The following is a 57,671-nucleotide window of genomic DNA, read 5'->3' as shown; positions in this document are numbered from 1 at the left end:
TATAGACTCTGGCAGCTCATAAGTGAACATTTCTGAGTTCTGATTGCTTTTCTCTTCCTTGACTGTGACTTTCATTTCCGCAATTAGCGAACGAAATATTTGATTATCCTGGCTTTAAAATCTTTGGGTGTCCTTTTCTTCCCTTCAAAATCTTTGGGTGTCCTTTTCTTCTCCTTTTCTTCCTTGTCAGGCTAATGAATGATTAATCATCATTCGGCTCTTCAATCTGCATATTTCTCAGTACGCTCATGGTCACAACATCCGAATCAACCTGACGATGGGTGTAATAACGCCAGGCGAATAAAGCACCGAGACCCAGAGCAGCCGCCACCCCTATAGAAATCCCGACAATGGCCCCAGTGCTTAGGGTTGTTCCTGCCTGGACTCCTGTTACCAGGGAGGTTAATGCTGTTGAGGCTCCGGTATAATTCACCAGTCCGGTATTCAGCGTCGATGGAGCACTTGAACTTGGCAGGGAGGAGGGTGCAAACAGCAAATCCGTTGCTGTACAGTTCCCGTAACCTTTTGAAGGCTGATTAATTACCCGACAATCATTGGTCACAAATCGTTGATCAGCAATATCACACAACTGATCTAAAGAGGACTGGGACACATTGCCGACATTTTGCAACCTGCCGTTTACAGTGACGTTCACTGCCTGAACACTGTTTGTCATTTTAATAACAGAGGGGTGACTGGTAGAATAGATGAATTGATCCATCGATCCAGCAGCAATACCTCTTTCTGCATATTTACCTCTGGCAGTAATGCCGCCTCTCACCGCAATAATGTCCTCTGTTTTTCCCCCATTAAAATAACCGGTCCCAATGGCAGCATCAGCGTAATCTCCGGAGGTATTGACGAAACAGTCAATGGCCCTGGTATCAAGAACCTCACATCGAGTTTCACCCACACCAATGGCGGCTTCCGCGCCATCTCCCAGGGTCGTTACATTACATGCTATTGCTGTTGTTCCTGCTAGCAGTCCACCAGATTTACATTCACCAGCACCGATACCAGCATCTGAAAAAACTCCTTCGGTCTTCACTGAACTGTTCACAGCGGTCAACTTTTCCAGTTTGCCCCCGTCATATATTATTCCCCCACCAATGCCGGCGAAACTATCAGTCGCATCCGTTTCAACCTGACTGTCCAGAACGGTAAGATGGTTAATTCGGCCCTCAACGATTCCGGCACCAATGCCGGCGCGGGAGTGGTCACGATTTGTTTTGACCCGACTGTTGTTTACAGTCACATGTTGTATATCTCCTTCAGCCCTACCACTGACAATACCAACAGCTCCAGATTTACCAGTACTGGTCACTGAGCAATTATTGACCCCAACTTGCTCAATATAGCTATTCTCCTGCTGGTGGCTTGTTATCACACCTGCATGAGTCATCGATGCTGCGCCACGCTCGCCATCCTTGTTAGTCAAAACGCTGGAATGTTCTATCAGCAGGTTTTCCAGACGGCTTCCTTCGCCCATTTTACAGACGACTACGGAACTGTATTTATCATTACTCTCAACATGGGCCTGCTCCATGCGCAGATCACGGACAACACCATGCTTTGCAACCTTGCCAAATAAACAATGTCTCTGACCAGTGATCTTATGGCATCCGCCATCGTAATCCCCATAAAACGGCTGATCTTCACTGCCAATGGTGACATCGCAGTTGATATCCTGAGTCTGGACATAATGACCCGATAACGGGTAACTGTCATTTTGGCCAATTTGTTCCAATGTTTCCCGGTTTGGTACCGGAATCGGGCGATCCGTTGCATTGCTCGGTGCAGGTGTAGCAGCAGAAACGGGTATCTGCCCCATAGTGACCATGGCAGCAGCGGTGAGCACTTCCCGGGTCATACTACTTTGGGCGATCGGTCGGCGCTTCTCACCGGTACATTTTTGCCCGGAAAGCTCTCCCTTTACAGCATCTTTTTCTTGCATGTAGTCAATGGCTTTACCGGCAAAATTACCAGCGAAACATAATTTAGAAGCCACATCAGCCAACACTTTCACTTGCGGAACCCAGGCTCCCGCCAGTTGAGCGACTAATCCAGCACCCTGGCAGATATCATTCAGCATTGATTGGCTGGGTAGTGCAACTGGCTTTGAATCATACGGCACTGATTCATTATTATTGGCTGAAGGCTGCTGGTAATCAGGAGAGAGCGACTGAAAAAAAGGAATGACGGCAGAGCGAACAATGACACTCAAACCATTTAACTGCCCGGTATTACCCGTCCCAGTGTTCTCCTGCTCGGGAGATGTACTGAAAACGTTGCCCGGGTATGTTACTGCAGCATAATTCTTTTCGGTTGGTGTTTGCATACTCTTTCTCCAGATTCATGAGGAAAATCATAATCATTGTGATTGCTTTTAATAACAAAAGACTAATGCACGACTTTAGACGGCATCACGAGTATAAAAAAAGCAATGAAAACAACAGTCAAACGACGATATTCTGTTATTCATCTCAACGCATCCCATCTGCCGAACAGATTAGAGGAGGAGGGATAAATCGCCAATTTGAAGCAAACCAGAATTCAGCGAAGCAGTGTCGATGACCTTCAGCCCATTATCGATGGTTATAACGTGCGATAATTACTGAACCGTGAACTCGCGTATTGCCATCTTTTGAAGGGGTAGTATGCTCAGTTAAATCCAATGTTATATCGTGTTCAGGTGTTTGATGAGTGAGCAGGAACCTGCATTCTGGCAGGTAAAATCGTTAACCGAGATGACGCCCGAAGAGTGGGAGTCGCTCTGTGATGGCTGTGGTCGCTGCTGCCTCAATAAGATTATTGATGCGGATACGGATGAGATTCACACAACGGCGGTAGCCTGTCGGCTGCTGGATCTGGAGACCTGCCGCTGCAGGCATTATAAACACCGTCGCAAGTATGTGGATGACTGCATCAAGTTTACCCCGAAAACCCTGCATGAGCATTTGCCATGGCTGCCGGACAGCTGCGCTTATTATCTGCTCTACCATGGTTATGACCTGCCACAATGGCATCCTCTGAAAACCGGAAGCTCGGACTCTGTCCATGAATCCGGTTTCTCCATCAAGGGCAGGGACATCGCTTCAGAAGAAGATGTTCCGGCCCCTTCGGACTGGTTTGATTATATTATCAGGGTGAAATAAGGCGGTTTCTGAACGACTTTCAGATTACGGCCTCAGTGATTGGATGGTGTGTGTGGCACCTGCGCGGACGAAGTCAGCGTCACAGCCAGCGGTGACCAGGCTGAACCCTTTTTTTCGCATACGATCAGCGAACTGTGGCCCCATGCAATGAATGGCTGCGGGAACATTATGTTTTTTGCTGCAGGCAAGGATATGTTCGATGGCCTCCATAACGGGAGCATCATAGAGGTCAGGTTGGGGCTGACAGCCCAGGGCGTAGGACAGGTCAAAGGGGCCAATATAGATGGCTCCCAGTCCTTCGGTGCTGAGGATATCATCCAGGTTATCCAGAGCCTGACGGGTCTCTATCATGACCATGGGCAAAATGGTCTCTTCTGCTTTTTCCGGGTAATCACTGCCTGCATAGATCATCGCCCTGCTGGGGCCAAAGCTGCGGTTGCCTTTGCCGGGGTAACGGCAGGTGGCGACAAATTCCCGGGTCTGCTCTGCGGTTTCAATCATTGGGCAGATAACGCCATAAGCACCGGCATCCAGCATCTTCATAATGATGCCCGGATCAAGCCAGGGAACCCTGACCAGCGGAGTCACCGGGGTGGTGGATATGGCCTGCAACATGGCCAGGGCTGATTCAAAGCCAATCATGCCGTGCTGCATATCGATGGTTATTGAGTCAAAACCCTGGTGGGCAATCAGCTCCGCCGTCATTGGGCTTGGATGGATAAGCCAGCAGTTGATGGCTGTCTGGTTCTGCTGGAAAAGGCTCAGTACCTGATTCTTTCTCATTGTTGATCATTGTTATCTATTTGCTGTGGTCAAAACAGTATAGCCAACGGACGAACGGGTTAAGCGGCGGCTTTTCTGTATGATAATTGATCCCAAGGCTTGTCAGCGGGGTGGAAAACCTTACACTAGCCGTTTGTCTGTCCGGAGACAGGGGCGTTCTGACGGACGCTATTTCCGGACAATCTCCGGGTTAAATTGAATATTGGCACAAAGAGTCTGTGATCGAATGACAGCCCATGGCACACTCTACGGCCTGGTTCTGGCTGGTGGTCGTTCCTCCCGTATGGGGCAGGATAAGTCACGGCTGAACTGGTGTGGCAAACCGCTTTACCAACATATAGCTGCTCTGCTGGCCGGGGCCGGGATTGATCAGGTTCTGATCAGCGGGTCCGGTTTTGCCCCGGATGACTCTGTTATTGCCGATGTGGTTCCCGGAAGAGGCCCGCTCAGTGGCATTCATGCGGCTTTACAGCGACTGCTGGATGGCGACCGGCTGCTGGTGATTCCTGTGGATATGCCACTGGTTCCTGCCGATGCGATCCGGACACTTGGCGATCAACAGCAGGCGTGTTGTTTTGCGGGCTTTAATCTGCCGATGATATTGCCGGTCACTTCAACATTGCGGCAAGCCGTTGAGCGTGCCATAACCAGTGACAATCCGAAGGACTATGCCCTGTGGCGTCTGCATCAGCTTTCAGGTGGACAGACCCTGGCGCTGCCGTCATCCATGGCAGACCTTTTTGTCAACGTCAATACGCCAGAAGACTGGCATAATCTGGTTAATAAGGCGGTTGTTCAGACGTAAACTGTCGTCCAAATTGCGGACCTGGTCATGAGCACCCCTGAATACGATTGAAAATAGACTGGAGCGAGAATAGCCATGGCTCATAATCAGTTTGATGAGTTTATTCCTGTAAATATTGCCGTGTTGACGGTGTCCGACACCCGTACCGAAGAAAACGACACATCCGGTCACTTACTGGTTGAGAGCCTGACCGCCGCTGGTCACAAACTTGTTGACAAGGCCATTGTAAAAGACGACATCTACAAGATTCGCGAAGTCGTATCCCGCTGGATTGCCAGTGATGCAGGGTCCCCAGACTGTGTGCAGGCCGTGCTGGTCACAGGCGGTACCGGTTTCTCTGGCAGAGACAGCACACCAGAAGCGCTGTTGCCTGTTTTTGACAAGCAGATTGATGGTTATGGCGAGCTGTTCCGCCAGCTTTCCTATGATCAGATCAAAACCTCCACCATCCAGTCCCGTACCGTGGCGGGCATGGCCAATGGCACCGTTATTTTTGTTATGCCCGGCTCCAATAATGCCTGTAAGACCGCCTGGGAAGGCATTATCAGGGATCAGCTGAACAGCCAGCATCGTCCATGTAACTTTGTTGAACAATTGAAAAAGGCAGGGTAATCATGTCGTCTGCCAATAGTGCCCTCAGCCATATTGATAGTGATGGTAAGGCCAGCATGGTTGATGTTGGTGAAAAAGACATCACACGTCGTGAAGCCAGGGCCGAAGGTTATATCTACATGGCACCTGAGACACTGGCGCTGGTAAAAGACAATGGCCTTAAAAAAGGTGACGTGCTTGCCGTGGCCAGAATTGCCGGCATTCAGGCGGCTAAACAGTGCAGCCAGCTGGTGCCGCTTTGCCACCCGCTGATGCTGAACTTTATCGGTGTTGAGTTTCAGCTTGTAGACGCGGCTTCAGTGAATGGCGAAGCCTGCATTCGAATTGAAACCTGTTGTCGTTTGAATGGCAAAACCGGCGTTGAGATTGAAGCGCTGACAGCGGCATCGGTTGCTGCCCTGACGATCTATGATATGTGCAAGGCAGTGGACAAAGAGATGCATATTGAAGGCATTCGTGTGCTGGAAAAGAGTGGTGGTCGAAGTGGTCACTATATTCATGGTTCAGCGACAGGTGGTGCAGCATGATTACAGTACGTTTCTTTGCCAGTTTTCGGGAAAAGCTGAACTGCGAACAGTTGACGCTGGAAGAAGGGGAGTATGCTCCCTTGCTGTCCGCATTAAAAAGTCAGTTGGCGGACCAAGGTGAAGGCTGGCGTGAAGTCATGATGAGTGAGCGAACGCTGGTTGCCATCAATCAGACCATGACTCGTCAGGATGTCACATTGCAGTCTGGTGATGAGGTCGCCTTTTTTCCTCCGGTGACCGGCGGGTGATTTTTATTTGAACCACGAAGATACAAAGGCGTTATTTTGTTCTCGTTCCCACAGTCTGAGACTGTCGCGAAAGCCCCGGGAAAACTTTGTGTCTTTGTGGTGAAAAGTGGTGCCAAAACAAACAGGATCAGAACCTTGATTGCCATTCAAACAGAAGACTTTAACCCCGCCCAGGAATATGAACGCCTGGAAGGGAATAAGTCATCAGGAGCGATTGTCACTTTTACCGGTACGGTTCGCGATATGAACCTTGGGGATAAGGTGGGTGGCCTGTTTCTGGAACATTATCCGGGGATGACGGAAAAAGCCCTGCAGGAAATTATCGATGAAGCCATGGCACGTTGGGAGCTTCAAACTGTCCGGGTTATCCATCGCATTGGTCAGATGTACCCCGGGGAGCGAATTGTTTTTGTGGGAGTCGCCAGCGCCCATCGCAAAGAAGCGTTTGCAGCCTGTGAGTTTATTATGGATTACCTGAAAACCCGTGCGCCGTTCTGGAAGAAAGAGACGACACCGGAAGGGGATCGCTGGGTGGATGAGCGTGAGTCTGATCAGGCAGCGGCGGATCGCTGGCTTTAACCTTCGAACTCATAAAGAACATCTGCTTCATGTTAAGAACAGTATTTTTAGTATTCTTGCTCTCTTGCCCGGGGGCATCGGTCTACGCAGAAGAACTGAAAGTCGCCGTTGCAGCAAACTTCAAACCATCGCTGGACGTTTTGGCAAAGGCATTTGAGGCAGACACCGGGCACCGGTTGTTGATCTCCTCGGCCTCGACCGGTGTGCTGTATAACCAGATTACCCACGGTGCGCCTTTCGATATCTTTCTGTCAGCAGATAGCCTCAGACCGAAGCTGCTGGAAAAAAAAGGACTGACGCTGAAGGCCAGTCGACACCCTTATGCCCTGGGAGAACTGGTGCTATGGAGCCCCGGGTTTTCCGCTAAAGAAGGGAAAACCATGACCCTGGAGGATCTGGCGGTTTATCAGGGACGCCTGGCCATTGCCAATCCGGCAACGGCACCTTATGGTCTGGCGGCACAGCAGGTGCTGGAGAAACTGGGTTTCTGGTCCTCGTTCCGCTCCCGTCTGGTTCAGGGGGCCAGTGTCCAGCAGGCCTGGCAGTTTGTTGCCAGCGGTAATATTCCCGCAGGGCTGGTGGCGAAAGCGCAGCTGGTAGACAACGATGGTCATATTTTTTCGATTCCTGCAACGTTGTATGATCCGATTCAGCAGGATCTGGTTATCTTAAAGCGCACCAGGCAACCTGAGGCGGCCAGGGCATTTGTAGCGTTTATTTTGTCACCGTCTGCCCAGCGCACCATTGCCAGACAGGGTTACTTCCCAGTATCGACGACAATGGCCGATAAAACAACGTCCGAAAATCGAAGGGAAGCGCTCTGAATGCTGCTCACTGCTGTCTGGGTCACGCTGAAACTGGCCACCATTACCACCGTGATTCTGATGCTGCTGGCGATTCCCATGGCCTGGGGGCTGGCTAATATGCAGAGTCGGCTAAGGCCCCTGTTGGAAGCCCTGGTGGGGCTGCCAATGGTATTACCGCCCACCGTCCTTGGCTTTTATATACTGTTGCTTTGCTCACCAAACTACGCTCCCGGGCAGCTCTGGCTGTCCCTGACCGGCACCACCCTGGCGTTCAGTTTTACCGGGCTGGTGATCGCTTCTGTTATCTGCTCCATGCCCTTTGTCGTGCAACCTTTGCAACGGGCGTTTGAACAGCTGGATAAAGGTCTGCTTGAGGCGGCAGCCATGATGGGGGCCGGGCGCATGGACCGTTTCTTTAATGTGGTACTGCCCTGTACCCGCCGGGCGATGATTCTGGCGGCCTGCATGGGGTTTGCCCATACCGTTGGGGAGTTTGGTGTGGTGCTGATGATTGGTGGCAATATTCCCGGAGAGACACAGGTGCTGTCCATTGCCCTGTTCGATGCCGTGGAATCCCAGCAGTTTACCGAAGCACACCAGATTGCCGCGGGACTGATGGTGTTTGCCATGATTCTGCTGATTACCCTTTACAGCCTTGATCGTCAGCCCGTGGCTCAATTACCCCTCAAATCAAATCCTGGTCGTTATTAATGCTAAGAATTGATATTCAGCTGCCCCGGGACCGCTTTGTTCTTAGTGTTGATGAGTCACTGGATACCGATAACACCTGGGCCATGATGGGGCGTTCCGGGTGTGGCAAAACCTCTTTGCTGAGAACCATCGCGGGTTTGGAAAGCCATGCCAGGGGGCGGCTTCAGTTTAATGATGAAATCTGGCAGGACTCGGAACAGGGAATATGGGTTCCGCCGGAGCAACGGGGCATTGGCTATATATTTCAGGAAGCCAGGCTGTTTCCCCATCTGGACGTTATGGAAAACCTCCGGTTTGCCTTGCAGCGGGCCAGAGCCAATGTTGCCATGCCGTCATTATCCGAGGTGGTTGAGCAGCTCGATATTGTGCATCTACTGGGGCGAACGGTTGATAAACTGTCTGGCGGTGAGAAACAGCGTGTGGCCATTGCCCGCACCTTATTAAGTGAACCCCGTCTTCTATTAATGGATGAACCGCTGGCGTCACTGGACTGGTCATCAAAAACAAGCATTCTTCCCTGTTTGAGAAATATCCATCAGCTCTTTGGCATACCGGTTGTTATGGTAAGTCATGCCCGTGAAGAGGTGGCACGGCTGGCTGATAAACTGCTGCTTATTGACCAGGGGCAGGTTGTATCCCGGGGCGAGTGTCGTCAATTACTCAGTCGGCCAGGTTCTTTATTAACCCGTGATGACTGTGCACTGTCGATTCTGGAGGTGCAGGTGGGCAGCCACGATCACGAATATGGTTTCACCGAGCTGTTATTGGGTGGCCAGAAATTGCTGGTCAATCAGATTTCAGCACTGCCGGGAACCGGCCTGAGAGTGATATTGCCGGCTCAGGAAGTCAGTATTGTGGTGGAAGATATCCACTGCACAAGTGTTCAGAATCGAGTGGCAACAACGATTCAGGCTATTCAGGAACTGGATTCCAAAAATGTCATGCTGTTTATGGCGGCGGAAGGGCAGACATTGCTGGCGCTGGTCACCAGAAGAGCGCTGGGGTTATTGAATTTGTCGGTGGGGCAACGTGTTTTTGCCCATTTTAAAGGGTCCTGTCTGGATGTTATCTAATACTCAACGAAGGAGAGGTTTTGAATGGAAGCATGTGCTAACTTTTGACAAAGGTTTCAAGTAGAAAAAGTAAAACGCTCCCATTTTGTTTTTCTTTTGTCGTTTTGGAACTTTTTTCTACCAATGGGCTGTGCAGTGCTACTGGTTTGATTTTCTCAAGAGGGCTGGATTACCTATAAAAAAAGAGCACCTGATGGTGCTCTTTTTCTGTTTTCCCGAAAAAGGAAAAGCTTATACTTTCTCTACGTTGGCAGCCTGAAGACCTTTCTGGCCCTGCTCAACGTCAAAGGTCACAGCCTGACCTTCAGCGAGAGTTTTGAAACCGTCACCAATGATGGCACGGAAGTGAACGAAAACGTCTGGACCGCCGTTATCCTGAGCGATAAAGCCAAAGCCTTTCTCTTCACTGAACCACTTTACCGTTCCGGTCGATTTAGACATGCAATGTCTCCTGAATATTTCTATAAAAATGCGTTGTACACGCGTTAAGCCAATGTGTAGTCACATCTTCATATATCTATTTAAGAGTAAAGCAATCAAAGCAGCATAACTTAAACTAAGAAGTGGTGTGACGATCAGGAAGTACTCAAAAAGTAAAACGATTTTTCGTTCTTCTCAATAATGGCCAATAGGAACTCTAATAGCTGTCCGAAGGGATGTCAAAGATTTTATCAAGTTTGTGAAAAACAAATTATCGGATGAATTTTAACCACAAATCAGGGGTTGGAAGAGCCGCTTGGATAAGAAATTAATGCTTTGATTTATATAGTGTTTGTTACTTTTTGTTGACTGTTTTTCGCACTCTTGATTGGCAGTAACAGGTCATGGGTAATTGGAATAAAGTGACTGGACGATTGAATCAGGGAAGATGCTGTCAGCGCCTCAACACTGTAGACCTCAGTTTGCCGACCAAAATCCTGCTGCACCTTTTGCAATAGCAGGTCAAAGTCACCATCACCGGAAGCGAGGGCAATGGTATCGACCTCGGGTGCCCAGCTCATAACATCCAGCGTTATCCCGACATCCCAGTCACCCTTTGAGGTGCCATCGCTTCTTTGAATATAGGGTTTCAGCTTTACTTCAAAGCCAATGGCTCGAAGAATGTCCTGGAATTGCCGCTGTTTTGGATCTCCGCGATCAATCGCGTAGGCGATGGCCTTGGTGATCTTTCTGTCTTTGCTGACAAGTGCCCAGAATGCGTTGTAATCAAAGTGACTGTTATAGCACTGTCGGGTGGTGTAATAGATGTTCTGCACATCAACAAACAGCGCAACACGCTTTTCAGTCATAGGTTTTGGTCTCCCCGTGTTTGTTTGACGCCTGTCTTATGATGATGGTGGCTGATGCTTTCTGGGCAAGATAAAGCAGTCCGCCAATGGAAAGAATTGATGCTATCACCACGACGATAACGGACAGGTTACCTTGCGTCGGGTTGTTCAGTAAAGAGATCAGGTCTCTTGCCTGCATGCCTGCCCAAAGAGCAAACAGCGTTCGGGGTAACATGCCAATAAAGCCAGCGATCAGGAATGCAGGAAGGCGGATACCAATTGCGGGTAACACCAGGTTCATTAATGAAAAGGGCAGCACCGGGGAAATCCGGGTCAGAATGACCAGCGGCCACTGATGATGTTTCAGCTCCTCAAGAATCAGATGTATTCGGGAGTTCGGCGGGAGTGTTCGCATCAGCTTCCCATGATCCAGTGATTTCCCGACCAGATAACCGAGGACAGACGCTGTCGGGTAGGAAATCAGGATATAGAAAAGCGCTGTCCACCCCAGAAAATAGCCACTGATCAGGGCAATCAGCGTAGACGGTGTCAGGGCCAGCGCCATGGTCAGGGCGCTGGCTGAAAAGAGCCAGGCCCACTGGCTGATGGATAGCGTGGAAAGCGTCTCCTGCCAGGTGATCGCCAGTGTGGTGACCAGGGTGCTGCCAAAGAGGGAGGTAATACTGAGCAGGCCCATCAGTGAGAGTATCTGACGATTCTTTCTGAAAAAAGAGCCTCGCAAGAAAGCGCTACGAAACAATAAGCAATTCACTGGAAAAGACTGGCCGTTGCCTGTAAAACCCACAAGCATAATGGCTACGACAGAGAAGAGGCAATAATGCGTGGATAATTTCAGCGGGAGCCTGATCGTTTGTTGAGTTTTCGCTGCAGTGTCCTGCGGTGCATGCCCAGGCTTCGGGCGGCGGCAGAGATATTGCCATTGTGCTCCAGAAGGACTTTTTGCAGATACTCCCATTCCAGCTGGTAAACCGGCATTCTTGTTTCCGGGATGACAGGGCCGGGTTCATGAGGCCGCTGGCTGATATTGAGTGCCGAGAGTATCTGCAAGGTATCGACCGGCTTGCAGAGATAGTCTTTAGCCCCAAGTTTGATGGCGCTGACTGCGGTGGCAATGCTGGCATACCCGGTTAGTACGATGATCTCAATATCTGGATTGACGTTGCGTAACAGTGAAATAAGCCGGAGGCCACTCTCACTGCCGATTTTCAGATCAACAACCGCACTGGCCGGGCGGTGTTGTTGTTGCAGGGTGGTCGCCTTACTAATGGTGTCTGCCGTAATGGGGTTGAACCCCCTTTTTCTGAGAGAGGTGGCAAGGGTGTGTAACAGGATCTGGTCATCATCGGCAATCAAGATAGTCGATAACTCCAGAGCTTTTCCGGGGTTCATCGTCGCTTTACGGTTCCTGTTCTGGTTGGCTGAGGATGGGGAGTTGGACTTCAATCAAGCTTCCCCCGCAGGTCAGGGGGCGCATCTGTATCAGACCTCCCAGCCGTTCAATACTGGCCTGGCTGAGTAGCAAACCAATCCCGAGGCCATCTTCTTTTAAGCTATAAGGCGTCCTTGATAAGGTGGTTGGGTTCCCTTCTTTTATAGGGGCTGAGCTTTTTTTGGGTCTGCATTGCGGGAAGCCCGCACCTTTATCCAGAATCTGCAGGGTCAGGTTTTGGCGGTTCTGCATCACGTGCAGTGACACCTGGCCCGGGCTGGCATCTTCTGCATTATCAAGTAATGACGTGATTGCCTGATACAGTGTCAGATCACAGGGAATAGATACTGAAACAGGCCATTGAGCGGCGTTGTAACAAAGCTCGGATTCAGGTCTGATCAGCTGCCATTTTTGGATGACTTTAGTCAGAAAATCCTGGCTATCGATACTCTCAATACCTTTATATTGGCTTTCCGATACCAACTGTTGCAGCCTTTTCTTGCATTCATCGATCTGATCCCGGAGAAATATCAAGCGCTCAGCCAGTGCGCTGCCCTGGTATTCCTCCTGCAGATCCCTGAGCACAATGGCCATTGTGGTGAGTGGCGTTCCCAGTTCATGGGCTGCACCCGCTGCCTGAAGGGCAATGGCAAGAATGCTTTCATCTCTCAGTTGACGTTCTCTGCTGATGGCTATATCCCTTTGCTGTTTTCTCAGGGCTGAGGCCATCAGTTCGACAAAGTAATTGATCAGAAAGGCACTCAGCACAAACGTTAGCCACATGCCAAGCAAATGAATGTCGATCATCAGCTGCTGTTCTGGCAAGTGAAGCATCGAACCAGGGCCGGATGGAACGTACCATTTCATCAGCAGGGTATAGAGCAGCGTTGCAGTGAATGTCACGCCCCAGCTGTATTTGCCCGGCAGCAGTGCAGCGCCGATACAGACAGTGATCAAATAGGTCGATACCAGTGGGTTGGTATAACCACCACTAAAGAATAACAGCGTACTCTGGGAGAGAAGGTCCAGCAGCAGTTGAACAAAGAACTCCTGATCGCAGACATGGCTTTTGATCGCATGTAACCGAATGATAGTACCAATAATCATCAGCAAGGCGATGAAACCGGCCAGAACAAGGCCGGTGATCTGGATGTCAAAATGGCGGCTGGCCAGGAAAAAGGCCATACCCTCAACCGCAATCAGGGTTCCACGGAGCCAGCACAGGCGCTTGAGGTTCTCTGCACCAATCGAGAGGTTGGGTATTGTGTTCGTCCTCATTAAGTAACTAACCAAATCAAATCATATTGAATACCCTTAGACTCGAAAATTGGTTTTTTTATCCCGGTCAGGGATTTTCCACGTCATCCTCTGCATCTGCGCTCTCAATGGAAACCGAAATACTCTTTAGTTTTAATGAATGAATGGTCTTCCGATCACAAAGCAGCTCATCTGTCTGGGTACAAATAGTTTCTGCCTCTGCTTTGTGAGCAACGATTTTGTCTCGCAATGCGTTTTCACCCTCAGAGTTGCGATAACCCATTTCCATTAACAGGTCACCGAGTGACGTCACGATGAGCGAATGCATGTTGATCATTGGGAAATAAGAGTCTTTTCCCGAAAGGATTTCTTCCTGCACCGCTTTCTTAAGCCATTCCATCTCCTTATGGATAAACTGCTTACTGATTTCTTCCTGTTTAATTTTCAGTTCTTCCATAGTACTGGTATTTTCAAGCTGCATCAGTTCATCATACGCAATGGATTGCCTGACCAGGCCCGCACAATCAGTCATGTATTGTTCAGAGAATGCCAATCGACTGATTGCTTTATTAATGGCAACAGAGAGATTGGGGTACTTTTGCGAGCAGGCATTCAACGTCTTGATGACCGATTGACAAAACCATATAGACTTCCGGTAAGGAGCCAAAAAAAACTTCGCTTCCCGTAACGATTTGTTCAACATCTCCTCATTTTCAATGCTTTCTGGGGAGTCATCGTTATCTCTCTGATCCTTCCTTATCTGAGAAATTATTGCCTCATACTTCGTTTCGATAAGCTCAGTCCCTTGCAGGATGGGTAGTTCGGTATCAGCAGGTCTGATGAGAAGCAGGTCATCATCGTTCGTCGGTGAAGGTGCATAAACGGAAGAGACATAAGCTGCCTGGGGAACCTGGCCAGTTTCGATGATAGGGTGCTGCAATAAATCATGGCCGACATAATCTTTGTATTCAAGGAGCTGCTCGTCTGAGATTGACAGGTCGAAGCCATAATATGATACAGTTAAATTGTTAAAATCATTGATATTGTAAAGGGGCTGGCTTTTCTTGCTCAATGATCCATTCATATCATCCCCGGGCATAAGGAAAAATCCAGATTTTGCTAATTCAGCTATACGTTCATCAGATAATTGAGGATGCCTGGACGTATTGAAATGATAAAACGATTGACGCCTGTTCTGCTCACCAACCTCTCCAAGCGTTTGGTATTTATTGTCACTAACCAAGACAGCAACCCTGCTTTGCGCCAGTGTTTTCAGGGAGATTGTTTCACAGCGGTTAAAAAACTCAGCGGGCATAAATCGAATATCCGGATTGAGGCGAACTATTTCCGTGTCTATCTTTTTGAGCACGCGCTTATAATCAAAACCTCTAAATAAATACTCGTCCCCATAATAATAAGAATAATTGGGTATAAACGGAATGGCAAAGTAGGCTGCTTTGACTGGCACCTGGAACAATTTAATAACATGATCTCGGTCATGCGGTTTCTCCCTATGCGCTTGACCCTCCGTAAAACTGTCATCAGGTATGCTAAAGGGCTTGCCAAAAGTGGTGCAATTGGCTGACAGGCTGACATTCATTTTCATTCCCATCTGTTGCTATTGTATGTTGAGACTTGACAGGAGTTTTCCCGGGAGGCTGTCCTGTTTTCCGTCTTCTTAGACACTGGTTATCGTTAAATAGTTCTTGTCCAAAAACGCAATTCTCGGTCAGCCTCCTGGCTCGCTCCTTTATCCAGAATCTGTAGGGTCAGGGATTTTCAACGTCATCCTCAGCATCTGTGCTCTCAAAGGGAAACCGAAATACTCTTTAGCTTTAATGAATGAATGGCCTTCCGATCAGAAAGCAGCTCATCTGTCTGGGTACAAATAGTTTTTGCCTCTGCTTTCTGAGCAACGATTTTGTCTCGCAATGCGTTTTCGCCTGGTGAGTTGCGATAACCCATTTCCATTAACAGGTCACTGAGTGATGTCATGATGAGCAAATGCATGTTGATCATTTGGAAAAAAGAGTCTTTTCCCGAAAGGATTTTTTCCTGCGCCGCTTTCTTATGCCATTCCATCTCCTTATGGATAAACTGCTTACTGATTTCTTCCTGTTTGATTTTCAGTTCTTCCATCGTACTGGTATTTTCAAGCTGCATCAGTTCATCATACACAATGGCTTGCCTGACCAGGCCCGCACAATCAGTCATGTATTGTTCGGAGAATGCCAATCGACTGATTGCTCTATTAATGGCAACAGAGAGATCGGGGTGCTCTTGCGGGTAGGCATTCAACGTCTCGATGGCCGATTGACAAAAGAGTATAGACTCCTGGTAAGGAACCATAAAAAACTTCGCTTCCCGTAACAATTTGATCAACACCTCCTCATTTTTAAGAGGTGTTGGTTGACCAACGTTATTAGCCAGATCAATCGTTATCCGGGTAATTATTGCCTTATACTTCGTTTCGATAAGCTCAGTCCCTTGCAGCATCGGTAGTTTGGTATCAGCAGGCCTGATGAGAAGCAGGTGATTATCGTTCGTCGGTGAATAAACGGAAGAGACATAAGCAGCCTGGGCAACCTGGCCAGTTTCGATGATAGGGTGCTGCAATAAATCATGGCCGACTAAATGTTTGTATTCAGGAAGCTGCTCGCCTGAGATTAACTGGTCGAAACAATGATATTTTTCACTGAAACCATCAATATCATTGATATTGAAAACGGGATGGCTTTCTCTACTAAATGCTCCACTCAAATCATCCCCGGGCACAAGGAAAAATCCAAGTTTTGCTAATTCAGCTATACGTTCATCAGATAATTCAGGATGCCTGGGCGTATTGGAATGATAAAACGATTGACGCCTGCTCTGCTCACCAACCTCTCCGAGCGTTTGGTATTTATTGTCACTAACCAAAACAGCAACCTTCCTGTTCGCCAGTATTTTCAGGGGGATTGTTGCACAGCGGCTAAAAATCTCAGCGGGCATAAATCGGAGATCCGGATTGAGGCGGATCATTTCTGTGTCTACCACTTCGAGCGTATGCGCAAAATCATAATCTCCAGATAAATACCTAAACTTATAATTATTATAAGGCTCAGGCACAAACCGATTGGCAAAGTAGGCTGTTTTGACTGGCACCCGAATCAATTTAATAAGATGACTTCGGTCATGCCGCATCTCCCTATGCCCTTCACCCTTCGTAAAATTGTAATGAGGTGTGCTGCAGGTATTGGGCACGCCAAAAGTGGTGCCATTGGGAAACAGGTTGATATTCATTTTCATCCCCATCTGTTGCTATTTATGTTGAGACTTAACAGGAGTTTTCCCGGGAGGCTGTTCTGTTTTCCGTCGTCTTGGACACTGGCTATCGTTAAATAGTTCTTATCCAAAAACGCAATCCGCTCCTTTATTCAGAATCTGTAGGTTCAGGGATTTTCAACGTCATCCTCTGCATCTGCGCTCTCAATGGAAACCCAAATACTCTTTAGCTTTAATGAATGAATGGTCTTCCGATCAGAAAGCAGCTCATCTGTCTGGGCACAAAGAGTTTCTGCCTCTGCTTTCCGAGCAACGATTTTGTCTCTCAATGCGTTTTCGCCCGGTGAGTTGCGATAACCCATTTCCATTAACAGGTCACCGAGTGACGTCATGATGAGCGAATGCATGTTGATCATTGGGAAATACGAGTCTTTTCCCGAAAGGATTTCTTCCTGCACCGCTTTCTTATGCCATTCCACCTCCTTATGGATAAACTGCTTACTGATTTCTTCCTGTTTAATTTTCAGTTCTTCCATCGTACTGGTATTTTCAAGCTGCATCAGTTCATCATACACAATGGCTTGCCTGACCAGGCCCGCACAATCAGTCATGTATTGTTCGGAGAATGCCAATCGACAGATTGCTTTATTAATGGCAACAGAGAGATTGGGGTGCTCTTGCGGGTAGGCATTCAACGTCTCGATGGCCGATTGACAAAACCTTATAGACTCTTGGTAAGGAGCCATAAAAAACTCCGCTTCCCGTAACGATTTGACCACCCCCTCATTTTTAATACTTGTTGGTTGGCCAGCGTTAACGGCCCGATCAATCATTGCCTGATACTTCGTTTCGATAAGCTCAGTCCCTTGCAGCATGGGTAGTTTGGTATCAGCAGGCCTGATGAGAAACAGGTGATTATCGTTCGTCGGTGAATACACGGAAGAGACATAAGCTGCCTGGGGAACCTGGCCAGTTTCGATGATGGGGTACTGCAATAAATCATGGCCGACTAAATGTTTGTATTCAGGGAGCTGCTCGTCTGAGATTAACAGGTCGAAGCAATGAAGTGATTCACCGAAAGTGCCGCTAAAATTGATATTGAAAACAGGCTGGCTTTCTTTCCTCAAAAATTTAAATGTACTCATTCTTTCCCCCTCCCAGGGCATAAGGAAAAATCCAAGTTTTGCCAGTTCAGCTATACGTTCATCACATAATTCAGGATGCATAGGCGTATTGGAATGATAATAAAACGATTGACGCCTGTTCTGCTCACCAACCTCTCCGAGCGTTTGGTATTTATTGTCACTAACCACGACAGCAACCTTCCTGTCCGCCAGTATTTTCAGGGGGATTGCTTCACAGCGGCTAAAAATCTCAGCGGGCATAAATCGGAGATCCGGATTGAGGTGAATCATTTCTGTGTCTACCATTTTGAGCATACGCTCAAAATCAAAATCTCCAATTGAATGGCTTGCCTCGCCACAAGGCCTGGGCATAAACGGATTGGCAAAGTAGGCTGTTTTGTCTGGCACCGGAATCGATTTAATAAGACGACTTCCGTCATGCAGTTTCTCCCTACACCCTTGACCCTCCGTAAACCTCTCAGGAGGGACACTGTAGGGCACGCCAAAAGTGGTGCCATTGGCAAACAGGTTGATATTCATTTTCATCCCCATCTGTTGCTATTTTGTTGAAACTTGACAGGAGTTTCCCCGGGAGGCTGTCCTGTTCTCCGTCTTCCTGGACGGCCATCGTCAAATAGTTCTTGTCCAAAAAGGCGACCCGTAGTCTAGCCCGGATATTTCATAAACGTGCTCCCGATCTCGCTTGTCCTTTGCCACTCTAAGGGAGTTTTGCTCAGTCGACCGTACTCCCCGGTACGGCGCTCCTTCACAAAATCCCTTAGAGCGACAAAGTCCTTCGCGATATTCGGGGCAGTTTATGAAATATCCGGGCTGGTGCATAAAAGCGTTAATACCCGTACACCACGTTCTGTTTCATGGGGTTAAGCCTGCAAAAAAAAACCTGCTGTGCAGCCAAGGCACAGCAGGTTTTTTTGCAGGAGGAATCTTACCGATCACGCTGTCAGGAAAATAAGGACACCTGGCAGAATGAAGAAGGCGATGAACAGATAGGCAAATGCATACATTCTGTTTCTGGCTGCCAGATCAGACAGTTTGTCAGCCATATACAGCGGGATCTCTCTCAGCCACTTGATCCCGTAAATCAGAACTACGGCACAGAGGTTAAAGAAGAAATGCACCATGGCGATGGTCAGTGCCGGCAGGGCCGCAGGACCGGTAATTGCCGTGGCAGCCAGCAGGGCGGTAATGGTTGTACCGATATTGGCACCCAGGGTGAAAGGGTACATCTGTCGTACAGTAAACAGACCATTGGCCACCATTGGAACCATCAGGCTGGTGGTGGTTGAGGACGACTGAACCATCACGGTCATGGTCATACCGGACAGAATGCCGCTGATCGGACCCCGGCCAATGGACTTGTGCAGGGCATCTTTGGCTTTACCCACCATGACCTTTTTGAGCAGCTTGCCCAGACGAACCACCGAGAAAAAGATCAGGACAATACCGATACCAATCATGGCAATACCTGCCAGTGTGCTGTCCGGCAGTACCGATACAAAACCTTTGACAATGTCTTCAGCCGGAGAGGTTAACGGGTCAATAAAATTCAGGCCTTTCATTGACATATTCTGACCGCCAACCAGCATGCTGGCTACCGATACAGAAAGCTTGCTCAAAACGCCTGTGAACAGCTCCAGAGGCAGAAGAATGAGAACCGCCAGCCAGTTAAAGAAGTCATGAACGGTAGAGGCGGCAAACGCCTGCTTGAACTCTTTATGGCAGCGAATATGACCAAGACTTACGATGGTGTTGGTGATGGTTGTGCCGATGTTGGCACCCATAATCATCGGGATGGCCAGGTGAACCGGCAGGCCGCCAGCGACCAGGCCGACAATAACAGAGGTGACTGTACTGGAAGATTGTACGAGCGCTGTCGCCAGTGTGCCCGCCAGCAGACCCATAACGGCATTGTTGGCAAAGCTGAACAGCTGTGCTGCGGCTTCACTACCACCCACCGCCATTTTAAAGCCGGAGCCGATGACACTAACAGCTACCAGCAGAGCGTAAATCCATAGAACAACGCGCAGCCAGATACGACCGTAATGTCGCGTGGTCATGGTTTCGAAATCAGCGCCCTGTGAAGAAGCAGATGTCATTTCAGACATAGAGAGTGCACCCCGGTGCATATAAAGTTGATGCTAAAAGTATCGAGTCTTTATTACAGTTTTATGACAACTTCTTCACAAACAATCAGCAGATTTTCTTTTTCGGGGGCTAAGTAGTTAACCAAATGAAATCCTATTTTCTGACTAAGTGGTCAGTCACTCTGCTGCGTTACAACTCCGGTCACATAGCTACGGCTATGCTCCCTTCATTGTGCCTTGCATAGTAACTGCCCACTTAGCCAGAAATATACGATTCCATTTGGCCAACTACTTAACAGTCTGAAGCGCTCTCTTGATCGACCTGTTTTTGCAAAAAGTCGATCATATATTTTCTGTCTTCTTTCGGTTTTTCCCTGGCTCTGACGATCTCTTTATCCAACAGTTCTTGCGGTTTTTCCGGTTGGGACTTGAAGGTGGTGAGCTGGTGTTTTAACAGCCATCCTGCGATATAGGGATCACTGAACTCCAATGCTCTCTCCAGGATACGTGGCGCAAATGGTCGCAATTCCTCAAGGGATGCGCCTCCCACCTCTAATAACCAGTCTATTGGCTGGTGGGTGTAGATGGGCTCCACCACTTCTTCCCGGGAAAGATAGCCATCAAAATAACTGAGCAATGCCGAGGTGGCTTTACCGGGGTTCTGTTTGGCCTGGTGATTATCCATCAGCCATTGGGCTACCCGGGTATTATAATGGCTCATGGCCTGCTCAAATTGATGCTGGGCTTGCAGATTGGCTCCCTGATCAATCAGCCATCGGGCGTTGGCAAGATACCCGCAGTAAAGGGAGGTATTCAGAGCCTGGTTGAGCAGCGCAGCGGAGGCTTCGGGTGTCAGGCTTGCCCCATTGGCCAGCAGCCAGTCTGCCTGAATGGCCATATCGATATGAGTCTCAGCAATAACCTCCAGCAATGTTGTATTGATATCGTTGCTGAACGAGCCGATGCCCTGGGATCGCCTGTTGATTGATGGGGCGGTTGCTGTGGTGGTCAGGTGTTCTGTTATGTTGCCGGGCTGATTGGGATCTGACCGGGATTTCAGCTGGCGCAACGTTGTCATCGCTGTTTTGATATTTGCCCCGTTTTCCAGGCACCATTGTGCAGTTCTGGTATACCCCTGCAAAATAGCGTGGGGCAACAGCTTATCCAGTCTTTCGGATTCTGTCAGTTTCCTGAGTTCTTTACCCACCAGCGGTGTCAGCTCCAGATCCTTCCCGAACCGCCCTGAATTCTCGGCTTTACGCTGTTGGAGTTGCTGTAATTCACGACACTTTTCAAGCTGTGCAAACGCGGCATCCGGCAGATCGCTGGTTTCCCTGAGCCTGCCGACTTCCCTGGATTTAAGGTTTATTTTCGCGGTGACGACCGGATGCACTGGACCATCATCAAGTTCAGCCCAGAGTGTTTCTTTCATTGCCCAATTGACCAGAGTTTCATCATGCTTCCATTGTTGACCGGTCCGGCTGACATCAAACAATAACTGATCGTCGACCCATGGGTTAAGAATCCAGTCCTCCAGGGCCAGAAAATCACTGTGAATCTCTGCTCTGAGGCGCTGGTCAGGGATATACCGGTCACTGTAAGGTATGACCCGCTGATAAATTGACCTGACGGTAAATGCACTCTGTCGAACCTCCGCCTCCGGGTGATTATGGAGAGTTTCGGTTGGTGGCGGTGCTGGCAGATCCGTTTTGCTGGCAGGCGGAGGAGGTAGTTTTGGATGGGCGGGATGGGTGGTCAATGTGCGTGAAGTATTTACGACGGGGGCAGGTAATCTCTGGCCCGGCGGCGTTTGCCTGACGTAACAGTCAGAAGCGTGGCTTGGCTGTAAGCTAAACCCAAGGTATCCGGACATCCGGTTGGCTGGTACATGGCTCCCGATATTGTCAGCCCCCCTGCCGGGACTTGTGTTAACCTCTCCGGTGTGCTGCTGAAGATGGCCACTGCTGTTATGTTGATGAATACAGCCCTTGGCGGCCTGTCTGTAGTACTCTCTGGAGAGAGGGGCCTTGAAATGGGCGTTATCCACGTTTCCACCAGTTCTTTTACGGAAGCATATAAAAATTGACCCGATATTCGATATTAAGTTCCACATCGGTGGTCATCGAGTGAAGGATAAACGTTAGTTTAAATTAGAAGGGAAATGGGAATAGCCTCGCGAATAAACGAGCAGGCTATTCTTATAGTGGCTAGTGCAGCTAGGACATGGTTTCAATGAGTTTGACGGGTTGTCGTGCCCCCGCACTCCGTTCGTCCTGAGCCTGTCGAAGGGCGGAAACTCCGGACTCTGATAGATCGTGCCAAGCACCCTTCGTCCGTGCATCCTGAGCGGAGCCGAAGGACGCTCAGGGTGAACGGAGACTGTACACGTCAAACTCGTTGAAACCATGTACTGGTTTATTTCAGCAGGTCATCAAACAGCTGCACATTCACCAGCTCACCCGCTGGTTTATCACCGTCTTCTTCCGCCAGTACGATATAGCAGTCAGAATGACTCATGGTGCTGAGAACTCCAGACCCCTGATGACCGCTTGACATAACCTGCAGTTCACCGGATTCCCGGTAAACCAGCTTTGCCCTCTGGAAATCCCGGCGTCCCGGGCGCTTTCTGAGCGGGGTTTCCGTCGCCAGTGTAAGCTCCACTTTTGGTTCCGGTTGCTGGTGCATCATATGGCGTAATGCTGGCGCGGCCAGCTGCTGGAAGGTGACGGTAGCCGATACCGGGTTACCGGGCAGGCCAAAGAAGACACTGTTCGGGAGCTGTCCAAAGGCAAACGGCTTGCCCGGTTTGATGGCCAGTTTCCAGAAGCCGGTTTCTCCCAGCTCATCAAGAATGTCTTTGGTGTAATCCGCATCGCCGACAGAAACGCCTCCGGAGCTGATCACTGCGTCAGCTTCCTGATCGGCTTGCAGAAAGGCTTCTCTTAACGCCGCTTTATCATCAGGAATTCTGCCAAGGTCGATGATGTCGACGGCCATTTTTTTCAGCATGGCTTTGATAACAAAACGATTACTGTCGTAAATATCACCCTGTTTCAGTGGCTCACCGGGCAGCTTTAATTCATCACCTGTGGAAAATACCGCAACTTTGACTTTCCGGTAGACCGTGACATTGGCAATACCCAGCGAGGCCAGCAGCCCGATATCCTGAGGGCGAACTCTCCGGCCCGGTGTGAACACCCGGGTGCCTTCCGGAATATCTTCCCCCGCTGTTCGGATATTGTTACCGGGCTGGTCCGGTTTCCGCAGAAATCGAATGCCTTGTTCTGTGGTTTCAGTCTGCTCCTGCATGACCACCACATCGGCACCTGCTGGAAGGCTGGCCCCGGTCATAATGCGGATACAATGTCCGGCGGGAATCTCCCCGGAAAAAGGGTGACCGGCCAGGGACTGGCCTGCCAGGGGTAAAGTATCACGGTTGTGCAAATCCTTCAGCGCCAGGGCATAACCATCCATGGCCGAGTTGTCATGGGAGGGCACATTGATGGGCGATACGATAGGCTCTGCGAGTACCCTGCCAAGGCTGTCTTCCAGGGCAACGGTCTCGGTTTCGGATACTGGCTTGACACTGCTGATCAGCGTTGCCAGGGCTGTTTCCAGCCTTATTAATCCATCAGTGGCACAGCAGTCACTCATGATTGCCCTCGTTCATTGACCATAGCGGGTGGAAAAAATAGCGTGTTTAACTCTCTGTGATGCCAGGTGGTGATGCAAGCTATTTTTCATGACAATAGTTTTCAATAAAGCTGGCAATATGTTCTGGGCTGTTGATATCCAGTTCTGCCAGATGACCAGGAAGGTTGATGCCGGGATTGCCATCCCAGGCGATGGCGATGATATGGGGGTCCTCAGTAAACAGGAAGGGCTTGTCATAATCACTGCGATGAAGCTCGATTTTAGCGATGGGAGCCTCACGAAAACCTTCCACCAGGATTAAATCCAGCTGATCCTGATTGAGAAGTTGCAGTTGCTCCTGCAGCTGTCGTTCATATCCATTCGGGTACTCGGTATAGCAAAGGGATCGACCAGGCATGCTCAACACCAGTTGACTGGCACCGGCATGGCGTAAACGGTAACTGTCTTTTCCCGGTGGGTCGGGTTCTATCCTGTGATGCGTGGCTTTGACCACACCGGTTCGAAGTCCCTGGCCTGCTAACAGTGGCAGTAGTTTCTCGATAAGCGTGGTTTTACCGGTACCGCTAAAGGCGGCGATACCAATAACCGGGATGGAGGCACTGATCTTTGGGGGTATCATCATAGAAGACATCTTTCGTTTTTTGCAACCTGCTCGTCCGGATATTTCATCAATCAAAAGGGGCCCATGGGCGGCAGGTTTACCGGGTAATCCAATAAAACAATAGTACCTGATAGCATGGTTTTTCGAGAAATAAGCAGGTAGGATTCACTGGGCTGTTGATAAAACGATCTCCCGGGAATTTTTTTTTAACAGTCAAATGAGGTTGTTTAACGTAGTGATTAAACTGAATTAACAAGCGAGCGCCGAGCTTCGGTACCTAATGGGTATGATCCTATGGACTGGAAGCCGCAGCCAGAGTGCGTATCACTGGCTGCCAGGGCTGTAAAAGAAACTTTGCAGCCTCCCGCGATTGGAAAGGTGTTCTATGCATTCTAATTTACCAGAGCTGCAGGACCGTCAGGGACGGAAATTCCCTTACTTGCGACTGTCAGTCACAGACCTGTGCAATTTTCGTTGCAATTACTGTTTGCCTGACGGCTGCCTTGACCATCATCACAGTGAAGCACTGACCATTGACGAAATACGTCGTCTGGTAACGGCTTTTGCTGCGGTCGGTGTGGAAAAAATTCGTCTGACCGGGGGGGAGCCTACCTTACGTCAGGACTTTTCCGACATTGTCAGAACCATCAAGCAGGTCCCCGGCATAAAAAAGCTGGCCATGACCACCAACGGCTACAAAATGGATCAGCGGGTTATGGACTGGCTGGATGCGGGTATTGATGCCATCAATGTCAGTGTCGACAGTCTTGACCCCCGGGCCTTTGAGCTGATTACCGGCCACAACCGGCTGCGGGAAATTCTGGCCGGTATTCAACACGCATTTGACCATGGTCTGCCATCTATCAAGGTGAATGCGGTGGCGATGAAAGGCATTAATGATGATGAACTTGATGCCTTTCTTGGCTGGATCCGGGATTATCCCGTCTCTTTTCGTTTTATCGAGTTGATGCAAACCGGGAACAATCAGGATTTTTTCCAGAAGCACCACTTCCCCGGAAAACAGATTCAGGAACTGCTCCTGGCGCGCGGCTGGGTAAGAAAAATGCGTCTGGCCGACGCCGGGCCTGCCCAGGAGTATTGCCACAGTGATTATGAAGGTACGGTTGGCTTGATTATGCCTTACAGCAAGGACTTCTGTAACGACTGTAATCGACTGAGGGTGACCAGTCTGGGGCAGCTCCAGCTTTGTCTGTTTGCTGAGTCCGGCATTGATCTGAGAGACCTTCTGCACAGCGATGATCAGCAGGAAGTGCTGGTGGCTCGAATTCGTGATTCCCTGCAGCTTAAAGACGACAGTCATTTCCTTGAGCAGGGCTGGACCGGCGGCACGGATAACCTTTCTCAGATGGGAGGCTAGTACACGGTTTCAATGAGTCTGATGGGGTGTCGTGCCTCCGCACTCCGTTCGTCCTGAGCCTGTCGAAGGGCGCAAACTCCGGCCTATGATAGATCGTGCCAAACACCCTTCGACTCCGCTCAGGATGAACGGAGATGGTACACGGTTTCAATGCATTTGATGGATTCTCTCTATCAATGGCACCCTGACTCCGTTCGCCCTGAGCGGAGATTGTACACATCAAACTCATCGAAACGATGACCAGTACACTACCAAATCAATTTATTGAATTAAGGTCGAACATAACGTGTAGAGGGAACTTATTTTAATGAAACCCGACTAACTTGCTCCACGCAGCAACTTAGTGATGGGTGCTTTAACATGAATCCAATAACGAGTTCTTCCGATCAGCTTCCGGTACATCCACAGACAACTCCTCTCAATCCCGGGTCAAGTGATGACAGCAGAGTAGCGGATCTGCAAGCCTCACTCAGCCGCATGAGTATTCCTGATGATCCGCCAGGAGCAGGCAGCACACCAAACCCGGTTAACATCACTGACAGATCGGCCAGTATTCCTGCCAGGCCGACTACCTACGACTATGTGTGCGCTACTGATGGTAAAACTTACAAGGTGCTACCTAAGCAATTTACCCATCGTGATGGTTCTTGCGGCCTTAGATTAAAGCTGGAAAATGGCGAAAGGTTTATGCAGTGCTCAATACGATTTTCCAGTTATTCTCAGCTGGTACGCAGCTATACCGATCCTGATTTTAATGAAGATCAACATATAAAAAAATTGGTGCTGATCAAGGACCTTGAAGGAAACAAAGGATGCCTGGATTTTCTGATAAAGAACGATATTGTAAAAGTAGTGGGCAAGGTGGATTCCGAGGGCGCTGACTGCACGATAGTTCAGTTAACTGCAGATAGAAAGTTAAGTAAAAAAAGTATTGGATTGGGTTCGGCTGATGCTATATCAGCCCGAATTGATGCCTTTTCCGCAAGAGTTCTTGTTCCCCTATCATCGAAATCATTTCAGAAATTTCTTGCAAAAGGAATGAGAACCAAGGAAGCAATGCCCCCAGCACAGTTGATAGTGCTCAGGAAATACGTTGCTGAAGGTGATCCGAAAATACTTGAACGCTCTTCTTTTAGACACATTGCTGCCTTTATTGATCATGGTCAACAAACGGACAGACTGCCCGTTGGCTGTAGTGATTTCGGCTACACGTTAGAAGAACTGAAACAGTTTCGTCTGGAAAAGAAAAGTTCAGTTGATGTTGCTTTTGAAGTGCTACTAAGGTAGCGGCTTTTCGACCTTGAATTATCTTTTTTTCATCTTCCGGGAGTGACGGGATATTCAACGTTTTAAGTTGGCCTGGCAGGGCATGGCCGCTTTTCTGTCTTCTAACTGCAACAATGATTTTTCTGAATCGATACTCAGAATTAGAATAAAGAGGCTGTAATGACTTACGGAACTATTGCTGACCGATACGCTTATGAATCACCCTGGTTAAGGTGCCGGGCGAAGGAAGCATGCCCTGATAATGACCAAAAGTCGTGCATGGGGGCTCGTTCTGCTGAATCCGTCGAGCCTGATAGTTATTTATCCCGGGCTAAGGATCTTATTTGTTCTGTCCCCGGAACCTGCTATTCAATTTTATCAAGATCTGCGGTTATCCTGACGCCTTTTCATTGGATGATTGAAAACCGGCTGGGGGTTGCCAAGGTTGTTGGTATTGCCCTGGTGCGATCACAAGTGTTTCCATGGCTTGGCAAGACTTTTCCTGACAAGTTTCCGTGTCTGGCGAAATTTCCGGGCTTACAGGAAAGTCGTGAGATTGTTAAGGAAGCCTGTGAGGCAAACAATACCCATGGCTTTTGGTTTGAGCCGCTCCCGATTAAACATGATTCGGGCATATTGCAGGGTGTGATTTGTTATCCTCCCGACTGGGACCCGAATAATAGTCAATGCATTCTTTATCACAATCCAAATGGTATGGTTCTTTCACAGCTGCTGGGTAGAGGTTGTCTTCATCCGGGGTCAGCACCCGGACGAATACAGTCAGAAAAAAAATGCCCGGTCATTCTTTATGACTATAGGGGGACGGGGTTAAACCAGAGCGATGGGTTGTCGGGTTATCTGCCTTTCTCAACCTATGAAACCGTTGTTCAGGACGGTGCTGCGGCCCTGGGCTATGCGTTGGAAAATTTTGAGTATGTCTACGTCGCTGGGACTTCTCTGGGCGGAGGTGTGGCAACCGTCTCGCTTGCCAGACACCTTGAAGCCAGGGGAGGGCAGGATGATTCAAGGGTCGAGTTACTGTCCCATGACTCGTTTACCACAGCGCCAAGAGTTGTCATGCCAGACCGGCCCCGGCTTGCCAATTTTCTGGGGTGGCTGATAGGTGGGAATCTGGATGCTGAAGCCCCTATGCGTAAACTGATCGATCGTAAGGTTTACATCGTGTCACTGAACCATCGTGATGATCCGGTTATCCCGAAAGGGGCTCGTATGTCAGAATTTATTAAGTCGCTTCATCATGGTGAGCTGGATCCCGGGCAGGTATTTGCCAAGGAATTTTCCGGCAATAGCCACGCAGTACTGACTTATGAAATGGTAAAGTACCTTTGAGTGAATCAATGTTACTATGTCTGCACCATATAATAAGTAACCCGATTGGGTTGGAGTCTTATGAATCAAATTCCCCTGACTATTTTCCTACCTGAAGCCAGCAGAATCGCCGCCGGCTGTATGGGGTTGGGTGGAGGCTGGGATAATAACCCGGTTTCAAAAGATCATATGATGCAGGCGCACCAGTTTCTGGATAGTGCCCTGGAGAGCGGCATCAACTGCTTTGACCACGCCGATATCTATACCTTTGGTAAGGCTGAGCAGGTATTTGGTGGCGTGCTGGGTGATCGGCCGGAGCTGAGGGAGAAGATATTCCTGCAAGGCAAGTGCGGCATTCGCTTCGCCGAAGGGAGCATTCCCAATCGCTACGACTTCTCCCGGGATTGGATTCTGCACAGTGTGGAAAAGAGTCTTGCCCGTTTAAACACCGACTATCTGGACCTTCTGCTGCTGCACAGACCGGATCCGCTGATGCAGCCAGAGGAGGTTGCCGGGGCGTTTCATCAGCTGCAGAAAGATGGCAAGGTCAAGCATTTTGGCGTGTCAAATATGAATGGCCACCTGATCAAATACCTTCAGTCATTCCTTGATCAACCTATTGTGGTCAACCAGTTGCAGATGAGCCTGGCCCATCTGGACTGGCTGGATGAAGGTGTGCTGTTCAATCACCCGGAAGGGCAGGCGGTCAGCTTTACCCCGGGCACTGTTGAATATTGTCGCGGCCACAATATTCAGCTGCAGGCCTGGGGCTGCCTGAGCAACGGTCTGTTCACCGGGAAAGATACTCATGGTGAGCCTGAGTCTATTCAGAAAACGGCTGGGCTGGTCAAAACGTTTGCAGAGCAGCTGGGTGTTTCCAGAGAGGCTATTGTGCTGGCCTGGCTGATGCGCCACCCCGCAGGTATCCAGCCGGTGATTGGTACAACAAATGCCCAGCGTATCAGGGCCTGTAGCGAGGCTGAGAATGTCCAGTTAAGTCGTGAGCAGTGGTATCAGTTGTATGTAAGTGCCCGGGGCCGTGCACTGCCGTAGCCTGAAACGATTGGGGTAATATCCATGGATGTGATAATCCCCTAGTTCATTCAGGGATAAAAACAGTATTCACTGTCTAAAAAACACGCTAGACTAGCAGACCTTTTTCTATCCCCATGTGCAGTCCTTCTTATGGACACAGGGGTTTGTTGGGAAGTCCTGGCACTTCGTTTCCTGCATTTAATCCGGCTGACAAGTAAACTGTCTGCTCTTTTGAAAGTCTATGGCAATCAAGAGCTCAGCCACTGGAAGATCAATAGATCTTATTATCCTCTGCCAATGCAGGCCAAGCTTGTTCATCAAGCCTCTCCAAACGCAGTCGTGGACCTCACAGGCGATTCGGTAACGTCTTTCTGTATTCGATCAGAGGGGCGTTCCGGATAGCGGCACCAGGAAGTCCATGGCTGCAAATTTTCCGAATGCTACTGGAACAGCGTCGGAAAAGTGTACTGCCATCCTATTTCTGTTTGCTCCAAACGTCGCCAGCACCAGGGAGCCGGTTTACCGGACGATCAAATGCCGTCTGACCCTGACAGCTTTTGACAGCAAAATGGCGGCATTTTTATGGCAAAGAATGAATTTACGGAGTATCAAATGACTGATACCAACAACGCAATGACTTTTGCGGACCTGCCCCTGTCGGAAGCGGTAATCAAGGCTGTTCAGGATGTCGGCTATGAGAGCCCGTCACCCATCCAGGCACAAAGTATCCCTCACCTGCTGGAAGGTCGTGACCTTCTGGGTCTGGCGCAGACCGGTACCGGTAAAACAGCCGCATTTGCATTGCCATTGCTGTCAGCCATTGATTTGAAGCAGCGCGATCCGCAGGTTCTGGTCTTAACGCCGACCCGTGAGCTGGCAATACAGGTGGCAGAAGCCTTTCAACGCTACGCCCGTCACATGAAAGGATTCCATGTGCTGCCCGTTTACGGTGGCCAGGATATGCGCGGCCAGTTGCGCAGCCTTCAGCGTGGAGCCCATGTGATTGTGGGCACGCCGGGCCGGGTCATGGACCACCTGCGTCGTGAAAGCCTGAAGCTGGATAGCCTGAAAACCGTGGTTCTGGATGAAGCGGATGAAATGCTGCGCATGGGCTTCGTGGATGACATCGAATGGATCATGGAGCAAACACCCGCTGACCGTCAGGTGGCCCTGTTCTCTGCCACCATGCCTTACCAGATTCGCAAAATTGCAGATACTCACTTAAAAGAGCCTGCTACGGTGGAGATCAAAGCCAAAACGGCGACGGTTGACACCATTACCCAGAAGGTCTGCATGGTCAGCGGTTTCCACAAGCTGGATGCCCTGACACGGATTCTGGAAGTGGAATCATTTGATGCCATGATCATTTTCGTGCGCACCAAAACCGCCACGGTTGAACTGGCGGAAAAACTGGAAGCCCGTGGTTTCGCTGCGGCGGCGCTGAATGGCGATATGAGTCAGGCACTGCGTGAGAAAGTGGTGGATCGTCTCAAGAAAAAATCCCTGGATATTCTGATTGCTACCGACGTAGCGGCCAGGGGCCTGGATGTTGAGCGTATGAGCCACGTAGTGAACTACGATATCCCGTACGATACAGAAGCCTACGTTCACCGTATTGGTCGTACCGGACGTGCTGGCCGTCAGGGCACTGCGATCCTGTTTGCTACCCATCGTGAGCGCAGGATGCTTCGTGCCATCGAAAGTGCTACACGACAGCGTATTGATACCATGCGTTTGCCTTCCATGAGTGACGTGCGTGATATTCGTATCCGTCAGTTCAAGGAAGATGTCGTCAAAGCGATGGACATGGGCGAAGAGCTGGATGTATTCCGTGAGATTGTTGTCGAGCTTGAGCAGGAAAATGCCCTGAGCTATGAAGATATGGCAGCAGCACTCTGCTTTATGGCCCAGAAAGAACGCCCGTTCCCGGATGCCAAAGAACCGGAGCAGCCCCGTCGTGAAGGCCGTGATCGTAGCGAAAGACGTCGTGATGGCGAAAGACGTGGTGAGCGTGGCCGTGAACGCAACAATGATGGCATGGTCCGTTACCGTGTCGAACTGGGTCGTGACCAGGGCATCAACCCGGGGGACCTGGTGGGTGCCATTGCCAATGAAGGCAAAATTTCCGGACAGAGTATTGGCCATATCCGACTGTTTGATAGCTGCTCGTCAGTCTATCTGCCAGAAGGGATGGACAAGAGCGTTATTGAAGCCCTGAAAGGTGCCAGGATTCGCAACCGGCCAATGGCGTTGAAACTGTGGACCGGTGACGAGCCTCAAACAGAACGCCGTGGCCGACGTGATGGTGGCCGTGGTCGCCAGGAAGGTGGTCGTCGTGAAGGCGGTGCCCGTCGTGACGGTGGCCGTGGTGGCGATCGCCGTCCGCGTCGTGATAATAGCGGCAATCGTTAATAGCATTCCGGGCTATTGGTTCTTCCAATAGCCCGGACCTCTTGAAACCGGGAATTTATCAGTTTTCTATCCGCTGTTTCACCTGAATGGCGTCTTTATCCCAGGATGTCTTAAAAGCATCTCGGCTGATCTCAACTTCCCAACCGTGGTATGGGTCTCGAATAAGAACAGATGTGTCTGTAACCGCATCAACAATAATGTCATGCATTCCCCCTTCCAAACTACTTACTGTGACTATTGCAGACCCATCCCGATTAACTGCACTGGCCAGATCTTCAAGATTTGCATGCCGGGTTTTAAAGGGGGATAGGCCTGCCGTAGATAATGCTTGAAATATCAGCTTGTCATTGCCAAGGTTGGTTGACTTTAAGTCACTAACCGAAAAAGTGCCGTGATGCTGATGTATCAGCATTGCTGCGGCAGCGTAACTACAGCCTCTGGTTGCCTGTTGTTGAATGATGGGTCTGCCATTACAGGTGTATTTGACTTCAATCGGTTTAAACTTCCCAGACTCCTGAATATGTTCTTTTCTTATCGGTTGATGCACTGTCAAGATTTCATGGTCAAGATATGTGAGCACATAACCATGCGCTCCAGAAAATGATATATTTTTGAGAACAGGGTCATACCGGAAAGTATAATGGACAACAATTTCCAGAAGAGAGGCCGGTCTATTCCACATAAAATGATTTTTATCAAACATCTCCTCTCTCAGGCTTTTCGCTGCCAGATATTTTTTAAAACCTCTATCCTCAAGTAACTTATAGGAGGCAATAATATCTTCAACCGTCTTTTTGGTTTGTTCACAGGTTGTATCGTCGCCCACACGAACGGTGTCAACAGTGGATACTGGTGGGTATTGTCTCTGGTAAACGGAAGAGGGGATACCAGCCAATTTTAACAGTGTGGCCATAAGTTCCGGCGTTGGTTTATAAAAGGGGTTACTACTCTTGCCAGAAGGAGAATTAAGCGGCGTACGCCGACCGGGTGATGTCAGTTCTGGCATTTGTGAGGCAGGCTTGCCTGACGGCCCACTGGCCTTAATTTGAATAATGGGAAGCCTGGCTCTGTGTAGCCTTGTTTTTTCATGAAATGGTTTTCGGCCATTGGAGGACAATGACGGACCTTGTTTCAGGGGAGAAGATATTGGTGGAACCTGTTTGACCAGATGGCCACTGGAATCGGCTGTTTGCTTACATGGAGAAATAACTTCGTCTTTCAGAGCGATGTCTGTTTTCGGAGCAGTATAGCCGGATGAGGGCTCGTTCAAGGGGATCATAAACCAGTATCTTCAAAAAGTGCTTTATTACCAGTACACGGTTTCGATGCAATTGACAGGCTCCTGCATAGACCTCAAGGCTCCATTCACCCTGAGTGGAGTCGAAAGACGCTCAGGGTGAACGGAGATTGTACACATCAAACTCATCGAAATGATGTGATGGTTTTGATTGAGTAATCGCCAAATAGTTTCCAGAGAAGCTAAAAAAAATTTATTTTTCTTCAGGCTGGCGGTAATACATGGAATAAAACCGAAAAGAAGTGACAGGCCGACCCACCTAATACAAAGAGATGCCAGATTGCGTGATTGAAAGGCAGCTTTTTCCATAAATAAAAGATCACGCCAACGGTATAAAGCAATCCACCGGCAACCAGCCAGTATATGCCATTGGTTGATAAGTTCTCTGCCAGCTCTTTGGAGGCTGCCAGAACCAGCCAGCCCATCAGAATGTACGTGGTTAACGACAGTTTTTTGTACCTGGCCCCAAACACCGCCTTGAAGATAATGCCCAATGCGGCCAGGGTCCAGATGACAGCAAAAAGAATCCAGCCAGTCACACTTCTCATGCTAACCAGAAGAAAAGGCGTGTAGGTTCCGGCAATCAGCAGATAGATGGAACAGTGATCCAGTATCTTGAAGACGCGCTTGGTTTTTGGATGTTGAAAACTGTGGTAAAGCGTAGAGGCCAGAAACAGCAGAATCAGGGTGCTGCCGTAGATGCTGAAACTGACCACCCGCCAGACATCAGCCTGATGGGCGGCATAGGTGACCAGTAGTGTCAGACCGGCGACACTGAGCAGAGCCCCCAGACCGTGAGTAATACTGTTGGCAATCTCTTCAGCCAGGCTGTAGCCACGGTTGATCAATTGGTTTCCTGCGGTAGATTTCGGAGCCATAAAGCGGTTTCTAATGGGAGCCAGTGCTGCTGATCATACTGAATCTTATGCCCTGATGCATGGGAATTATCAGCTCATCCTGAATGTAGTCTCGGACAGCCTCCCGGGGACCAGGTTCGGGTGGAAAATTAGAATGGCGGCAATACCTGATGATCGACTACTTTAACACTATCAGTTTCTGCTTTGCTGGCTGATCAAAGGGTATTTTTGCCAAGGTCATCTGCCCCAGGCAGTCACCCTCTACAGGTTATCGCTGATGGCTGTCCCGCAGGAGTCTCCTGAACTCAGACTTACCACCCACGCTTAAGTCCGACAGCCTGCAAGTTTATCTTTATTCCCGTTGCTGGAGTATGACATGAAAAGGTTGATCCACTCTTGTATTGTTTTGGTTGCAGGTGCTGCCCTGTTCGGGTGCAGCTCCCACAAGCTGACCAGTGTTGAGCCCCGGTTGGTTGAGAACAAAACCTGGGTATTGACGACAATGAACGGTCAGCCGGCATCGGGCCCGAGAGTCACCATGGAGCTTCGCCCTGCCACGGCCCTGGATGGACGCATTGGTGGCCAGGCACCTTGTAACCGCTACTTTGGCAACTACCAGGTTGCCAGCCATAAAATTCACTTTACCTCAATGGGGAGCAACCGAATGGCCTGCCCGCCACCATTGATGACCAGTGAAGCAGAGTATCTGGCAATGTTCCCAAAACTGGACAATATCACCATAAAAGAACATGGACTGGTATTGAACAGCGCAAGCGGTGACCAGGAACTGACCTACGTGACCGAATCAGCCAATGTGAGCGGTCAGATTACTGCCAGTGAAGGCACTTTTGCACCAGGCTCTGAAATTATTGTGGTTCTGCAAGATAGCGCCATGCCCGATGACCCGGCTGGCATCATTGGCATTGAGCGAATCCGGGTAGGCAGGGCGGTGGATGTAGTGGATTATGTGGTCCACTATGCACCTGAACTGGTGAATCCGGGCAGCAACTATGAGCTGTTGGCAGAAGTGATCCAGAATGGTCAGGTGATGTTTGCCACTGCGGTGAAGCCCTCTGTTCAGCTTAAGACTGCTCCGGCAAATCACTGAATCGTTTGTGGGTGAAGGGCGCCACTGGTGCATGGTTTCGATGGGTTTGATGGGTTTTCGTGCCTCCGCACTCCGTTCGTCCTGAGCCTGTCGAAGGACCCATAGGGCCTAAAGGCGGAAACTCCGAACTCTGATAGATCGTGCCAAGCACCCTTCGACTTCGCTCAGGGTGAACGGAGATTGTACACGTCAAACTCCGAATCCGCTCAGGGTGAACGGAGATTGTACACGTCAAACTTCGAATCCGCTCAGGGTGAACGGAGATTGTACACGTCAAACTTCGAATCCGCTCAGGGTGAACGGAGTTTGTACACGTCAAACTCATTGAACCATGCACTGGTGCACACTTACTCACAGCATCAAGCCATTTCCGGCACTTCTGACTCCTTCTCTGCCCTGATACGGTGCGGAGTCGGATTGCCCATTTCGTCAACACAGACAAACACAATACGATCAACGACGATAATCACCTGTCGGGTGACCTTATTGCGTACCACACAACAGATGGTCAGTGAGGTCTTACCGGTACTGACCACTTCAATACCGAACTCCAGAATATCACCGCAGGCGGCGGAGCTGACAAAGTCGATTTCTGACATATATTTGGTCACCAGCAATTTGCCCGGGCCCATTTTGCAGGAAGCATAGATAGCGGCTTCCTCATCAATCCAGGCCAGCAGTGTGCCACCAAACAGTCGGTATGCAGGGTTGAGGTCGCCGGGTTTTACCGCGCGGCGTGAAAAATACTTCATTCTGATGCTCCTTGCCTGATTATTATGACAACAGATTTATTGTGAATAATTTATATGACATTAATAAGGCAATTCTCATGCCGGAAAGAATTGGTCGGTGGCTAATGACGGGCACTTCCAGTAAACTGCTCCGGTTTTGCATTTCCCTTTTGCTCTCGTTCCGAGAGGTCGACATTTTCCAGCTTAACAGGTGATCAAATGGGCAAATTTTATACCCAGACCAATCTTCAAATTGACGATAAACAGGCTTACCGGGTTTTCGACGGTAAAAAACAAGCCCGTCTCGGAACAGAAAAGAACCCTGCCGTTCTTACTGTGCAGACCGAAGAGCGCCGGGCTGAGCTGGAACAAGAGTTTCTGGAGAATGGCTGGTTTTGCCAGATTCACGTGGATGAAGAAGCCGCAGAGGATACCTCTGCCCTGCAGCTGTTGAAGGATACGCCCAAAACTACAGTACTGGAAAAAGTGCCGGGCCGAAATGATCCTTGCCCTTGTGGCAGCGGAAAAAAATATAAAAAGTGCTGCGCCTGATAGCCAGGGTCTATTAAGGGTTTACTGCGAGCAAGCAAAAAAACTCTATAGGCCCGGGGTCAAACTCCCTTCAGATTGCTGGCAAAACACCGGATAAGTAGAAAAAATTCTAATTCAGTCCATTATTAGTACTGACAGGTTATTTATAGAGCCATGTTGTCGATCTATTTTATATAAGTTTCCCACTTTCAAAAGCCACTTTTAGTGGCTTTTGTTTTATCAAGCAGGTGGACCGAATATGAAAAGTCAGACGTTGGGTAGCAGCCTTCTGGTCGCCGGTACTTCCATTGGTGCAGGCATGCTGGCATTACCGCTGGTGTCCGCACTGACCGGTCTGGGCTGGGGCGTATTCCTGATGTTTTTGATGTGGGGGTTATCAACCTACGGCGGGCTGTTGATTGCCGAGGCCTGCCGGGCCTGCCCGGAAGCAGAGAATCTGCATGGTGTTATGGGGCGTTTGATGGGGCCGGTTGGCCAGGGTATTGCCGTGGTCGCCATGCTGTTTCTCTATTATTCCCTGTGCGCAGCTTACATTTCCGGTGGTGCCAACGTGCTGGGCAGCCTGCTGGCCAAAGAGGGGATTCATCTGCCTTTTCGCATCACGGCAACGGTGGTGGTGTTGCTGGTTGCCATTCTGGTGGTGACCGGTACCCGGGTGGTTGATGTGGTCAACCGGGTGATGTTCGCACTGATGCTGGCCCTGCTGCTGTATATCGTGGTGTCACTGTTGCCCGAGGTCAGTTTGAGTAATCTTCGGCTGGAGAACAGCACCCCTGGCATTTTATTCGCGGCGCTGCCGGTGTTATACACCTCATTTGGCTATCACTGTGCGGTACCCACCGTGGTTCAGTATGTGCAGGGAAAACCCCGGCGGTTTCGCTATGCCCTGATCGGTGGCAGCGCCCTTCCGTTCAGCATTTATGTGATCTGGATGGCGGTGGTGATTGGTGTGGTTTCTTCTGCAGTGGTGGTGACCATGGCACACCGTCCGGATGGTGTAACTTCGCTGATGGATGCCATAGGCCACCATTCCGGCGCGTCCGGTTTTGATTATATGATCAGTGCCTTTGCTGCCTTTGCCCTGGGCACGTCCTTCCTGGGGGTGGCTCTTGGGTTATTTGACTATCTGGCAGAAGTGTTCGGCCGTTCCCATGGTATTTGGGGGCGTATCGAAACCATCACGCTCACGCTATTGATTCCGTTGCTGGCGGCTATTTTTATGCCGGGGAGTTTTGTCACAGCCTTGGGGTATGCTGCTGTAGCCCTGGTGATTCTGGCGGTATTTATTCCCGTGGCCCTGGTCTGGAAGGTTCGTAAGCTCCATATGGAAGAACCCTATCAAGTGGCTGGCGGTATTCCGGCACTGGCCATTGCGATTATTGTGGGGCTTTTGGTGATTGTTGCCCAGTTTGGGGTGATCAGTGGTGTGTTGCCTTCTATTGGCTAAAAGGCTTTCTGGGAATAGACTCACTATTTCAGTGGCCCCGAACAATTCCTGCCGTGGTCAATTGGATCAAAAAGCAACTTGGAATCGTTCAGGAAGAGCAAAGAATGTCGGATGGATGTTGGTCGGTTTACATAATTCTTGCCAGTGATAGCAGCCTTTATACCGGCATCACCACGGATATTGAACGGCGCTGGCGTCAACATTGCGGTACTGCCGGGGGAGCCAGGTATTTCAGGGGGCGGAAGCCACAGCAGTTGGTCTATCTGGAAGGTAATCATGACCGTTCTTCAGCCAGCCGACGGGAAGCGGCCATCAAAAAGCTGACTCGCCCACAAAAGCTGAGCTTGCTCGCCTCACCGGAAAATTGCTGTGAACTCTGGGCTGGGAAATTGCTTAATACCCATCGCTGACTCCCATGATCAGAGAGTGTCACACAAGCCTGAAGAACACGCTCCGAAGCTGGTCGCTTCCCATTGCCCGCTGACCCCTGGTACATCATTTCGATGAGTTTGCAGGGTTCCCTCTATCAATGACGCCCAAACTCCGTTCGTCCTGAGCGGAGTCGAAGGGCGTAAACACCACACCCTGAATAAAGACTGTGCCAATCACCCTTCGTCCGTACATCCTGAGCTGAGCCGAAGGGCGCTCAGGGTGAGTGGAGATTGTACACCTCAAACGCATCGAAATGATGTACTGCCCCGAAAGCTTTTTAGCGCAAAAAGAAGCATAAATTATCATTTTGGGTTCAAGGTTGAACGTTTAGATAGTATGATCCTCAGAAATAGATGAAGCAAAAAGGATTTTTGTAAGACACCTGCTTCATAAAAAGCAGGCCAGGGAAATAACTGTTTCATCGCCTTCCGATAACAACAAAAAATAAGTATGAGGTGTTCATGGAAGCCAGTTTTTGGGATGGCAAGCGCGCCCCCGGTATTGCAGACCAAATTGATCTTGAAAAGTTCAAAAACCTGGGCGAAGTCATTGAACATGCAGTTCATCAATACGGCGACCGGCCAGCCTATACCAGCATGGGCAAAACGGTTACCTACAACGAAATCGATCAGCTAAGCACCCGGTTTGCTGCCTATCTCCAGAACCATACGACACTGAAGCCCGGTGACAGTATCGCTATTCAGCTGCCGAACCTTATTCAGTACCCCATCGTCGTTTATGGCGCAATCAAGGCTGGCCTGGTTATCGTCAATACCAACCCGCTCTACACCGCCCGGGAGATGAAGCATCAGTTTACCGACTCAGGAGCCAAGGCGCTGGTCTGCCTCAATGTGGTTGGCCACCTGGTGGAGGAAATCATTCAGGATACGCCCATCAAGCACCTGATTGTCACTGAACTGGCCGACCTGCTGCCCTGGCCCAAGCGATCACTGATTAATCTTGCCGTAAAACACGTTAAGAAGATGGTTCCCTCTTACCAGCTGCCACAGGCGCTGAGTTTCAATCAGGCCATGAAGCTTGGGGAAAAATCCCGGTACAGTAAGCCGCTACCGGCCAACCCTGATGATGTGGCGGTGTTACAGTATACCGGTGGCACCACCGGCGTGGCCAAAGGCGCTATGCTGACTCAACGTAGCCTGGTCAGTAATGTACTGCAGACGGTCAATGTGTTGTCCCAGACCGATGATAATGGTGTCCCAGTGGCAAAGCCTGATGGCAATACCGCAGTTGCGCCCCTGCCTCTTTATCATATCTACGCGTTCACCGTGCATCTGATGGCGTTCTTCCATCAGGGGGGACACAGCATTTTGATCGCCAACCCACGGGATATGGATACGTTCGTCAAGTCCCTGAAGCCCCACAGGGTGAATATCTTCATCGGCCTGAACACACTGTTTGTTGGCTTGATGAATCACCCGGAATTTAAAAACCTGGACTTTTCCGAACTGCGGTTAACCATGTCCGGTGGTACTGCCTTGCAGGCGGCGGTTGCCAACCGCTGGCAAACTATCACGGGATGTTCGATTTCCGAGGGTTATGGCCTCTCTGAAACCTCACCCGTGGTATCCCTGAACCCCGCAGGCAGTTACTCCAAACTGGGCACTGTCGGCTTGCCAATGTCCGGCACGGCGCTGAAGACCATTGACGATCAGGGTAATGAGCTGCCATTGGGAGAGCGTGGGGAACTCTGTGTCAAAGGCCCGCAGGTGATGAAAGGTTATTGGCGGCGCCCGGAAGCCACGGCAGAAGTGATTGACAGCGAAGGCTGGTTTAAAACCGGAGATGTGGCCATTATCGATGAACAGGGTTATGTGCAAATCGTCGACCGGGTTAAGGACATGGTGCTGGTCTCAGGCTTTAACGTGTACCCCAACGAAGTGGAAGATGTGGTTTCCAAGCACGATAAAGTGCAGAACTGTGCCGTTATTGGTGTGCCCGATAAGAAAACCGGGGAGGCTGTCAAACTCTTTATTATTCCACAGGACAAAAGCTTAACGGCGGAAGAGGTCAAGGAGTACTGCCGACTGAACCTGACCGCGTATAAAGTGCCAAAGCAGGTTGAATTCAGGGATGTTCTGCCAATGACGCCAGTGGGTAAAATTCTGCGGAAAGATCTTCGCGCCGAAGAAATGAAGAAGCACGAAACGGTTGCCTGATTTTATCGCATCAGCAAAGCCCCGTTGCGTTCCGGGGCTTTGTAATTAAACTGACTTTTAATATGCTTGAAACTTATTGCTTCAATCCATTGATTCAGTTTCAGCCAGAATTCCGTTTTTTGGCGTATTTTTGAATATGAATTAAACTCAGTAATCAGGCTTTCATGAAGTAAGCAGGCGGCCACTTTTTATTTTTTCCTGAAATGCGAGTTAATGATTATGTTGGTAGTATTTTGATCAGTATTTTGGCTTCAATTAATCTTTCCTGTTTCATGCTGCTGATTTCTACCTTAACTGTTAACCTTTACTGACTCTCCAAACCATGTGATGAGGAACCTGATTCTTCGTATTATCCCTTATGACTTATGGCTCCGTCGTAATGTAATTGGCTGTTACGCATAACGATGTCTGAAAACACATTTTTGCGAGGTGATGGGAAAATATGCTCATTTTTTTATCAACTTTTTTACCAGCTATGCACGGGTTTTTGTCTATTTACAGGCAGAATTGTCAATGTTAAGTTTTTTACCAATTTTAAACCCTGCGTTTAATGAATCCTTTGATTTACCAGATTGGTTCAAACCATGAATATTTTTGATGAAGCTCTCGGTGTTCTGAAGTCTAAAGTTCAGGTGCGCAAGCTCTTTCACGATATGCACGCTGAAGACCTTCAGCGCGTCATCGGTCGCATTGAAGCCATTTACGAAGAAAAAGTGATGGCTCAAATGGAGGTGGAAGAGGAGCAGGCCCGCAAAAAAGAGGCGCTGGATGCGGTGGTTAAACAGATGAAAGAGCTTGGTCTCTCCCTGGGTGATATCAAAGAACTGTCAGAAGAGAAAAGCAGCGGTGGCCGTAAAGGAAAAACACGCCAGCGTTATTTGTTTCGCTACGAAGCCATTGATGGTTCATCAGTGGATTGGGAAGGGGCAACAACCGGGCGTATTCCTGCGGATTTCTCAGACTATCTTGAGCGGACCGGTAAAGATCGCAAGGCCTGTATCGTTTCTGAAATCTGATGCTTTAAACCCTTGCTTATTAAAGAGCCTGACAGGAACAGTCTTTAATTAACTTGCCGGTTTGGAACACGATCTCCGTTCATCCTGATTGCCATTCACCCTGATCTCCGTTCATCCTGAGCGGAGTCGAAGGGTGCATGGCACAATAAGTAGTTAACCAAATGAAATCATATATTTCTGACTAAGTGGACAGTCACTCTGCGGCGTTGCAACTCCGGTCACATAGCTACGGCTATGCTCCCTACGTTGCGCCTTGCATAGTAACTGCCCACTTAGCCAGAAATATACGATTCCATTTGGCCAACTACTTAGTGAGCCGGAGTTCACGCCTTTGTTGCTTTCACGCCTGCCTATTTGATTTGACTGAGCCTTTTATCAATCATCTCCTTCAGAACATTTTCCTGGATAAACCCACCCACCACCTCATCGGGAAACACCAGTGCCGGAGTTCCGGTAATGCCCAGCCTCTGGGCCAGCATGATATTACGGTCCAGTTGTTTGTTAATCTCTTTATTATCTACTACGGCGGTTTTCAGTGCCTCCACATCCAGCCCCTGTTTTCTGACAATGCTGGCAATGGAAGCCGAGTCATGCCGGGCACGGTGAGACATCAATGCTTTATGCAGCGCAAGATAGGCCTCATTACCTTCAGCCCTGGCTGCCAATAAGAGCGCAGCCGCCTCTCTTGAACTTGGCCCGAGGATGGGCATGTCTTTATAGATAATTTTCAGATCAGGGTAATTGTTGACCAGCACTTCCAGAACCGGGTCCTGCCGTTTGCAAAATCCACAGTTCACATCACCAAAGTAGGCAATGGTCAGTTTGGGGGTTGAGGAACCGGCAAAGGGGTCATCACTGTGAAACAGCTCGGCCATATTGCTGGTAAGCACCGAGTTTTGCGCCTGTGATTTGGCTAACTCTTCCCGTTTTTTCAACTCATTGACAACATCGAGAAAAATTTCAGGGTTTTCCATCAGGGCTTCACGCACCAGCTCTTTGACCTGTTGTTGCTGTTCCCGGTCCAGCGGTGCGGCCTGACTGCTGATTGGCAGGATAAGTGCGGTAGCGGCAATGGCCAGCAGCTTTTTCATGGTTAACGTCCAATGTAATGTTCAGAAGTGTTTTTCACCATCATACCGGTTTGACGGGCGGTAATGGAATGCAGTCGCCATTGGTTAAGGCAATAATCTTGTAAATATTGCTATTTTTATTCTGGTTATTTATTAATCGCTGCCTTTGCTGATCAAAAAAGCCAGGACTCCGGAAAAACTTGATCCAGGTCAAAGTACATCGGGTTCAACCTGCGTATGGTTTTTATAGGGATAGTTTAAAGAAACCGCTTGAGAGCGTAGCGTCAAGACCGCTGGAGTACCCAAAAGAACAGATTATCGGTATCAGCCAATGAGATTGGAGAAGCCAAATATACTTCATTTCAGGTGTTGTATTGGCTTTTCAGGCATTCGCCAGAAAAACCCATTAAGCGGCTAAATGATCGCTGCCGGGGCCGATAACAACAGTTCCTTAAAAAAACACGTAAAGGACTGAAACAATGAAAGTAATTGCTGTTGCTGTAGCGGGAATGTTATTGGCCGGTGCTGTTCAGGCTGCTGATAAAGCGGAAGATCTTCAGAAAGAAGGTATGGTCTGTTACTCAATGGGCCAGGTCAATGCCGAAAGACAATCCGGTGGACGTGGCATGGCTCCGGACCTTACTGTCAATATTGCTCCGACTTTTTATATCACCAGTGACCGTGACTATAAAGCCTGCCGTAAGATGGCGGCGGAAAAGGGCGCTCATGTGATTGTTGATCCGAATGCTTGATTTTTTGGTTGGATCGCGAAGGCTTGAGGTGCTGAGTAAAATGATTTCTTGGTATTTCAGGCCAGCGTTTAGGTTCTGACCTTGTTCCCACGGGGCTCCGTGGGAATTCCTGCACGAGTCTTCCTGTCAACTACTTGCGACAAAAAATATCTGCGAACTCCCGTATGCATTCCCACGCTGGAGCGTGGGAACGAGTTCAGGTGTTAGAGTCCGAATGGGACAGGTACGGTATGGGTGTTACCGTTTTTTACCCATTGGAACTTCGTACCACTAGCATCTACCGATCCATTTACACTGTAAACATATGAACCAACCTCTGCACTTCCTGTATATCCAATTAACACCTTGCCTGGTGCGGCGTTGTTTCCAGTAACTGCTGCAGAGCCGGTTAGAGTCAAACCTGTTGTTGTTGAATAACTCGGTTTCGGGAGAGATGAAATACTCAATTCCGTTGCACTATCGCATAGAGTACCATCACCATTCTTCTCTTGCATACAGAGTGCAATCGCAGATTTAAGAGAAGCAAGACTTGCAATATTATCGGCCCATTTTGCTTTAACTACGTAGTTCTGATACTGCGGAATAGCCACTGCCGCCAAAATACCAATGATCGCCACAACGATCATCAATTCAATCAGAGTAAAACCCTGTTGTTTTTTCATTTTTCTGTCCCCCGGGAACATCATTTATAGTTTTTTTAGCATGCATCTTCTTACAAGGCATGCGTCTTTTAACCACCCTACCCTGGGTACATCGTCCTTTCTAAGTGTGTATTCCACTAAGAGCTTATGGTTATCATTTATATAGCCCCGCAGAACACGAAAAAAGTAACATGGTTTGAAATGTGTCACAACACTAAAACCATAGTTTTGCTAAGTTACAGCTTTTGTAGAACTCTCTCCTTGCGAGCCGACACCTGCTCCAACCCCCAAACTCCGTTCGACCTGAGCGGAGTCGAAGGGCGTAAGCTCCATACCCTGAATAAAGACGGTGCCAATCACCCTTCGACTCCGCTCAGGGTGAACGGAGATTGTACCCATCAAACACATTGAAATAATGCACGGTTACACGGTTCCAAGGTATTTGATGGGTTCTCTCGATCAATGACGCCCAAACTCCGTTCGTCCTGAGCGGAGTCGAAGGGCGTAAGCTCCATGCCCTGAATAAAGACTGTGCCAATCACCCTTCGACTCCGCTCAGGGTGAACGGAGATTGTACACATCAAATGCATGGAAATAATGCACGGTTACACGGTTCCAATGCATTTGATGGGTTCTCTCTATCAATGACGCCCAAACTCCGTTCGTCCTGAGCGGAGTCGAAGGGCGTAAGCTCCATGCCCTGGATAAAGACTGTGCCAATCACCCTTCGACTCCGCTCAGGGTGAACGGAGATTGTACACACCAAACACATTGAAATAATGCACGGTTACACGGTTCCAATGCATTTGATGGGTTCTCTCGATCAATGACGCCCAAACTCCGTTCGTCCTGAGCGGAGTCGAAGGGCGTAAGCTCCATGCCCTGAATAAAGACTGTGCCAATCACCCTTCGACTCCGCTCAGGGTGAACGGAGATTGTACACATCAAACACATTGAAATAATGCACGGTTACACGGTTCCAATGTATTTGATGGGTTCTCTGTAGTGGTCAAGTAAAAATGGACACCTGATTAAGCCGCTTTACTGAATTCCTGTTGCTCAAAGTCCACAGGGCTCACGTAATCAAGATAGGAATGAAGTCTGCGGTTGTTGTAGAACAAAATGTAATCAACAACCGCTGCTTCAACATCTGCTCTTGTTTCGAAAATATAATGGTCAGTCCTTTCCCTTTTCAGACTTCCAAAGAAACGTTCGGTCACCGCATTATCCCAGCAGTTTCCCTTACGGCTCATACTGCAGATCATGCCGTACTCTCTGAGCTGAGCCTGATAGTCCAGAGAAGCATACTGACTCCCTTGATCTGAATGGTGGAGTACTCCCAGGCCAGGCTTACGACTCCACCACGCCATTCTCAACGCCTCTAACGGCAGTTCTGTAGTCATGCGACTGTTCATTGACCAGCCCACGATTTTCCTTGAATAGAGGTCCATAACCACTGCCAGATACAACCATCCCTCGCGAGTCCATAAATAAGTAATATCTGTCGTATAGACCTTATTCGCCTCCGTTACTGCAAACTCCCTGTTCAGGAGGTTTTCTGCAACTGGAAACTTGTGCCTGCTATTCGTCGTCACCTTGAATTTTTTCGCATACTTCACGACCAGCCCCAACCGCTTCATCAGTGTTGTTGCCTGATGACGACCTATGCTGTAACCCTTACTACGCAGTGCTTTTGCCATTCTTCGGCTGCCATATGAGCGATCAGAGTCGACAAAAATCTGCTGTGCATCAGCCTCCAGGCGGAACTGTTCAGCCCTGGAGTTCTCCTGCTGAGTCTGTTGTTTCTGCCAGCGGTAAAATCCGCTGCGCCCAACTTGCATTATTTTGCAGAGTACCTGCACCGGATAGGCCACCTTCTCCTGTTGTATGAATGCAAACCTTACAACAGTTCTTTCGCGAAGAAGGCCGTCGCTTTTTTTAGGATTTCCTGCTCCATTTTTAACTGGCGATTTTCAGCTTCCAGTTCTTTTATTCGCTGTTGATCAGGCGTCAGAGCTTGCTGCCCTTTGCCAGGAAAAGACCTTTCCTTTTTTTCATTCTGCTCCCGTATCCAGCGTCTCAGGTTGCCATCATGGATACCAAGACTTCTGGCCACTTCTGAAGCAGCCTGCCCCTGTTCAACTACCATAGCAATGGCTTTACGCTTAAATTCTGGAGAATAATTCTTACGCTGCTTTGTCACTTTCTACCTCGTCATCAACTGCACTATTGTGCTTAACGAGGTGTCCTAAGTCATTAAACCACTTCAATGTAGTCATGGCAGTTGTTTGTAACAAAGTTATAACCCTCTTTCCAATCGTTGGCTTTATTCGCCTCAGCCTGCCACATTATCTTGTCGTCATATCTTGTGTTACCACATTGATATTTATTGATGTTTTTTCGGTCATCAAATAACCCGGTTTTAGTAAAGCCGGTATTATCTCCCGTACCGTCCTCATAGAACGCATGCTCATGGAAAATGCCAAGATTTGTTCCAGTTGCCCCTGAACTCATATAATCACCAGCAAAAGACAGCGGGCGGCGACACACTTTTAGCAACCCCAACGGGTCAGTATCTATTATCGGGTTATCTCTTCTTCCAAATGCCATAAATAAGCATACAGCCATACATCAATATTCCTAACTCTATAACTATTAATACAGGATCCATTCTTTTCATCTTCTATTCATTTGGCAAGAGGCAACAACTCAGCAGGGAATGATACAAAGCGAAAATATAGAAGTAATGACCCTGCACCAATATATACAACAATAGATTGATAATAGTCGCTTTTTTCTTCTTTGACATTCCTTGTATACCAACGCCCAAACAAATATATTCGTCCTTTGATGATCCCGTAGCCGATCATAGTAAAATAAAGCACTATCCCCATATCCACTACAAAGACAACAAAATTAATTAATTCAGCTTTGCTCATAGCAACTATTTAACCCTGCAAAATTTACTTTCTGCAACACTCATTGCAGCCTTAGAAGAAAGCATAGCTGCATACATTATTACTATCGCTATTAAGGGGCCAGAAAAGAAAGCTAAAAGGCCTAACACTGTTACTAGAATAGACAAAGCTATCAAATAATTTAAACCCTCACACTTATGGTCAATTTTTGCGTAATCCATGATCATTTTCACATTCAGACCTAAAGCAATTATCGCAGAGAGACCTGTAAGAAGCGTTATTTTTAAAAATGGTAATGCAAAACCAATAAATCCAAGAATATCATCATAACCTTTTTTTTCGGGGTCAATAAAACCACCGTTACTACCACCACTTATTTTATAAGCTCCAGCTCCAGTTTCTGGATCTATGATCAAATACCCTGCACCAACCCAACCATTTAAGACAATATTTTCCTCATGTGCTGTCACCACTTTACCAGCTTCTACACTCTGACGAATTTCTTGCCTGATTCCTAAATCCAACTTTATGTTAGAGATTACTTCATCCAAATTACTGTTTGTGATGGTAAATATTTTCTGCCCTGCACCAGCAGCTACAGCTAGAGCTTTGACTGCACTGATTCCTTCAACAGGGGAATCACTTGAAGAAACAAGCTGTTCTGGCACAAGATGCTCCATTGCAGAAGTGCGTGAACCACTTGTTTGATTATTTTGCACCCAAGCTGCTAGGTCATTTCTTTTATGAATACTCATGGATGAATAATTATCCACATCCATAACTAAACCATTAGTTTGGACATCTCGTGCTATACCATACCAATACATAGGTATAACATTAGTCATAAACAAACCAAAACTTGGAGCCCGGTATTGCACAACATCATTACTTTCTGCGGCAATTTGATCCTGCAGATCATTTAATCCAAAGTAGCTAAAGATAGTGGAATACACGATATCTCCAAGCAAATCATGCTTGGACATGTCAGATATATCTGAAGACTCAATCTTGGATTTTGTATTTTCCATTCTTTGCTGCATTTGTTCTGCCTGTTTCGCAGATACCCCCTGCAAATCCAACCCAATAGCACGGTATTCACCCGCTACTGGTTTATTATTTGCCTGAGTCCAGCCATGGGTTGGAGAGTACAGACCAATAGTACTATACAGTTCCGTTCCCATAGTGCCTGCATCCTGAGCCAGCTGTACTTCGCCATCTACTGTAAACTCCGCGGTCATATTAATAAGGTAACCGGGTAATGTATCGGGCAGTTGGGACGGATCAATTGGGCTGCCATCTTCATTGGGTTGTGGCAAATAGCTTGCGATGATCTGTTCATCATCTTCAGTACTGGGCCGGAAGGACAGTGCGAGTTTCTTGCCAGCCACTTCAACGGTGGGCTGCTCAAAGGTAAAGAGGGTTGTACCTGGCTGACCATAAAGCTGGGCTTGCAGCTGGTATTTAAACTTATGACGCAATTTCTCAGGCACTTCTGCAAACCGTTCACTGGTAGCCAATACCCGGTAAGGCAGTCCTGCTGCCAGTGGCGCTGCAGGCTTGACCTTGACTTCCTGCAGTCCCAGCACTTCACCTACTGTGGCATCAGGGTTCTGATTAGCAATGTAGTCTTCCAGTTGCTGTTGGTATGCCTGTAATTGCTGTTCGATAGACTGCTGTGGCAGATTCTGTACCCAGCCCTGCTCTTCATTAATAGTTGCATTGGCCTGGATATCATCTACCAGAGCCTGGGCATCAAAAGGCACTTGTTCCTGCAGTGCCATACCATCGGTGAATTCATACTGTTTAAAGCTGGCATCCATTGGAATCCAGTTATCACCTGTACGGTTTTTGACACCCCGACTAGGCTCAAAATCTACCCAGGCTTCAGCCCAGGTGTGTTCCATTCGTATCTGAGTTACTTTACCGCCATAAAGTAAACCAGTATTGGGTATACCTCCTTGCCCCATTAAGTTCTGAGCGGCTGCAGGCACTTCCACACCACCTACCCAGTTCATCACTTTCTCTACGGGCACTTCTACCGTGCCATAAGCATAACGGGCAGGAATATTGGAGGCTCGTAACAAGCCAATCAACAAACTGGCTGTGTCGGTGGCATTACCCCGGCGAGTATCCAGGGTCATGGCAGCCCCCTGAATGGAGCCATAGCTGGGAATAAAACGGATGTTATTGTGTACCCAAGAATAGATTTCGGTTGGGTTATAGTTCAACTCAGCAGCCAGTGTTCGCATCTCATCTGTGATCACTATATCAGGTGTTTCCTGCAAAAAAGTATCGGCAGGCTGCCCTGAGTTTTTGGCGCTAAATAGTGCTGCAGTCACTGATGATGGCAAAGGCCCATTGCTGGCAACCTGTACACCTTTATAGGAATCAAGACCCAGAGCACTCTGCAAGTCAAAGTTTGTCACCTTGGGTTCCCGAACTTTGCTATTCGGATTACTAAAGGGGAGTTTATTGGGATCAAAGGGGCTGTGGGAACGTTTGAACTGCTGATTTTCCAGAACAGCCTTCAATTGTTGCCAGAGCTCATTGGCACGATCCAGGTCCTTCGTAGTTAACAGTTCTTTCAAAACGGCTTTAGTTTCAGAAAACTGTTGTTTGAAAGTGGCCATTGCTGCAGCCTGCCGTTTGGCAGCTACGGCTGGAAGCTTTTTATCAGAAATATGAGTCTGTATCTGATAAAAACCACCCATAGCATCAGCTTCTATTGCCAGAAGGTCTGTCAACAACCCTTGCAGTTGTTCTCGCTTATCAGAACTGAGTGGATCATCATCTTGCCAGAAAGCCAGGGTGGAAAATAAGCCCGGCTTTTCTCCACCCATAGACTGATTTACTACAGCATCCTGTAAGGATTGCAGGCGACGGGAAAGCTTCTGCTCAGGGGTCTTCTCACGAGCCACTGTAATCTGCGCCTGTCGTTGCTGTTCTTTTTCAATATTATCTGCAACAGCCTTACCACTGGGGGAAATATAAAACACAAAGGTAAACAGGCTCATACTGATTATCGATGTCAACTTACCTACGCAACCGCTTCTGAGCGATTCCATCCCTAGCCCTGTCATACCTAATTCCAACCACTTGTATTTATCTGTCTTGTGAAGGTTGACCCGCCATCAGGTCGGGTCAGTCCAGCGATTTCATTATTGTTTTTTCAACCTGCTCTTCAGGAACTTCCCTCAGAGACACTGCAGGGGAGGTTCAACTTTCAGAGTAAAGTACTGAATCGCAGTATCTCCACAACCGTCTGAAACTCGCACAATTACAGGGTATTCTCCGGGTATTGGGTAATCCCAGCTGAGCACGCCCTCATCACTGATACTCATCCCTTCGGGATATTGATCCAACTCAAAAACAGGCACTGCCTTTTTATCGTGGATCACATCGATCTTGTACTGGTAAGGTTCAATTTCCAGCACGCTGGTAACAGGATTAGAAGTAATCGTTAACTTAACGGGGTTCCTGACAAGACTGACTTCAATCAAGCCAATCGATCTGCCTGACTGATCGACAGCCTTAAAACCAAGTTCGGTACTATCACTGGAAGCAGTCACCTGATAGCGTTTGGTGACCCAGCCTTTGTCAGAGCCGTCCAGCGTAGCCAGTCGTTTTCCATCCCACCATACTTCAACCTGGTTCGTATCAGCCGTTTCACATTGCCCCCACATACATTTGTCCTTGTGATAAGGAGCCACCTTTGGTGTGTAGCTGAACTCAAGGGTATAACTGTCTCCTGCGTCCGTCTTAACAACATGTGTTAACTCAGAGTTCTCACGAGCGTCCAGAACCAGTCTTGCCCAGCCTTCTCTGGTATACGTTCCTGCCTCTTTGTCAGACTGGGTTTCAAAGGGATTCTTACCATAACTCTTCCAGTCAGGCGTTTTATCAAAGAAATCAAAAAAGCCGTTTCGACTGGATGAATGATCCTCAAACGATTCACTCGTAATCAGGTTTTCATTAGCACTGTCATCAAATGAACAGCTCAGGCTCACATTATCAATGAGTCCGCCCATAGCATCTGATGTACCTGCGGCTTTTAGGGTCAGTGCTGTTTTCGCATCGCTGGCTGTAACCTCATAATGTTTGCCCGTCCAGTGGTGATGCTCACCTGAAATCGTATCGATGTGTTCATTACCCCACCAAACTTCAATATCATTGGTATCATCTGGCCAGTGAACACTGGGTACGTAGCCAAGAGTCAGATTGTACTTCTGCCCAACCCGGGTCGTGATATCCTGGCTAATTGAACTGTTTTCATAACCATCCAGCTTCAGCGCCGCATCACCATGAACAGCCCAGCTCTTGTCAAAGAAGGTTTTGAGATCGTAGTCCTTATCCCAAATATAATTTTCAAAATATCTGTCTGTGTGCTTACGACCCCAAGCCTCATAGTCTATATGGTGGCTCTTTTCATTGATCCAATCTCTATGCTTCCATAGTTTATAATCACTCTCCGCAGACCATCCTTTACGTTTCCATGCGTTATATCTCCAGCCTGTCCGGGTTTCGAGGATCTTGAACTGCTCATGTCCGGTCGCTCTCCAACCGGGTATGCTTGAAAAGAGCCCCCAGTAAAACTGTTCGAGTACGCCGTGTTGCTCAAAGGAGCCATTTTTCACGAGGTTATTAAAACGGCATGAAGTGCATTTTAATTGAACATTATCAATCAACCCGCCTACACTGTCGCTTTCACCAACGGCATGGAAAGCCAATTTCGACAGATTATATTTCGCTGACAGTTCGAATTGCAGTGTTTTCCAGCCTACCTTATCGCCCTCAAGGGTCGTGATTTTTTCATGACCCCAATAAACGTCAATATTGTTAGTTGTTGGCTTACTATCGACTTCCACACGAGGAGAGTAATCAAGAATCAACAAGTACTGATCACCGGGTACTGTTTCAACCCATTGAGCAATCAACGCCTTACGATGAGCATCAAGCTCCAGTACAGCCTTACCATCCGTGGCCGCCTGGGAAACTCCGGAGGTTTGAATTTCAAATTTGTTCTTCAGAGCTACCCAGCCAGGTATGTGTCTGAAGACACCCCAGTCGCCATACTTGAGATATCCGTGGCGTTCAAATGAACCATTGACCAGTAAATTAGTACTGTATTGAGATGTTTTTACTTCTGCTACGGGCACCTTGGCAGGACAAGCAAGCGTATAACCTGCACTAGCCAAGGCAACTTGCTCACCATCAATCTCTGTTTGTAGTACGCAGGCATGTCCACCAGGGTTGAGGTTGCCGGTATCTATCAGATGAGTATATTCAGTTGCAGCCCCAGGGTTTAGAGTCACTGAAGATTCACCTTGTATGCCAGAACTTTGCCCTCCAACATCGACCATTGAACGACTCATCAGCAGATCATCAGAGGTTTTAGTACCACTGTTTTCAACAGTGAAATGGCAGATTTGAGGCTCACCTATCACCAGTTTACTTTCATCAGCCGTCACTTTTCCCTTAAGCGCAGCAAGTGCATTTTCCTGAACCAGGAATTCGGCCTGGGAAATGACAATTTCACCCCCCTCCTTGTTCACCAGCCTTGCTACAATTTGATAGTTTCCTTCCAAAGCCCCCTTGAGATCAATAGCACTGAATCTTTGCTGCAGACCACCAGACGCCAGTTCAAGTATATCCATTACTTCACTGAAAATGATGGTTCCATCCGGCGAAATGACTGTGACGTAAAGTTCAGAAGCTTCAGCTACAGCATTGACGGACAAGTTTTGAACCAGGTTTTCAGCCTTGACGTTATCGGTCGTGTGGTAGACCTGTCTGTCGGTTGTCGTTCGAATATTGATAACCGTGACATCTTCTCCACCTGAACCAGAAGCACTGATGGTAAATTTCTTGTTGGCAGTGGCTATTTGGCCAGTGAGATCGTCTTTAACATTTATACGGGCAATATATTGGCCATTCGCCGTATCTGAAGTGTTCCATAGACTTTGAAAGCTGACCGAGTCACCCGGCCCCATTCCGGATAACTTTTCACCTGAAACCTTCGCAACCTTACTTCCTTCAGAATCGAATATTGAAACATCCGCTACAGCTGTGCCAATGGTTGTACCCGTATTTTGAACGACTGCGGTGAGCATTACATCGGTATCCGCAGGATACTGGTTACTGTTCGTACCGATCGATGGCACATAACGTGATGACAGTACATCAATGACCTGTTGCCCCAGTGACTGATAAACATCATTACCGTTGATATCCCGGTAATATAAATCGAGCGCTTGTGTCACCACTCTTTTTTCGCCTGGCACAGGGTTCTTGAAAGTAATGTCGTAGCTCAGGTCCTCAATCTGATCAATCGTGATATCGTCAAATCGCCATTCAATAAGTGTACTTCCATCTTTTTGGCTGACGTTATCGGGTTGAATTGAAAAAGAACTACTGGCCAGATCGATATCTGCATTAGACAATTGACTGATGACCTGAACATTGGTCAGTCTTTTCTTGTTATCAAGACTGATCGCCCTCTTTACCTTGTTCCCAGCCCCATCGCTGATAACCAGCACACCTTTGCCCGGTAAGTCTTTATTAATGACATCAATATTGAACTGCACCTTTAACGCGCCAGGAACAAAGCTTTTAGTCTTGAGTGTCAGGTTTTCAGCGCCTTCTTCAAGCTCGACCCTGAAAATACCGGTATCGCGATCAATCACGCCATCGTCATTCAGGTCTTCGCCTTCATCGAGCTGGTTGTTTTCATTGATGTCTTCTGTACGTCTATCGAGTCTATTGTTTTTATTCAGATCTTCGCCTTCATCAATCAATGAGTTCAGGTTCAGATCTTCAAAATCACCTGCGATACCTTCGATGCTTCCATCAAGCTCAATGAGTTTAACGAATGGCGCAAAACTGTCACCTGTGGAGTTAATCAAATCAAAGTTCATCCCGCCCGGGTATCCGTATGAGTCATAACTGCCAAAACCATATACATAGATACCAAAGGGATTAGGGCTGGAAATGGTATGAGAGCCTTCAGACACCTTGATCTGTGCCCCACTGAATCCGCTATTACCAATGTCTTCAAACTGATCTGACGAGATGATCTCTCCATCAAGCACAATGGAATTTATATTATCTTTTGGAACGACAACATTGACATAGTTATTAACAAAACCAAGGCTCTCTTCGAGCGACGCAAATGTATAACTCTTTAAAAATTGCTCAGCAGGGGGTACCAACATCATAAAGGGGTCGGATATAATCCCGTCACTATTTTGCCCTTGAGAGTATTGAGCGACAAGAACAGGCTCGTTACTTTCTATTACAGAACGGGTCTTTAATATTTTTTCAACATACTTCCCTTTACTCAAGGTCTCAACAACTTCTCCGTTAATTTTAACCTCAGTATCATCAGAAAAAGCTAATATACGAAATACATCCCCACTTCGCCGAGTAGCCAGAGGAACCGTCACAAATGATCGACCCCACGTTGAAACAGGGGGCAGCATTTCGCTCAGGTGATCACACGCTCTTACTCCAACGGGTACGTTCGCACACTCAACACCACTGAAAACAGAAACAGGAGCAGAAGAGTTGATTAACGTACCTGTTAGATCACCACTACTGGGATCATTGAACAAAAAAACTTCATTAGCGTCCAACGTAACCGTAAACGGCTCTCCTTCTTGCCTGCCATGTGCGCTTAAAATAGGTGTAATGGTAACATCGGTACCATCGTAAACCCCGGTTACTGAAAACTCAGAGGGCAAGCTTCCTGAGAGCCCCTTGTAACCAAGTATCGAATATTCAGTCCCCAAAGTATCAACGGACAATCCATAAAAAGCATCTGTTGTATGTTGTTCTTGGCTTAAACCATACACAGCCACTTTAACGTCGCTTGTTACACGTATCCCAAGATTTGAAATACTATTTACGCTTGGCTCATCTGTTTTGGATGGGATTTCTATACGAGCAATAGAGTTTGGTTCAATCGAAAAATCTTTTACAAAATTAAGTCCTGGTATGAGTACAGTGCCACTTGCGCTCTGTTCACTGGATATAATGACAGATAAGCGAGCACTACCACTATGATTTGGCATAAATGACAGCACATAATTTTTACCACTATTGCCATTTGCATAAGCATTAGCAGCGACCAATGCAGTTATTAATATAAGGGCGAGAGCCATCACCAATGTAGAGGTGTCATTTTCCTTGATTCTCATTGCTCAACTCCCTTGATCTTTACTTCAATGGTGATTTTTCTATCCCCATCAGGAGTAATAACCTTCTCAGATATGCTTTGCTCAGCTTCAACTCGAACAGTAGGGGCAACCTCTACAGAGATTTCCTGAATTTCGGGCGATAACTGCGAATCACTCAATTCAACAGTAAACGGGTAGCGCCCGCTTTCTTTGAAGGAGTATTCCATATCCAGCAAATCGATTGATTTTTCTGTATCACTGCCAAGCAAGCTCAGCACTGTATCTGACTCTTTTATAATGTCAGTGCCAGCATCACGCCAAATCGTTTTAAAGGTGAAATCAGATGGCTGGTTTGAGCGATTAATTACATCAGCCATTAACAACACTCGCTCTGTTGCGCCAACATGAGTAAATGCTTTGTTTAACCTGAGATTGACCTGAGCCAATGCGCTAGTCTCAACAATCGTAATAGTGGAGTATTTCTCAGAAAGTAGTTGCTTTGTAAATTTGTCATAAGCAGACAGCTTAATGCGATATCTACCCGCCGGTTTATTCGCGGTAAACCAGTTAGCGTCTACAGAAACAGATTTTTCAGGTAGAATCACAATCGGATCGCCGGGTCCAATCCCCCCCGCCATACTACCAACAGGTGTTGCAAAGAGAACCCTGTCAGCACTATCCAGAACTTCTATATACAGTTGCGCAGTCTTCGGAACATCGCCTGCATTCTTAATAGTCGCTGTAATTGAAATGGGCTCATATGCTGAAAAGTCAGAACTTCCTGCCCCTAGCTCAGTAACGCTAAGACCACCCAAATCTGAGGGAGACAAAGAGACGTTGAACTGTAATCTTCCATGCGCATCCATATCGACTTCTGGCAGTTGACTCCAATACCCTGACGCACTTACCAACAATTTGAATTTCAGATCTTTTACTTCATCAAGAGTGTATGTTCCGTCAGACAGTGTTTTTGTTGATTGATCCGAACCATCAACTGCTATCGTAGCATTTTGAATCGGAAGTCCGCTGACAGCATCAATCACTTTACCAAACAAGGAACTATTGTCGTCTACCCCTTCAGACTTTTTAACAAGCAGCACATTCCCTACATTAACCTTATTTCCTGCACTTGCTATAAACTCAAGCGACCTTTCCTGATACCCCCCTTTTGACACAACCAGAGTGATCTTTCCAGCTTCCAGATCATCAAGAGCAAAACGGCCATCGCCATCAGTTAACACCGAGGCAGTAGAACTCTGTACTTCAACTCTGACACCCTCAATGACTTGACCTGAGTCTGAATCAACAACCACTCCTGCAACTGAAAGTTTTATGTCCTCAGGCTCCCCTTGTTTAACAAGAGATGGGGAAAAGAGCATTTTCTTTCCTGCTTCCAAATCTGCATCCACAAAAACTTCTCTATACCCAGGCACTGTCACTTTGATCTTGTATTTTCCCGGTTCTAATTCAGCTTGATACTGCCCTGAACTGTCGCTAATTATTGTGTATTTAACTTCACCTTTCTCGTCTACAAGCGATAGCGTAGCGCCACTTATGGGCACTTCAGAATTTGTTATGAGTATTTCACCGGTGATTACTACTACATTGGGGGCAGCTTGAAGCCTGACGAAGCCAAGGTTTACAACCTGGCCTTTTGTTACTTCAGCTGTCTGCTTAACTGCTTGGTAACCTGCAGTTGAATAGACTATTTCATGTTTTCCGGGCTCAACATTTTTAACAACAAAATAACCTTTGTCATCGGTTCTGGAGGCTCTATCCTCTTGACCCTTAACGCTAACAACAACATCACTCAACGGGAGGTTTTGGTTGACAGAGAACACCCTGCCACTGAATGTCCCAGCCGTTGGCTCTTCAGGGAAGGTGATATTACTCGCAAGATGAAGAGCCCGGAGAGATAAGGCTGTTACAAAAACATCTCCACCCCAAGATCCATCAGACAGCTGACTAGCTTTCAACTCATTTACCTGGGTGCTATACAGGCGGGAATCCCGAATCTCAGGAATGATTGCAAGCAAAGCAATGGATTTTTTCCAAACCCCATCCAAACCAGAATCAACCGGTGGATTTTCTAACAGGTAGTACCCTATTTCACGTAAAGCATCGGGAATATCTTTATATTTAAACCTGTAGGGTTGAAGCGCTGTATAGACAAGAGAAGTTACGGGAATGGAAGACTCATTAGAATCATAGACAGAATAAGCTCCGCTTTTATCCTGCCTGTCTAACAAGTACTGAATAGCGGCTGCTTCAGCCATTTGATCTTGTGAAACTTGTGATATCGCATAAAGCGCTACAGCCGTATCGAATACACTACTATCATATCCCTCATGGCTACCAAACCCGCCATCCTGATTTTGACGACTCAGGATCTCATCAAGTTCAGTAGCAACAGGAACGCCTTGTCTGATTTTATGAAATGTAATGGCTGACAGAGATTCAGTTTCAAGACTCTCCAGCTTAAAACTCTCCAAATATTTTAGCGCATTAGCCTGAATAGAGGGATCTACATTTCCCAGAAGCCTCAAAGTAAAGACAGCCTCAACCGTAGATCTTGAAACGCTGGTTAGATCAGAGTCACTAAAAATACTTCCATTGTCTGCTACATTTTTCTCAAGAAATTTCGTATTAAGAGCCCACAGACTTCCAATTTTTAGAAGACAAAACAGATTGATAGCAAAAATCAAACAACATGAATACTTGCTTTTCTTATGCACTCTACTATCCCTTGCATATTTTTATTATGTTGAATGAGCCGAGCTTCGCTTCAACTACATCTAGTCAACTATTACTACAAGTCGTGTAACCCATAATCACAACAAAGAATATTGACGCAATAGTATGCGACATATGTTGTATAAATTATCCTGAGCAATACTACAGCACTTGTTTTAAAGCCTCAAGTAACACGGCAAAAACAGGCCCTTTCGCAGGTTGGCTGATCATTTTACTCGACTCTCAAGTTTCTAATGCACGAGTGTTTGATATTCAGGCAAACGATACTTGAGTGAAGCAGTTGGCATCATTCTCCCCAGCTCC

General features: G+C 48.1%; 46 protein-coding genes and 1 riboswitch. Of the genes, 21 read left to right on the top strand and 25 right to left on the bottom strand.

What is annotated here, in order from left to right; all coding sequences use genetic code 11:
* Positions 1 to 202: 202 nt before the first annotated feature.
* Positions 203 to 2,338, bottom strand: a complete 2,136-nt coding sequence (locus ACO6VE_RS06305) for a hypothetical protein (protein ID WP_422460367.1) — start codon at positions 2,336 to 2,338, stop codon at positions 203 to 205.
* A gap of 361 nt (positions 2,339 to 2,699) precedes the next feature.
* Here ACO6VE_RS06305 and ACO6VE_RS06300 point away from each other — a divergent pair, with 361 nt between their 5' ends.
* Positions 2,700 to 3,155 (top strand): YcgN family cysteine cluster protein, encoded by a 456-nt coding sequence (locus ACO6VE_RS06300; protein WP_422460365.1) that lies wholly within the window; start codon positions 2,700 to 2,702, stop codon positions 3,153 to 3,155.
* 24 nt (positions 3,156 to 3,179) lie between these two features.
* Here the strand turns inward: ACO6VE_RS06300 and ACO6VE_RS06295 are convergent, their stop codons facing one another.
* Entirely contained in the window at positions 3,180 to 3,938 is a 759-nt protein-coding gene (locus ACO6VE_RS06295; RefSeq protein WP_422460363.1) for an HpcH/HpaI aldolase family protein, read from the bottom strand.
* Positions 3,939 to 4,164: 226 nt separating this feature from the next.
* Here ACO6VE_RS06295 and ACO6VE_RS06290 point away from each other — a divergent pair, with 226 nt between their 5' ends.
* The 8 genes from ACO6VE_RS06290 (at position 4,165) to modC (ending at position 9,299) form a co-directional block, all read left to right on the top strand.
* Positions 4,165 to 4,743 (top strand): molybdenum cofactor guanylyltransferase, encoded by a 579-nt coding sequence (locus tag ACO6VE_RS06290; protein WP_422460361.1) that lies wholly within the window; start codon positions 4,165 to 4,167, stop codon positions 4,741 to 4,743.
* A gap of 75 nt (positions 4,744 to 4,818) precedes the next feature.
* A complete protein-coding gene (gene moaB, locus ACO6VE_RS06285) occupies positions 4,819 to 5,355 on the top strand; it encodes a molybdenum cofactor biosynthesis protein B (RefSeq protein ID WP_422460359.1) in 537 nt (178 codons plus the stop codon).
* A 2-nt stretch (positions 5,356 to 5,357) separates the two neighbouring features.
* Complete coding sequence (gene moaC, locus ACO6VE_RS06280) at positions 5,358 to 5,882, top strand: cyclic pyranopterin monophosphate synthase MoaC (protein ID WP_422460357.1); 525 nt, start codon at positions 5,358 to 5,360, stop codon at positions 5,880 to 5,882.
* Positions 5,879 to 6,130: a MoaD/ThiS family protein gene (locus tag ACO6VE_RS06275; protein ID WP_269676508.1), complete on the top strand. Its 252-nt coding sequence runs from the start codon at positions 5,879 to 5,881 to the stop codon at positions 6,128 to 6,130. The genes moaC and ACO6VE_RS06275 overlap by 4 nt, the downstream gene beginning before the upstream one ends.
* Before the next feature lie 135 nt (positions 6,131 to 6,265).
* Positions 6,266 to 6,709 (top strand): molybdopterin synthase catalytic subunit MoaE, encoded by a 444-nt coding sequence (gene moaE, locus ACO6VE_RS06270; protein WP_422460355.1) that lies wholly within the window; start codon positions 6,266 to 6,268, stop codon positions 6,707 to 6,709.
* A gap of 29 nt (positions 6,710 to 6,738) precedes the next feature.
* On the top strand, positions 6,739 to 7,533 hold the full coding sequence (gene modA, locus ACO6VE_RS06265; RefSeq protein ID WP_422460353.1) for a molybdate ABC transporter substrate-binding protein: 795 nt from the start codon (positions 6,739 to 6,741) through the stop codon (positions 7,531 to 7,533).
* Positions 7,534 to 8,226: a molybdate ABC transporter permease subunit gene (gene modB, locus ACO6VE_RS06260; RefSeq protein WP_422460351.1), complete on the top strand. Its 693-nt coding sequence runs from the start codon at positions 7,534 to 7,536 to the stop codon at positions 8,224 to 8,226.
* Entirely contained in the window at positions 8,226 to 9,299 is a 1,074-nt protein-coding gene (modC, locus tag ACO6VE_RS06255; RefSeq protein WP_422460349.1) for a molybdenum ABC transporter ATP-binding protein, read from the top strand. The genes modB and modC overlap by 1 nt, the downstream gene beginning before the upstream one ends.
* 231 nt (positions 9,300 to 9,530) lie before the next feature.
* Here the strand turns inward: modC and ACO6VE_RS06250 are convergent, their stop codons facing one another.
* From ACO6VE_RS06250 to mobB, 12 genes are all read right to left on the bottom strand, one after another.
* Positions 9,531 to 9,740 (bottom strand): cold-shock protein, encoded by a 210-nt coding sequence (locus ACO6VE_RS06250; RefSeq protein ID WP_101745061.1) that lies wholly within the window; start codon positions 9,738 to 9,740, stop codon positions 9,531 to 9,533.
* Between the two features lie 320 nt (positions 9,741 to 10,060).
* Entirely contained in the window at positions 10,061 to 10,588 is a 528-nt protein-coding gene (locus ACO6VE_RS06245; RefSeq protein ID WP_422460347.1) for an NYN domain-containing protein, read from the bottom strand.
* Complete coding sequence (locus ACO6VE_RS06240; RefSeq protein WP_422460345.1) at positions 10,581 to 11,264, bottom strand: TVP38/TMEM64 family protein; 684 nt, start codon at positions 11,262 to 11,264, stop codon at positions 10,581 to 10,583. Before ACO6VE_RS06240 ends, ACO6VE_RS06245 begins: the two co-directional genes overlap by 8 nt.
* Before the next feature lie 155 nt (positions 11,265 to 11,419).
* Positions 11,420 to 11,977: a response regulator transcription factor gene (locus tag ACO6VE_RS06235; protein WP_422460343.1), complete on the bottom strand. Its 558-nt coding sequence runs from the start codon at positions 11,975 to 11,977 to the stop codon at positions 11,420 to 11,422.
* A gap of 7 nt (positions 11,978 to 11,984) precedes the next feature.
* Entirely contained in the window at positions 11,985 to 13,295 is a 1,311-nt protein-coding gene (locus ACO6VE_RS06230; protein ID WP_422460341.1) for an ATP-binding protein, read from the bottom strand.
* 67 nt (positions 13,296 to 13,362) lie between these two features.
* Positions 13,363 to 14,874 (bottom strand): hypothetical protein, encoded by a 1,512-nt coding sequence (locus ACO6VE_RS06225; protein WP_422460339.1) that lies wholly within the window; start codon positions 14,872 to 14,874, stop codon positions 13,363 to 13,365.
* Between the two features lie 206 nt (positions 14,875 to 15,080).
* Positions 15,081 to 16,556 carry a hypothetical protein gene (locus ACO6VE_RS06220; protein ID WP_422460338.1) on the bottom strand — a complete coding sequence of 492 codons (1,476 nt, stop codon included), beginning with the start codon at positions 16,554 to 16,556 and terminating at the stop codon, positions 15,081 to 15,083.
* A 149-nt stretch (positions 16,557 to 16,705) separates the two neighbouring features.
* A complete protein-coding gene (locus ACO6VE_RS06215) occupies positions 16,706 to 18,202 on the bottom strand; it encodes a hypothetical protein (protein WP_422460336.1) in 1,497 nt (498 codons plus the stop codon).
* 413 nt (positions 18,203 to 18,615) lie between these two features.
* Positions 18,616 to 19,788, bottom strand: a complete 1,173-nt coding sequence (locus ACO6VE_RS06210; RefSeq protein ID WP_422450059.1) for a Na/Pi symporter — start codon at positions 19,786 to 19,788, stop codon at positions 18,616 to 18,618.
* A 271-nt stretch (positions 19,789 to 20,059) separates the two neighbouring features.
* A complete protein-coding gene (locus ACO6VE_RS06205; protein WP_422460334.1) occupies positions 20,060 to 21,814 on the bottom strand; it encodes a hypothetical protein in 1,755 nt (584 codons plus the stop codon).
* 368 nt (positions 21,815 to 22,182) lie between these two features.
* The gene (gene moeA / locus ACO6VE_RS06200; protein WP_422460332.1) at positions 22,183 to 23,421 is read right to left on the bottom strand and encodes a molybdopterin molybdotransferase MoeA; all 1,239 of its coding nucleotides are present in this window, start codon (positions 23,419 to 23,421) and stop codon (positions 22,183 to 22,185) included.
* A gap of 79 nt (positions 23,422 to 23,500) precedes the next feature.
* Positions 23,501 to 24,043: a molybdopterin-guanine dinucleotide biosynthesis protein B gene (gene mobB, locus ACO6VE_RS06195; protein WP_422460330.1), complete on the bottom strand. Its 543-nt coding sequence runs from the start codon at positions 24,041 to 24,043 to the stop codon at positions 23,501 to 23,503.
* A 228-nt stretch (positions 24,044 to 24,271) separates the two neighbouring features.
* Positions 24,272 to 24,419: riboswitch (molybdenum cofactor riboswitch) on the top strand.
* Here mobB and moaA point away from each other — a divergent pair.
* The 5 genes from moaA to ACO6VE_RS06170 all read left to right on the top strand — a co-directional run bounded on the left by moaA (position 24,408) and on the right by ACO6VE_RS06170 (position 31,442).
* Positions 24,408 to 25,400, top strand: coding sequence for a GTP 3',8-cyclase MoaA (moaA, locus tag ACO6VE_RS06190; protein WP_422460328.1), 993 nt, complete (start codon positions 24,408 to 24,410; stop codon positions 25,398 to 25,400). It overlaps the preceding riboswitch by 12 nt.
* A gap of 360 nt (positions 25,401 to 25,760) precedes the next feature.
* Complete coding sequence (locus ACO6VE_RS06185; RefSeq protein ID WP_422460326.1) at positions 25,761 to 26,687, top strand: hypothetical protein; 927 nt, start codon at positions 25,761 to 25,763, stop codon at positions 26,685 to 26,687.
* A gap of 159 nt (positions 26,688 to 26,846) precedes the next feature.
* Positions 26,847 to 28,016 (top strand): hypothetical protein, encoded by a 1,170-nt coding sequence (locus ACO6VE_RS06180; protein WP_422460324.1) that lies wholly within the window; start codon positions 26,847 to 26,849, stop codon positions 28,014 to 28,016.
* Between the two features lie 60 nt (positions 28,017 to 28,076).
* Complete coding sequence (locus ACO6VE_RS06175; RefSeq protein WP_422460322.1) at positions 28,077 to 29,048, top strand: aldo/keto reductase; 972 nt, start codon at positions 28,077 to 28,079, stop codon at positions 29,046 to 29,048.
* Positions 29,049 to 29,642: 594 nt separating this feature from the next.
* Positions 29,643 to 31,442 carry a DEAD/DEAH box helicase gene (locus ACO6VE_RS06170; RefSeq protein WP_422460320.1) on the top strand — a complete coding sequence of 600 codons (1,800 nt, stop codon included), beginning with the start codon at positions 29,643 to 29,645 and terminating at the stop codon, positions 31,440 to 31,442.
* 58 nt (positions 31,443 to 31,500) lie between these two features.
* Here the strand turns inward: ACO6VE_RS06170 and ACO6VE_RS06165 are convergent, their stop codons facing one another.
* Together ACO6VE_RS06165 and trhA are read right to left on the bottom strand one after the other, a co-directional pair.
* The gene (locus ACO6VE_RS06165) at positions 31,501 to 32,448 is read right to left on the bottom strand and encodes a cysteine peptidase family C39 domain-containing protein (RefSeq protein ID WP_422460318.1); all 948 of its coding nucleotides are present in this window, start codon (positions 32,446 to 32,448) and stop codon (positions 31,501 to 31,503) included.
* A 494-nt stretch (positions 32,449 to 32,942) separates the two neighbouring features.
* On the bottom strand, positions 32,943 to 33,617 hold the full coding sequence (gene trhA, locus ACO6VE_RS06160) for a PAQR family membrane homeostasis protein TrhA (protein ID WP_422450069.1): 675 nt from the start codon (positions 33,615 to 33,617) through the stop codon (positions 32,943 to 32,945).
* Positions 33,618 to 33,972: 355 nt separating this feature from the next.
* On the opposite strand from trhA, the gene ACO6VE_RS06155 reads away from it, so the two are divergent.
* Positions 33,973 to 34,704 (top strand): META domain-containing protein, encoded by a 732-nt coding sequence (locus ACO6VE_RS06155; protein WP_269675536.1) that lies wholly within the window; start codon positions 33,973 to 33,975, stop codon positions 34,702 to 34,704.
* A 359-nt stretch (positions 34,705 to 35,063) separates the two neighbouring features.
* On the opposite strand, the gene ACO6VE_RS06150 is transcribed toward ACO6VE_RS06155, so the two are convergent.
* On the bottom strand, positions 35,064 to 35,456 hold the full coding sequence (locus tag ACO6VE_RS06150; RefSeq protein WP_422450070.1) for an acyl-CoA thioesterase: 393 nt from the start codon (positions 35,454 to 35,456) through the stop codon (positions 35,064 to 35,066).
* Positions 35,457 to 35,654: 198 nt separating this feature from the next.
* Between ACO6VE_RS06150 and ACO6VE_RS06145 the strand changes: the two genes are divergently transcribed.
* The 5 genes from ACO6VE_RS06145 to ACO6VE_RS06125 all read left to right on the top strand — a co-directional run bounded on the left by ACO6VE_RS06145 (position 35,655) and on the right by ACO6VE_RS06125 (position 41,059).
* Positions 35,655 to 35,987: a PBPRA1643 family SWIM/SEC-C metal-binding motif protein gene (locus ACO6VE_RS06145; protein WP_101745038.1), complete on the top strand. Its 333-nt coding sequence runs from the start codon at positions 35,655 to 35,657 to the stop codon at positions 35,985 to 35,987.
* 238 nt (positions 35,988 to 36,225) lie between these two features.
* A complete protein-coding gene (locus ACO6VE_RS06140) occupies positions 36,226 to 37,434 on the top strand; it encodes an aromatic amino acid transport family protein (protein WP_422460316.1) in 1,209 nt (402 codons plus the stop codon).
* 104 nt (positions 37,435 to 37,538) lie between these two features.
* On the top strand, positions 37,539 to 37,844 hold the full coding sequence (locus ACO6VE_RS06135; RefSeq protein WP_422460314.1) for a GIY-YIG nuclease family protein: 306 nt from the start codon (positions 37,539 to 37,541) through the stop codon (positions 37,842 to 37,844).
* A gap of 483 nt (positions 37,845 to 38,327) precedes the next feature.
* A complete protein-coding gene (locus ACO6VE_RS06130; protein ID WP_422460312.1) occupies positions 38,328 to 40,043 on the top strand; it encodes an AMP-binding protein in 1,716 nt (571 codons plus the stop codon).
* A gap of 584 nt (positions 40,044 to 40,627) precedes the next feature.
* Positions 40,628 to 41,059, top strand: a complete 432-nt coding sequence (locus ACO6VE_RS06125; RefSeq protein ID WP_422460310.1) for a hypothetical protein — start codon at positions 40,628 to 40,630, stop codon at positions 41,057 to 41,059.
* A gap of 350 nt (positions 41,060 to 41,409) precedes the next feature.
* Here the strand turns inward: ACO6VE_RS06125 and ACO6VE_RS06120 are convergent, their stop codons facing one another.
* Positions 41,410 to 42,150, bottom strand: coding sequence for a DsbA family protein (locus ACO6VE_RS06120; protein ID WP_422460308.1), 741 nt, complete (start codon positions 42,148 to 42,150; stop codon positions 41,410 to 41,412).
* A 458-nt stretch (positions 42,151 to 42,608) separates the two neighbouring features.
* On the opposite strand from ACO6VE_RS06120, the gene ACO6VE_RS06115 reads away from it, so the two are divergent.
* Positions 42,609 to 42,881: a hypothetical protein gene (locus ACO6VE_RS06115; RefSeq protein WP_422460306.1), complete on the top strand. Its 273-nt coding sequence runs from the start codon at positions 42,609 to 42,611 to the stop codon at positions 42,879 to 42,881.
* Positions 42,882 to 43,084: 203 nt separating this feature from the next.
* Here ACO6VE_RS06115 and ACO6VE_RS06110 read toward each other — a convergent pair whose 3' ends face one another.
* From ACO6VE_RS06110 to ACO6VE_RS06080, 7 genes are all read right to left on the bottom strand, one after another.
* Positions 43,085 to 43,543, bottom strand: coding sequence for a pilin (locus tag ACO6VE_RS06110; protein ID WP_422460304.1), 459 nt, complete (start codon positions 43,541 to 43,543; stop codon positions 43,085 to 43,087).
* Positions 43,544 to 44,553: 1,010 nt separating this feature from the next.
* A protein-coding gene (locus tag ACO6VE_RS06105; protein WP_422460427.1) for an IS3 family transposase occupies positions 44,554 to 45,671 on the bottom strand; the annotation gives its coding sequence in 2 pieces (ribosomal slippage) (positions 44,554 to 45,458 and positions 45,458 to 45,671; 1,119 coding nt in all).
* Between the two features lie 107 nt (positions 45,672 to 45,778).
* Entirely contained in the window at positions 45,779 to 46,150 is a 372-nt protein-coding gene (locus ACO6VE_RS06100; RefSeq protein ID WP_422447699.1) for a hypothetical protein, read from the bottom strand.
* 59 nt (positions 46,151 to 46,209) lie between these two features.
* Positions 46,210 to 46,461, bottom strand: coding sequence for a hypothetical protein (locus ACO6VE_RS06095; RefSeq protein WP_422447697.1), 252 nt, complete (start codon positions 46,459 to 46,461; stop codon positions 46,210 to 46,212).
* Between the two features lie 5 nt (positions 46,462 to 46,466).
* Positions 46,467 to 49,454, bottom strand: coding sequence for a transglutaminase-like domain-containing protein (locus tag ACO6VE_RS06090; protein ID WP_422447695.1), 2,988 nt, complete (start codon positions 49,452 to 49,454; stop codon positions 46,467 to 46,469).
* Between the two features lie 180 nt (positions 49,455 to 49,634).
* The gene (locus ACO6VE_RS06085) at positions 49,635 to 54,635 is read right to left on the bottom strand and encodes a DUF642 domain-containing protein (RefSeq protein WP_422460302.1); all 5,001 of its coding nucleotides are present in this window, start codon (positions 54,633 to 54,635) and stop codon (positions 49,635 to 49,637) included.
* The gene (locus tag ACO6VE_RS06080) at positions 54,632 to 57,349 is read right to left on the bottom strand and encodes a carboxypeptidase regulatory-like domain-containing protein (RefSeq protein ID WP_422460300.1); all 2,718 of its coding nucleotides are present in this window, start codon (positions 57,347 to 57,349) and stop codon (positions 54,632 to 54,634) included. The genes ACO6VE_RS06085 and ACO6VE_RS06080 overlap by 4 nt, the downstream gene beginning before the upstream one ends.
* Positions 57,350 to 57,671: the final 322 nt, after the last annotated feature.

Source organism: Endozoicomonas sp. ALB115 (assembly GCF_049310245.1).
Classification (GTDB): Bacteria; Pseudomonadota; Gammaproteobacteria; order Pseudomonadales; family Endozoicomonadaceae; genus Endozoicomonas.
The sequence above is the reverse complement of the archived record's forward strand: the minus strand, read 5'-3'. Positions and strand labels throughout refer to the sequence as shown.

Excerpts from the sequence above, each read along its gene's own strand:
- ACO6VE_RS06305 (WP_422460367.1), bottom strand. The coding sequence starts at position 2,338 with ATGCAAACACCAACCGAAAAGAATTATGCTGCAGTAACATACCCGGGC.
- ACO6VE_RS06300 (WP_422460365.1), top strand. The coding sequence starts at position 2,700 with ATGAGTGAGCAGGAACCTGCATTCTGGCAGGTAAAATCGTTAACCGAG.
- ACO6VE_RS06295 (WP_422460363.1), bottom strand. The coding sequence starts at position 3,938 with ATGAGAAAGAATCAGGTACTGAGCCTTTTCCAGCAGAACCAGACAGCC.
- ACO6VE_RS06290 (WP_422460361.1), top strand. The coding sequence starts at position 4,165 with ATGACAGCCCATGGCACACTCTACGGCCTGGTTCTGGCTGGTGGTCGT.
- moaB (WP_422460359.1), top strand. The coding sequence starts at position 4,819 with ATGGCTCATAATCAGTTTGATGAGTTTATTCCTGTAAATATTGCCGTG.
- moaC (WP_422460357.1), top strand. The coding sequence starts at position 5,358 with ATGTCGTCTGCCAATAGTGCCCTCAGCCATATTGATAGTGATGGTAAG.
- ACO6VE_RS06275 (WP_269676508.1), top strand. The coding sequence starts at position 5,879 with ATGATTACAGTACGTTTCTTTGCCAGTTTTCGGGAAAAGCTGAACTGC.
- modA (WP_422460353.1), top strand. The coding sequence starts at position 6,739 with ATGTTAAGAACAGTATTTTTAGTATTCTTGCTCTCTTGCCCGGGGGCA.
- modB (WP_422460351.1), top strand. The coding sequence starts at position 7,534 with ATGCTGCTCACTGCTGTCTGGGTCACGCTGAAACTGGCCACCATTACC.
- modC (WP_422460349.1), top strand. The coding sequence starts at position 8,226 with ATGCTAAGAATTGATATTCAGCTGCCCCGGGACCGCTTTGTTCTTAGT.
- ACO6VE_RS06250 (WP_101745061.1), bottom strand. The coding sequence starts at position 9,740 with ATGTCTAAATCGACCGGAACGGTAAAGTGGTTCAGTGAAGAGAAAGGC.
- ACO6VE_RS06245 (WP_422460347.1), bottom strand. The coding sequence starts at position 10,588 with ATGACTGAAAAGCGTGTTGCGCTGTTTGTTGATGTGCAGAACATCTAT.
- ACO6VE_RS06240 (WP_422460345.1), bottom strand. The coding sequence starts at position 11,264 with ATGGGCCTGCTCAGTATTACCTCCCTCTTTGGCAGCACCCTGGTCACC.
- ACO6VE_RS06235 (WP_422460343.1), bottom strand. The coding sequence starts at position 11,977 with ATGAACCCCGGAAAAGCTCTGGAGTTATCGACTATCTTGATTGCCGAT.
- ACO6VE_RS06230 (WP_422460341.1), bottom strand. The coding sequence starts at position 13,295 with ATGAGGACGAACACAATACCCAACCTCTCGATTGGTGCAGAGAACCTC.
- ACO6VE_RS06225 (WP_422460339.1), bottom strand. The coding sequence starts at position 14,874 with ATGAATGTCAGCCTGTCAGCCAATTGCACCACTTTTGGCAAGCCCTTT.
- ACO6VE_RS06220 (WP_422460338.1), bottom strand. The coding sequence starts at position 16,556 with ATGAATATCAACCTGTTTCCCAATGGCACCACTTTTGGCGTGCCCAAT.
- ACO6VE_RS06215 (WP_422460336.1), bottom strand. The coding sequence starts at position 18,202 with ATGAATATCAACCTGTTTGCCAATGGCACCACTTTTGGCGTGCCCTAC.
- ACO6VE_RS06210 (WP_422450059.1), bottom strand. The coding sequence starts at position 19,788 with ATGTCTGAAATGACATCTGCTTCTTCACAGGGCGCTGATTTCGAAACC.
- moeA (WP_422460332.1), bottom strand. The coding sequence starts at position 23,421 with ATGAGTGACTGCTGTGCCACTGATGGATTAATAAGGCTGGAAACAGCC.
- mobB (WP_422460330.1), bottom strand. The coding sequence starts at position 24,043 with ATGATGATACCCCCAAAGATCAGTGCCTCCATCCCGGTTATTGGTATC.
- moaA (WP_422460328.1), top strand. The coding sequence starts at position 24,408 with ATGCATTCTAATTTACCAGAGCTGCAGGACCGTCAGGGACGGAAATTC.
- ACO6VE_RS06185 (WP_422460326.1), top strand. The coding sequence starts at position 25,761 with ATGAATCCAATAACGAGTTCTTCCGATCAGCTTCCGGTACATCCACAG.
- ACO6VE_RS06180 (WP_422460324.1), top strand. The coding sequence starts at position 26,847 with ATGACTTACGGAACTATTGCTGACCGATACGCTTATGAATCACCCTGG.
- ACO6VE_RS06175 (WP_422460322.1), top strand. The coding sequence starts at position 28,077 with ATGAATCAAATTCCCCTGACTATTTTCCTACCTGAAGCCAGCAGAATC.
- ACO6VE_RS06170 (WP_422460320.1), top strand. The coding sequence starts at position 29,643 with ATGACTGATACCAACAACGCAATGACTTTTGCGGACCTGCCCCTGTCG.
- ACO6VE_RS06165 (WP_422460318.1), bottom strand. The coding sequence starts at position 32,448 with ATGCCAGAACTGACATCACCCGGTCGGCGTACGCCGCTTAATTCTCCT.
- trhA (WP_422450069.1), bottom strand. The coding sequence starts at position 33,617 with ATGGCTCCGAAATCTACCGCAGGAAACCAATTGATCAACCGTGGCTAC.
- ACO6VE_RS06155 (WP_269675536.1), top strand. The coding sequence starts at position 33,973 with ATGAAAAGGTTGATCCACTCTTGTATTGTTTTGGTTGCAGGTGCTGCC.
- ACO6VE_RS06150 (WP_422450070.1), bottom strand. The coding sequence starts at position 35,456 with ATGAAGTATTTTTCACGCCGCGCGGTAAAACCCGGCGACCTCAACCCT.
- ACO6VE_RS06145 (WP_101745038.1), top strand. The coding sequence starts at position 35,655 with ATGGGCAAATTTTATACCCAGACCAATCTTCAAATTGACGATAAACAG.
- ACO6VE_RS06140 (WP_422460316.1), top strand. The coding sequence starts at position 36,226 with ATGAAAAGTCAGACGTTGGGTAGCAGCCTTCTGGTCGCCGGTACTTCC.
- ACO6VE_RS06135 (WP_422460314.1), top strand. The coding sequence starts at position 37,539 with ATGTCGGATGGATGTTGGTCGGTTTACATAATTCTTGCCAGTGATAGC.
- ACO6VE_RS06130 (WP_422460312.1), top strand. The coding sequence starts at position 38,328 with ATGGAAGCCAGTTTTTGGGATGGCAAGCGCGCCCCCGGTATTGCAGAC.
- ACO6VE_RS06125 (WP_422460310.1), top strand. The coding sequence starts at position 40,628 with ATGAATATTTTTGATGAAGCTCTCGGTGTTCTGAAGTCTAAAGTTCAG.
- ACO6VE_RS06120 (WP_422460308.1), bottom strand. The coding sequence starts at position 42,150 with ATGAAAAAGCTGCTGGCCATTGCCGCTACCGCACTTATCCTGCCAATC.
- ACO6VE_RS06115 (WP_422460306.1), top strand. The coding sequence starts at position 42,609 with ATGAAAGTAATTGCTGTTGCTGTAGCGGGAATGTTATTGGCCGGTGCT.
- ACO6VE_RS06110 (WP_422460304.1), bottom strand. The coding sequence starts at position 43,543 with ATGAAAAAACAACAGGGTTTTACTCTGATTGAATTGATGATCGTTGTG.
- ACO6VE_RS06100 (WP_422447699.1), bottom strand. The coding sequence starts at position 46,150 with ATGGCTGTATGCTTATTTATGGCATTTGGAAGAAGAGATAACCCGATA.
- ACO6VE_RS06095 (WP_422447697.1), bottom strand. The coding sequence starts at position 46,461 with ATGAGCAAAGCTGAATTAATTAATTTTGTTGTCTTTGTAGTGGATATG.
- ACO6VE_RS06090 (WP_422447695.1), bottom strand. The coding sequence starts at position 49,454 with ATGAGCCTGTTTACCTTTGTGTTTTATATTTCCCCCAGTGGTAAGGCT.
- ACO6VE_RS06085 (WP_422460302.1), bottom strand. The coding sequence starts at position 54,635 with ATGAGAATCAAGGAAAATGACACCTCTACATTGGTGATGGCTCTCGCC.